The following is a 57,671-nucleotide window of genomic DNA, read 5'->3' as shown; positions in this document are numbered from 1 at the left end:
ACCCAGCCGTCCCGCCTGGATTTTCGCGAGATATTCCACGACGACCAGGGAGGTCACCCCCAGGAGGCCGGCAGGCAGAGCAAGCCGTGCATCCAGGCTGAAGAGCCAGGCACAGGCGAAACCGAAGAGACTGAGTATCGCGTAGGTGCGTACTCCTGCGCGAAACCGCTGCTTACGGCCCAGCTCGGCACGTTCACGTTCGATTCCCACCAGAAGGCCCAGAGTCAGGGCCACGCCGAAGCGCACGGGATGAGACCATTCCAGGTTTTCCAAAAACATCATCGTATCGACCTGTATGGATACGCCGGACGCAAACCGGCGTTCGCGCTACTCATTCGCTCGGACATTGTTTTTACCGGCATCCTTGAACAGTCGGTGTCCTGATAATCAGCCACCGCATTCAAATGATGGCTTTTATTCACTCCAGAGTCAAGGGAGCCACTCAATCCGGAAGAGCTTGCATCTCCTGGCGATACATGCGGTTTACAGGACGATCGAGAGCATCCTCCACCCCTCTGCGGTAAAGAATTTCCCTTCTACCGACCGATCCTCCATTAAGGATGGTTTTCAACTCGCACCCTGGAGGCGCACGCGCTTTATCGCCGCCTCAAACCCAGGCAGCGCCCGCTCGATCATTTCATCACTGGCCGTGATGGACATCCTGAAGTAGCCGGGAAGATCCATAAGGCTGCCCGGGATGCAAAAGATGTCATACTCGGTGAGAAGCTGGACAAATTCCTCATCGTCCGGGATGGGTGATCGCACCAGAAGGTAAAATGTCGCCTCGGGTGTTTGGGTTGCATAGCCCATCCTGAGCAGCTCGGAAACCAATCGATCGCGTTTTGCCTGGAGGTGGGTAATGTCCACGGAGATCTTCTCGAGGTCTCCGATGGCGTGCTGAAGCAGTGCGTTGGGAAATGACCACCCCTGAATCATCTGCAGGGCGGGGATCGTGCTCCGAAACTCCATGCGATGGGACATATCCGGATGGAGCGCAATGTAGCCGATTCTCTCGCCTGGGGCCAGGAGGGCCTTCCCGTACGTATAGACGATGAAAGAGTCGGGGTAGAAGCACACGGGGCTGAAATACGTCCGGCCGTCAAAAACAATCCGCCGGTATGCCTCATCGGAGATGAGGCGGATGTGCCGTCCGTATTGTTTGCTCCCATCAAGAAGGATGCAGGACAGAGCTTCCAGTGTTTGAGGGGAATAGATTCTACCGGTTGGATTATGCGGCGAATTGATGATGACGGCTTTGGTTTTTCCGTTGATTTTGGCTTCAATGGCTTTCAAATCGGGATCGAATGTGACCGGGTCGACTCTCACCCGCACAGGCGTACCGCCGGCATTCATGATCATTGTCTCGTACTGGAACCAGGGAGGGCTGAGGAAGATCACCTCATCTCCCGGGTCGACAGTTGCCGCCAGAACCACATGCAAAGCCGCCGTAGCGCCGTTGGTGAGAAATATATCCTCGGGCTCGAAAGGAAGACGGTGTGATGCTTCCAGGGAGGCAGCAACAATCCGTCTGGCCTCAGGCTCATTCCTCTTATACGCATACCAATACGCATCCTGCGGCGTGATCTTGCTCTGGAGCGCATCTACAAAGGATTTTAAAGGCATGTCGTGTGGATTGCCTATGGTGAAATCGCAGACTCCCGGCTTGCCAAACCGGGAAGCCCAGGTCGAATCCGTAAAGAAACGTAGAAGGGGTGCGAAGGCATCGACGAGGTATCGTGAACGCATGGAGAGCCCGGGATCTGCATCCATATCATCTCCTCCTGCGGCTGGCGAAGCCTGCCCTGAACAGCACAGATTCCTGCACAGCCGTTAAATTTCCTTCGTGCTTGACCCGCTCAAACACCTTGACGCTCAAACTCCTCAAAATACATGTCATCAAAGTAATCGCTGTGAGATACAATTCAATGGCGGTAACCAAGCAGGGCAATCGCACGAAACAGATGTTGACATGAGGCAAAAGGCAATCCATCGGCCCGGACAATGGGAGTGATGCATTTCATGCCCATGCTTCCACTGTAGTGTTGATGAGTAGCAACCTGGCTTTTGTAGGAGCGGCTTCCAGCCGCGACAAAAATAAGTCGCGGCTGGAAGCCGCTCCTACAAAGAAAACGAGTCGTCCAGATCTCAGGTCCGCGGAGGTGCCAGGATTTGATGCGATTGCCCTGGGTAACCAAGCGGCTGGGAGCTCAGGAAACGTTGCAGAAGAGGAGCAACATCGTGGATCATTCAACAGTCTACGGAGAGGGAATTCGGCTGGAGCGGGTTTCCCTGAAAACCGGGGTCGAGCTCCATTACGCCGAAAGAGGGATACGAGGCAGGCAGACCATGCTCTTTCTCCATGGCTATGCCGATTCATGGCATTCCTTCGAGAGGGTCTTTGCCGCTCTTCCGCGGAAGTACCCTGCCCTTGCACCCGATCTGCGAGGCCACGGCGATTCGGACAAACCTGCCCCTCCTTACACCCTGGAGGTATTCACAGAGGACCTGCTCCAATTCATGAATGCTCTTGAACTGGAGACTGTAGACCTCGTGGGGCATTCCATGGGAAGCCTGGTGGCCCAGTCTTTCGCCGCACGGCACCCGGAACGGGTGGGAAAGCTCGTTCTCATCAGTTCGGCTGCATCCATGCTGGACAACAGCGTCCTGAACCAGATCAAGCCCTCCATCGAAGCGCTCCGCGACCCGGTGGACCGGGGCTTTGTCTTGGAATTTCAAACTCCGTCCAACCCGGTTCCAGAAGCCTTCATGCAGGACCTCATCTCCGAGAGCCTGAAGGTACCCGCCCATGTCTGGAAGGGCGTCCTGGCAGGCCTGCTCCGCGTGGACAACCGATCGGCTCTCCCCTGCATCACCGCGCCAACACTCGTCCTCTGGGGAAATGAAGACAGCATTTTCACAAGGAAAGATCAGAACGATCTCCTGGAGCGAATAACTGACTCGAGGTTCATTGAATACACAGCCGGCCATGCCCCTCACTGGGAAAAACCCGACGAGGTGGCCGCGGACCTGATAAACTTTTTGGACTGATCCTCAAGTTCACAACACCGTCCCGCAGCCCTGAGTGCAACTCCATACATTAGAGTGTCCACCACTCGATTTGTCATTCCGGCAGTCCTTTAGCCGGAATCCATAGAAAAAACTGGGTGCCGGCTTAAAAACTGCCGGGATGACGAGGGGAGGAATGGACATCTTATTCGGTGGACGTGTACTGAGCCCATGAGCGAAATGGATTTAATAGGCATGACCGGAGTGGTCACAACGCAGGACGAAAAGGCACGTGGCAATGAGCCGTCATTCCTTCAGCGCAGACGTCCCTTGAGAAAGGATTTTTCATGCTTTACAAATTCGCCGGCAAACAGCCGGCAGTGGGAGAAGGCAGCTATGTGAGCGATCTCGCCAGAGTCATCGGCGATGTCGTCATTGGGAAGCACTGCTACATCGGACACGGGGCCATCCTGAGGGGGGACTATGGCAGAATCGAAATCGGGGACGGCACGGCCGTTGAAGAGGGCGTCATCGTTCATGCGCCTCCAGGTGAGTTGAACCGCATCGGCGACAGGGTGACCATCGGCCATGGCGCCGTAGTTCATGGGAAATCCATCGGCCATGGCGCCGTGGTCGGGATGGGCTCCATACTCAGCATCTGGTCTGAAACCGGAGAAGGCTCCATCGTCGCGGAAGGAAGCGTCGTCAAATTGAAACAGATCATCCCTTCAAAAGTCGTTGTCGCAGGCAATCCAGCGCAAATCGTCCGGCACATCACCCCCAAAGACGAAGAATTTTGGAAATGGGGAAAACAACTGTATATTGACCTTGCCAGGCAATACCTGGACGAGGACATGGAACCCGTCGCATAGCACCCCTTCACCGTCAGGAGTCACGACATGCCTTATCGGGATATCCACCTGGAACAAAAAGGGCCCATCGCCATTCTGACTCTCAACCGGCCCGACATTCGCAATGCCCTCACCGGCCGCCAAATGGTGGAAGAGATCGTGGATGCCTGCCGGGTTGTGGACAAAGACCCATCCGTTTCCGTCCTCATCCTGACAGGAGCGGGGCCTGCGTTCTCGGGCGGCGGCAATATCAAAGACATGGACAAGCAAGAAGGGATGTTCTCCGGAAGCCCGGCGCAGATACAGGATAACTACCGGCGGGGAATTCAGCAGGTCCCTCTCGCCCTGACCCAGATGGAGGTTCCCACCATTGCCGCCGTAAATGGTCCGGCCATCGGCGCCGGCTGCGATCTCGCATGCATGTGTGATCTGCGCATCGCCGACAGCAAAGCCCGCTTCGGTGAAATATTTGCCTCCCTGGGCCTCGTTCCCGGAGACGGCGGCGCCTTTTTCCTGCCCCGCATCGTGGGGTTTTCCAAGGCCTGCGAGCTTGCCTTCACCTGCCGCATCATAGATGCAGAGGAGGCGCTTCGCATCGGGTTGGTGAGCGAAGTAACCTCCCCCGAACGGCTGATGGATCGCTGCATGGAGATCGCTCAGGAAATGGCGCGACAGCCTTCTACCAGTCTCCGCATGACCAAACGACTTTTCCATGCCGCACGAGACAAAACTTTGCCGGAAGCCCTCGAGCTCTCCGCTGCCTTTCAGGCCATTTGCCATCATACGCCTGAGCACAAAAAGGCCGTGGCGGACCTCATGGCAAAACACGGGCGGCGCGTCAAGCCGTAGACACTCCCTCCGTTGGATTAGCGATCGCTGTCTCCTTCATGAGCTAATGATCCGGGTGGAAATAAGGTGGGTAATGACTGACCCGGTCACCATTGGGAGCGATTTCCACCGCAGGGGAGCTCACTGCGGGGCCCCTGACGGGATCCTGAGGCTTGATGGCACTGAATTGAACCTTGGTCACCGTAGCCATGACCAGGACCATGACACATGTTGCGAATATTTTTTTCATTTTCATGAGATTTTCTCCTTTATATCTTCGAGTGCTCCGTCAAAGTAGTCAATCCGGGCAAGATGACACCCCCTTACCCCCCTCAAGGGGGGAATCAGGGGAGGATACCCTGCGAAACACAGTTGACAGAGTACAGCTTACAAAAAAATAAGTTTTTGCGGGTTATTGTCAATCAAAGGATAATCTGTACTGTTTCTCTCAAAGGAGAGTGCATCATGGCCGATACAGTTCCACTGCAGAAAACGGATGCTGAGAACGCTGCTGAAAAGCCGCACCTGTTCCGTTTGAGCCTCACCGTCAGGGAGGACAGGTTCCCCTGTTTTTTCCAGCTCCTGCAGCGAGGCTTCCGCATCAAGGTTCGCAAAGGCATGAGCCTCAGAACGATCCTCTGTCAGCAGCCCGGCATCACTCCGGAATACCTGGAGGAAAGAATTCAAACCCTCTTCATCGACGGGAAAGCGGTGGATGACGTCTCCCATGCCGTTCCCGCCGAGGGCTCCATCGTGGCACTTTCGGCGGCCATGCCGGGACTGGTGGGCGCCACACTGCGTCGGGGCGGTTTTTACGCCGCCATGCGCTCACAGATCACTCACGAGTCCGAGGAAGAGCACCCCCGGGAAGAGGAAATCATGATCCGGATGAAGCTCTTCAATCTGCTCATCCGGGAACTGGGAAAAGGCTTTCTCCAAAAGGGTCTGTACGTGGAATGCGGGGTGATGGAGGACTTCCTGAAAGGACAAACGCCGGATTTCTGGGAAGGATGCCGAGCTGTGGACCTGGACGGCAGGGAGCTTTCGACCGGGGCGCTCCAGGGGATGAACTGGGTGTGCGACGGGGTGGAGGATTGCCTCGTTTTTCTCAGGGTCACCCCCCACAACAGTGAGGAATCTTCTCTCTGATCCTCATTATTACGGGGGTGGATCAACAACAAATTTTCAAGCATTTCCGGCATACTGGGGACCAATCGTCATGGCTCCCCGCCTCCACGCAGGGCATAGAATTCCTTCCGCCATGCTTCGAATCGGCCTTCCTCGATGGATCTGCGTATCCCGGCCATGAGCTGCAGGTAGTAGTGAAGGTTGTGAAGGGTGTTCAGGCGATAGGCCAGGATTTCACGGGCCATGAAAAGATGACGCAGGTAGGCCCGGGAAAACCGCTGGCATGTATAGCACGTACAGCCGCGCTCGATGGGCTCCGGGTCATCGGTGTAGGCGCTGTTCTTGATCTGGAGGCTGCCCCGGGACGTGAAAAGCATTCCGTTTCGGGCGTTGCGCGTGGGCATGACACAGTCGAACATATCCACCCCCAGGCGCACCCCTTCCACCAGGTCCTCGGGAGTCCCCACGCCCATGAGGTAACGGGGACGATCCTCGGGCAGGCGAGGGGTCATATTTTCCAGAACTTGCAGCATCTCTTCCTTGCTTTCCCCCACGGAGAGGCTTCCCAGAGCGTACCCGTCAAAGCCGATATTCACGAGCTTTTCGAGGCAGGCCTGCCTCAGATCCACGAAGACACTCCCCTGGACGATTCCAAAAAGGGCCTGGTCCGAACGCGTATGAGCCTCCCGGCACCTCAGAGCCCATCGCACCGTCCGTTCCATGGAGTCATGGGCATAGTCAAAGGTGACGGGATAGGGCGTGCATTCGTCGAAGGCCATGGCGATATCCGAGCCGAGATGCATCTGAATTTCCATGGACGTTTCCGGGCGGATCAGGTGCCGGGAGCCATCGATGTGGGACTGGAAAACGACGCCGTCCTCTTCGATTTTATTGATACGGGCCAAACTGAACACCTGGAACCCGCCACTGTCCGTCAAGATGGACCCGTTCCAGCCCATGAAGGCATGCAAACCACCCAGTCGCGCAATGCGATCTGAGCCGGGCCTCAGGTAGAGATGATAAGTGTTTCCGAGGATGATGCGGGCGCCCAGTGCCTCCAGTTCGTCGGGTGAAAGGCTCTTCACGGTGGCCTGAGTCCCCACGGGCATGAAAACGGGCGTTTCCACGATGTTGTGGGCTGTCGTGAACCGCCCGCGCCGCGCCCCACAGGCGGGGTCCCGGGCAATGATTTCAAAGTCCAAGGTCACAATCCTTTTCTTTCAAGCATTCCCCTCTCCGGTCTTAGTCCCACGGACCGCAATGACGCAGCCGGTTACTTTTGTCCTTTTGTAGGAGCGGCATCCTGCCGCGACAGAAGCTGCATTTACCCCTTCATGTCACGGCTGGAAGCCGTTCCTAGAAAGAAATAGTCGCGTATTTACGATCTTCGGTACTTACTCCATTGACACCAGGCCTTCACAGGCTGCGGCCTCACCCTCACAAGATCAGCATGGCGTCGCCGTAGCTGAAGAAGCGGTAGCGCTTCAAAACAGCTTCCTCGTAGGCGTGCAGGATGCGCTCCCTTCCGGCAAAGGCAGACACGAGGAGCAAGAGGGTCGACTGGGGCAGGTGAAAATTGGTGATCATGGCATCGACGCATCGGAACCCGTAGCCGGGATAGATGTAGTGGTCGCAGAGCCCGGTGTAAGGAAGGACTGCTCCACACTGCAGGGCGACCCATTCCAAGGTGCGCACCACCGTCGTCCCGACGGCCACAACCCTGCGTCCTTCTCGTTTGGCCGCTTCCACGGCCTGGGAGGCCGCCGCATTCACTTCCACGTATTCGGCATGCATCCGATGGTTTCGCACGTCGTCCACCCGAATGGGAGCAAAGGTCCCATAGCCCACATGGAGGGTCACGGTGGTCTGCCGGACCCCCAGGCGCTCCAGTTGCTCCAGGATCGATCGGCTGAAATGAAGCCCCGCGGTAGGGGCTGCCACGGCCCCCGGGTTCCGGGCATAGACCGTCTGGTATGCCTCGGCGTCATCGACGGGAGCAGGAGCCCCGTTGCGCTGGATATAAGGGGGAAGGGGCACTTCCCCATTGCGATGAAGAAGGTCCAGGAGAGGCTCCGGGGTCAGAAAGCGAACCATGGCTTTCCCTTCCGGGAGGGAATCGAGAACTTTCACCTGGATTCCCCCCGTAAGGGTGATGATGCTGTCGGCTCGGGTGTGCTTGGCCGCCTTCAGGAGGCAGGTATATCCCTCGTCCCATCCTTTTTCGGAAGACTTGTAAGGGTCGAGGACCAGCAGTTCCACCCGCCCTCCCGTCTCCTTCGTCCCCCGGAGCCGCGCGGGCACGACACGCGTATCGTTGACGACCAACAGATCGCCCTCCCCGAGGTAGCCTGGAAGGTCGCCGAAGTGCCGGTGCTCCATGCACTCCCGCACGCGATCCAGCACGAGAAGGCGCGAGGCATCCCGCTGCCCCGACGGAACCTGGGCGATCAGCTCTTCGGGAAGATCGTATCGGTAGTGCTCCAATCCATAAGTGGCCTCCCGACTAACCACCATGATGTCTCCCCCAGTAAACCAGCAAAAGCCCGAGAACCATCATGGCTCCCCCCAACAGGCGCAGGTGCCGGTTGGGCATGGAACAGACTTTCAGGAGCCAGGCCTTCAGGTGATCGGGAGAAGCCAGATAGGGCAGCCCTTCAAAGAAACAGATGAGTCCCGCCACAGTAAAAAAATACCCGTCGAACATCCCCTCTTTTCCTCCAAATGATTGCTTCCGTTTGACGCTGAGATCGCCTAACATATTTTCAGTGCGTTGCAAAGAGATCAATGGCGGCCGGCACAGACCGGACTCCGAGGCTTTCCTGCCGAAGCTCCCCATCTTTCCGGCAGGCGGAGCTGCCGCATGCCATTTGCCGTTCGGATGTGGCTCACGAGAAACTTGCACCCCTGGTACTGGTGATATATAAACCCCGTGATCGGTAACATCGCGCCTGAATTGAAGCGTGCACCCACGACTATGTCATATGAGGAAGGACCCTTATTCATGATCCCTGTTCGAAGCCAGATCATCCAACTGCTTGCCGATGCCGTCGCTCCCCTGCTGGAGGCCATAGAAGGAGCGACGCCTGCCGGCTTGAACATCGAACTGGATATTCCCAAGGCGGCGCAGCATGGGGACTATGCCACCAACGTCGCCATGAGCCTGACACGTCAACTGAAGCGCAACCCCCGTGAGATCGCAGCACAGATCATTGCCAATTTAAAGGACCCTGAAGGCATCATCGGTAAAGTTGAAATCGCTGGACCCGGCTTCATCAATATTTTTGTTCAGCCTCGTGCCTGGCACGGAGTCCTGAAGGACATTTACCGGGAACCGGGCACCTACGGCCGCCAGGACATAGGCGCGGGCAAGAAGGTCCAGGTGGAATTTGTCAGCGCCAATCCCACAGGTCCTCTACACATCGGGCACGGGCGTGGGGCCGCCACGGGGGATGTACTGGCCCGCATTCTGATGGCCTGCGGGTTCCAGGTGGAAAGGGAATACTACATCAACGACGCGGGCAACCAGATGGACACCCTGGGTCGGAGCCTCTACTACCGCTACCAGGAAGTCATGGGGGAAAGCATCGAATTTCCCGACGCTCACTACCAGGGCGAATACATGCGGGACCTCGCCCGAGACTTCGCCCAGGAGGTAGGCCGCCAGTATCATCGGACTCCCCTGGAGGAGGTCCTGCCGATCTTCACGCGCTATGCGGGGGACCGCATTCTGGCCGGCATCCGGGATGACCTGAACGCTTTTGGCGTCACCATCGACCACTGGTTCAGCGAACAAAGTCTCCATGACGCCGACGCCGTGCGCAAGACCATGGACGAACTGGAAGCGCGAGGGTACATTTACGAAGAAGAAGGGGCACGTTGGTTCCGCAGTACCGCCTTTGGAGATGAAAAAGACAGGGTCGTGATTCGGGCCAATGGTGTGAGCACCTACTTTGCCTCGGACCTGGCCTATCACAAGAACAAATTCAGCCGCGGCTTCGATTTCGTGGTGGATATCTGGGGGGCGGACCACCACGGTTACGTCGAACGCATGCTGGCGGGCGTGGAGGCCATGGGACGTGCCCGGAGCGATCTCAAGATCATCCTGGTCCAACTGGTGAACCTGCTGCGCGGAGGAGCCCCGGTGGCCATGTCCACACGGTCGGGAGAATTCGTCACCCTCCGGGAGGTCCTCGATGAAGTGGGGAAGGATGCCTGCCGGTTTATTTTTCTCACGCGGCGCTCCGACAGCCAGCTGGATTTCGATCTGGACGTGGCGAAAATGCAAAGCAACGACAATCCCGTCTATTATGTGCAGTACGCTCATGCCCGTCTGTGCAGCATTTTCGACGTGGCCCGGGAGCGGGGCATTGCATGCGGAGATTCTCCCGACGGCCCGCCCTGCAACCTGGACCGCCTCGTCGAAGGGCAGGAACTGGAGATCATGAAGCTGCTGGGGGAATATCCCGCAGTCCTGGCCAACTGCGCGAGTGCCTTGCAGCCACACTTCATTCCCTACTACCTGCATGAGCTCGTCTCCCTTTTTCACAGCTATTACAATCGCAATCGCATCCTGGGCGACGACAATGAATTGACTCAGGCCAGGCTTTACCTGGCGGGCGCCGTGCGGCAGGTGATCCGGAACGCTCTGGAGCTGCTGGGGGTCGGAGCCCCGGAAAAAATGTGACAGGTCCCGGTGGAGGAGTACCTCTGGTCCCTTTGGGGCGGACCCGCCTCCGCCGGCGGAGACACCGCGATGAGCCATGGATGCGCAGGCGCGTCCGGTTCTCCTGGATGTTCGCGTTTCCAATACCGAGGGAATGCTGAAGAGGAAATGGGGCCATGCTGGAACCTGCTTTGAAAGAAAGCCCATCACGTCAGACGGAAACGCAAAAAGAGCCCAGGCGCTATCGTTTTGAATGGAGCCTCGGACAGCTGGTACTCTACTCCCTCGGCCTGATCCTCACCATCACCTGGATGTTCATTTTCGGAATCCTCGTGGGACGGGGGATTCCATTGATCGACCTCAAAGACACGTCGTACAAGGCTGAATTTCTCCGTTTCCTCGGCCTGGGGCGGCAGCCGACGCCTCCGCCCGAAAATGCCGCCGAAACATGGGAGTCTCCCAGGAAGATGGTGGAATCTTTGAGGTACTACCAGGATCTTGCGGGTGGGGGAAAGGTCCCTCCTCAATCTCCCTCCAAGGGGCAGTCTCCCCCTGCAGCCATAGCCGTCAAGCCCTCATCCAAAGAAGCGGACCAGGAAGCGCCCGCCACCAAGCCCAAAGCTGAAGAAGCCCCCGCCGCCAAAATGGAAAAGGCGGAAGTGGCCAAAGCCCAGCCGGCAAATGGCCCGTCCGAGAACATGGGAGAGCATTTCACCCTGCTCATCGCATCGTTGAAAGACCTGGAGAACGCTCAAAAGCTCCTGGATCAGCTGAAATCCAAGGGCTACGATTCGCGGCTGGAAAGCCTCGATCTGAGCGGCAGCGGACGGTGGAACCGTGTGCTGGTGGGATCTTTCGGCAGTCGGGACGAGGCGCAGCGTTTTGCCGCCGAATTCAATCGCAAAGAGCACATGGAAGGTCTTGTCATTCGGGAATCCAACTGAGCCCGACGGGGGTATTTTCATTTGACTCCGCCGAAACCGGATGTTAGCGTTACGGCGTGTGATCCGACGGGGCAGGTAGAGGGAGCTGACGTCCGTCACACCTCGGAAAATGTAAGAAAATGAAGGTGATTCGGCATTGGCGGTAGGATTTTTTCAACCATTCTCTTCGTTTGATTCGCGAATTGGGAACCATGTCACAGAAATTACGTCTTCAAGACCTGTTTGAGGGAACACGTTACCAAAAGATCGTCCTGACCATCAGCGTTGTGGCATTCCTGATACTGGAACTGCTCATTTACATGGCTTCAGCCAGCCAGGCGGGACAGAAGTCGCGTGTGATCGTTCTGGATACCAACGGCACGAAAGTTTACGAGACTGCCGGGACCGCTCTGACCAGTTACGAAAAGATGGTCTTCGAGAACAACTTCGGCCCATTGGCCAACTACCAGGTCCGTCTCGAGTCTGAAGCGGCGCCCTTTCCGTTTCGAGCCTGGGTCTCCGCTGCGGTGGGCATTCCCGTGGGGCTGATTTTGCTGGTCTCCTTTCTGGTTCGAGTTTACCTGTCCCTTCTTTACGGTGAAGAACAGGAGGAGCTCCCGGACACGGAAGGCGGCGAGATGGGCCTCCACAAGAACCAGTTTGGAAACATCCTGCATTCGTTCCGAGGTGTTTCCATCTACTACATGGGCTTCCTGATCGTCCTCGGCGTTCTGCTGCTCTGGATGGTTCCCAACTTTCTCGGGGATTTCGCCACGATCACGGTAACCGCCATCAGGGAATACAAATGGTTCTTCCTGGGCACGTCCATTTTCCTGGCTCTCATCATCACGTGGATCATCTACCTGCGCTATAAACTGTCCAAGCAGATGTTGGAAAATCAGCTTCACCTGGAGAAATTTAGAGTGGAGCAGCAGATGCTCATCCAGCGGGATCCTCCCCCTCCCCTGCTGCCCAACCCCATGAATGAGGCGCAAGATCCCAGGTAAGTCGTTCCATCAGAGAGGAAATGCAACCTATGTGGTTTCGTCGTTTATTTCGAGGTCGTCAAAAACCTGTAGAATCCGAAGCAAGCACCCCTTTAAGCCCCCAGGAAGCTGAGCAGAAAACCATCAATCAGGGCATCCAGTATTTTTATTTGATCATGGGCGCCCAGATTTTTCTGGTTTTGGGACTGGTGGGGCTTTTGACCGTATTCGGAACGGTGCTGGCCACCCCCCTCTGGGTATATTTAGGCACCCTGGGCCTGGGTGTGGCGGGAACCGTTTATATTTACCGCAAAATCAAAGCCAAGTTTCTCAAGTTCAGGGACGCCTTCAAGAACGTCAATCTCTCCAATAGCAACTACGAAATCAGCTTCATGGGGGGGGTTTTCACCATGAGGGTGGAGCAGCACCCGCGGGCACTTCTGGAGGCTCCCGCCCCCAGCCAGATCCTGGAAGCGGAAACCGTCGAGCCCCCTGCAGCTCATTGAGGTCCCAGCGCGTCGTTGGGTTGTAGCGCACAGACGAATTCCTCCGTCTGGCGTCGAACGACAACGGTATCCTTCAGCCAGTTTGCATCGTCCTTCTGCGGGTGATCCAGGTTGTAGTGGAGCCCGCGGCTCTCTTTTCGCTCGATGGCGCAGCGGATGATGAGCTCCGCCACCAGGGCCAGATTCTGCAGCTCGATGAGGTCGGCGTTGACGGGGATATGGGGCATATGCTCACGGATTTCCATGCGGATCTGGGCCATGTGCGCCTGAGCCAGGGCCAGTCTTTTATCCGTCCTCACAATGCCCACATAGTTCCACATCAACCTTCGAATGATGTCCCAATTGTGCGTAATGAGCACCATCTCGCTGAGCAGGCTTGAATTTTCATTCCTGCTGCGGAAGCAATGCGGGACTTCCGGCAGAGTCCGGCTTCGCCATCCATCCAGTTGGTCTGCACAGTCCTGGGCGGCTTTGTGTGCATAGACCATCGCCTCCAGAAGGGAATTGCTGGCCAGGCGGTTGGCCCCATGCAGCCCCGTACAGGCACACTCTCCGATGGCGTAAAGGTTCTCGATGCTGCTCCTGCCCTTCTTGTCCGTCAGGATCCCTCCGCACATGTAATGGGCCGCCGGCACCACGGGAATGGGGTCACGGGTGATATCGATCCCCAGGGAAAGGCACTTCTGGTGGATATTGGGAAACCGGGTGCGCAGGAAATCCGCATCCCGGTGGCTGATGTCGAGGAAGACGCAATCGTCCCCCGTCTTCTTCATTTCCGTATCGATGGCCCGGGCCACGATATCCCGGAAGGCCAGGTCCTTCAGGGGATGATAAGCGCCCATGAAAGCCCGCCCTCTCTTGTCGATCAACCGTCCGCCCTCACCGCGAACGGCCTCGGAGATGAGAAAGTTCTTGGCAAGGGGATGGTAGAGGCAGGTGGGATGAAATTGGACGAATTCGAGGTTTGCCAACTCGGCTCCCGCCCGATACGCGATGGCGAGGCCGTCTCCCGTGGCCACATCGGGATTGCTCGTATAAAGATAGGCCTTGCCCGCCCCCCCGGTACAGAGGAGAACGGCGTTGGCCAGAAAGCTGTAGATTTCCCCCGTCTCCGAACGCAGGACATAGGCTCCGCGGCAGATATTCTGCTGCTGCAGGGAAATGGACCCGGCCTTGATGGATTGATGCTGCGTGATGAGGTCCAGGACGAGGTGGTTTTCAAAGATTTCGATATTGGGATCTGCTTCAGCAGTGGCGATAAGGACTTTTTCCACCGCCTGCCCCGTCAGGTCATGAGCGTGGATGATACGGTTGCGGCTGTGCCCCCCTTCCCTTCCCAGGTCGAAGGCGGGAGTCCCGGCCGATCCCTGGTTGAAGAAAACCCCCATGCTCACCAGTTCCTGAATCCGCTCCGGGCCGCACCGCACCACCATGTCCACGACATCTTCATGGCAGAGTCCATCGCCGGACGTCAGGGTATCCTGGATGTGGAGCTGAAAGGAATCATCCGGCCCCAGCACCGAGGCAATCCCCCCCTGGGCGTAATTGGTGCTGGTTTCCAGCTTGTCCTTTTTGGTCACAATGGCGACGGTACCCGTGCGCGCAGCCTTCAGCGCAAAAGAGAGTCCGGCAATGCCGCTTCCAATGACGAGATAATCGAACCGGTAGTCCATATGAAATTCCCATCATAAACACCGAGGCAGTCCCCGCAATGGCAAACGGCAATGTTGTTGACTGAACCAACTTGCGTCATTCCGGCGAAAGCCGGAATCCAGGAAAATAGCGGCGTTCTGGACCCCGGTTTTCACCCGGGTGACGCGAAGCCAACAGCATTGACGGCAAACGGTGGGCCTCGGTGGCAGGTTGGTGGTATTTTCCCGCCGGTGCATGGAAACCATCCGGAAGCCCCCACCCTGGAAAAACGCAGACAACGATTTCACCCCGGTGGAGGATGAATCAGGTGTTTCCCGGCTCCAGCTATGGGATTGCGCCGCACAGTCGGCAAATCCCTCAACAGTTGGAGACTCTATTCCATACCAAAGGGCTTGTAAAGCCTTGAAACCCTGTGCCGGAGAGATTCGCGCGGCAGCCGTTCGCCGGACGCGCCTATCCGAAAACGCGCCCTCCCGGCCCACTCCCCGGAAGTGCGGGAGGTTTTTCAACAGGCTTCGATTCCTCAGGGTTTGGGTGGCCATGTCAAAATATTCCATGCGATTCGATCATAAAGGATTATAGTTAATAAGTATCTACAGAAGGAGAATTGCACTGCATGAAGACAAACGCTTCTACAAAGCTTGGGGATATGCGGCTTCGAGCCATCGTGTTCGACTGTGACGGGGTCCTTTTCGATTCGAAGGAAGCCAATGTCAAGTTCTACAGTCACATTTTGGAACGTGTCGGCCTGCCGCCGGTGACACCTGACCAGGAGGAATTCATCCACATGTACCCTGTAGGCGAATCCCTCAGGTACTTGATGGGGGATGGAGAGCGCTTCCAAGCGGCGTGGGAATATCTTCAGAAGATCGACTTTCGCGCCTTCAACGCCTATCTCCGCCGTGAGCCCGGACTGGTGGAAATCCTGACCCTTGCCAAATCCCGCTTCAAGACCGCCCTCGCCACCAATCGGATGGTTTCCACACGGGAGCTTCTGGCACACTTCGATATCGAGAAATTTTTCGACCTTGTGGTTTCAGCCGCCGACGTGCGTCATCCCAAACCTCATCCCGAGAGTATGGAAAAGATCCTGAATACCTTCGGTATTTCGCCCCGGGAAGTTCTCTATGTGGGGGATTCCGCCGTGGACGAGGCACTGGCAACGGCAACGGGGGTCTTCTTCGCGGCCTACAAAAATGAATCTCTCAGTGCCCATCTGCACATCAACCACTTCCAGGAGCTTCATCCCATTCTCCTGAATCCCATGCTCCAGGGAGCTTAATGCAATTCAAACGGCTTCGACCGGGCTTAACCCTTTCCGGGCTTTTACGGTGCCCTCCCAGGGAGTGTCCTCTGTAGAGGAAATGAAGGCTTTGGGTCTTGCGGCTCTCCAGGGCCTGATCCTTCTGGGCACCGTCCACAACGACCCAGCAGGATTCAGGGAACTGGGCCGATTCCTGCGCAGCCATGAACCAGACTGCGTCTTCGTGGAATTGAGTCCATACGGGCTGCGATTCCGACTGCGGCATCGTCGCACTCTGCAGAGGACTCTCATGGGGAACCTCCAGGAGGCATGCGCCCAAGCGCGCGTTTCATGGCAATACGCCGTGCGCCACCCGGAAATCGTGGCCGTTCGCAGGCAGATCGGGCTCCCTTCGGAATATCGTGCGGCCGCCCGCTATGCCGCCCAAACGGGCAGCAGAATCTTTACCGTCGATTACTCCCGCTTCAGCCGCAAGTGGCTGGCATCCTGGCCGGAGCTTCTCTCTCCCAGGAACCTTGCCATCTTGCTCTCGCTCCCTCCAAATCCCCGTTCCGTATCCCGCAGTTACGATTCCGCAGCCGCCGCTATGGCGAGAGTCGCTCCCGGCTCTCCCGAGAACACGGCGTTTCATGCGTCGCAAATAGACCCTTTATGGGCCGAACGGGAGATCCACATGGCAAAGGCAATCATGCGTCTCTGCGAAATCTTCTCCCCTCAAAAACCCGTCTACCTGGGCGGCTGGCGGCATCTGACCCCGGGTGGAGAGCTCCCCACCCTGCGGGACATCCTGAACATTCCCCCCTCGCGATGTCTCTTGCTGGACCGCTGGGAGGCTTCTCAACAGCGGCACGGGGCGCAAGGACCCAAGACATGAGGATGGGAATGATCCAGACTGAGCCTATCAACCCAGCGTATTTCCTCAAGCTTCCCTGATGAGCCGCACGAGCTCCTCGGCCGAGATCTTTCCACTGATATCGCTCCCGTCGAGGAGGCTTCCGGCAAGGTCTCTTTTCTCCTGGTGGAGCTTGACGATCTTCTCTTCAATGGTGCCTGCAGTCACCAGGCGGTAGACAGTCACCGGGTGCTGCTGCCCGATGCGATGGGCGCGGTCGGAAGCCTGATCTTCGACGGCGGGGTTCCACCAGGGGTCCATGTGGATGACGTAATCGGCTGCGGTGAGATTGAGCCCCAATCCCCCCGCCTTGAGGCTGATGAGAAACAGATCCCCTTCTCCCGCTTGAAAGGCATCCACCGCCTTTTTCCGCTCTTTGGGCGGTGTGCTCCCATCGAGATAGCGGTAGCCGATATTCCGCTGGTCCAGATATTCCCGAATGAGACTCAAATGCCCGACAAACTGGCTGAAGACCAAAGCCTTGTGCCGGTTTTCCAAAAGCTCCGATACGACCTCGTCGAAAAGCTCGAGCTTTGAGCTCGACAGGGGAGTCTCGGGCAGAACCAGGCGCGGATGACAGGCCGCCTGCCTCAGCTTCATGATTTCGGCCAGTATCCGCAAGTGCTTCTGGGCAAGTGGAGCGCTATCGGCCTCGATCCTTGCGAGAGCCTGCTGCCTCAAAGCTTCATAGAAGGCGGTCTCCTCGGGGCTCATCTCCACCTGCAGGACCACTTCCGTGCGGGGAGGCAGCTCCTCGAGAACCTGGGATTTGAGCCGCCGCAGAATGAAGGGCTGAATCAGCTTCTTCAGACGCTTCCTCGCATCCCGATTGTTATACTTTTCGATGGGGACGGCAAACCGCTCGTTGAATCTTTGCAGGGATCCCAGAAGACCAGGATTGATGAAGTTGAAAAGGGTCCACAGCTCGCCAAGGTGGTTCTCGATGGGAGTGCCCGTCGTGATGATCTTGAAGCCTCCCTTGAGCCCCATGGCTGCCTGGGATCGCTGGGTGAGTACGTTTTTGATTGCCTGCGCCTCGTCGAGAACGATGAGGCTCCACTCGATGCCGGCCAGGAGCTCCGCTTCCTGGGCCAGCAAACCATAGCTGGTAACGAGCACATCGTGGCGCTTGAGCCCCTTGACGAGCTCCTCCCTGTTCATGGCGTTCAATTGCACCATGTTGAGGGTAGGGGCGAAGCGGTGAGCCTCGGCGAGCCAATTCCAGCACACGGAAGTCGGAGCCACGACCAGGGCAGGACCTTGAGAGGCCCGTTGCAGCATGACGGCCAGCACCTGGATGGTTTTCCCGAGGCCCATGTCATCGGCCAGGCATGCACCGATCCCCATGTGAGCCAGCCGAGTCATCCACCAATAGCCTTCCAGCTGATAGTCCCTCAGTTCGGCCTTGAACGTCGAGGGTACGGGAGGGCTGATCTCCTGACCGGCCCGGATACGTTCGAGCCGTGATTTCCAGGCTTCGTCCACTTCAAGGTTGGGAATACCTTTGATCAGGTCCTGTACGGCCAGAGCGGCAAGGGGATGCAGGCGGACTTCCTTCCCTTTCCTTTCGGCGTAGGCGTTCAGCTCTTCGAGCCTCTTCCGGAATTCCCTGGTCAGAGCCAGGAATTGTCCCTCCTCCAAGGGGATGAACCGCGTGCTCGTTGTGTTGACGAGCTCGAGGAGACGCTTCATATCGATTACCAGGTCATCATCCACCTGCAGGCTGCCGCTCACTTCAAACCATTCCGTCCTGCCGCGAATTTTCATTCGGAACCGATCGATGGGGACCTCGCGGGTGACCTTCAATTTCTCCCCTTCGGGCCATTCCACAATCACTTGACCCTCTTCCTGCAAAGCCTTGAGGTCCAGGAGCAGCTGGAGGCAATCCTCCGGGTCTTCGAGCTGACACTGCCGGTCGGAATCGGCAAGTCTCGAAATCGTGGGAGAGGCCGCATCCAAAGCGTCGGCCATCCTCTCTTCAGCCTTGAGATCCCTTTGGGTCTGCACCCTTTTCCCGCCCACTTCCGCAATGACGTTTGTCGCTCCCACGCCGGGCTTGAGGTATGGGCTCCCCTCTTCTTTGAAGGGCTTCACAAAAACCTCCAGCCGGAACCCGTGCCCCGATGGGACCAGGTGCACATGAGGCGTCGGGTCGGAGGCGACCTCCACCACATCCTTGGACCTGCCTCCGATCTCCGAGTAGACAAGCGCATGGGAAGAAAGTGCCGAGATGGCTTTCAGGACGTCCTGTTTGCCTGAGGCAGGTACAAAGAGGCCTCCACTGCCCAGGACCTGCGCGAAGCGCCGATGCTGGTCGGTGAATTCGATGACTTTGAACCGGGTGGGTGTTTCCTGTATCACCTCGACCCGGTCTTCCCCAAATTCGATTGCAAACCTGATATTGAGCATCGAGCCAGACTGGGTCACCAGAATCTCCGGCTCGCCCTTTACGAATTCTACGGGTACGGACGGGGATTGCTCCATGAAAAGCAGCGGATGCCCCACAAGGGAGGGTAGAAGCTTGTCCATGTCAAAGGTGTAGGTGTCGCCGTGATAGTAGGAGCGTTCATGCTTTATGGCCGCGCAAATGGCATTGTCCTGCGGGCCGAGGTTTTCCAGCTTGGTGCGATTGAAAAGCCGGCTCATGGCCACGGGACGACCTTTGGTCCAGCCGCCCTTGGGCATAGTCCTCTGCTCCAGGGGCTGCAGAGACACTCTCCCGCTGTAATAGCCAACCAGCCAGATCAGCCTTGTTGCCGAAGTGGATTTTTGCACAACGGGCTCTTCGGATGCGCCCGCGATCTCCAAAATGGCGCGCAGCCCCTTCTGCCAGGGCTCTTCAGCCTCGATGGAAGACACCAGGGGCCGCATGCCGCTCTGCTTGATGACCCGGTCGAGAAATTCACGGTGCATCGACGTGGCCCTGTTGTTGCGTATGAGCAGTGCCGCACACTCCATGGACACCCAATCCATTCCCACCTGCCCGGCAGTCTGGAATATCGGCTCGAGCCGCTCGATCATTTCCCTGGAGAGCCGGCCGTTCACCCAGTAAGCCGCTATGGCGTTGAAAAGAGTCGGGATGACACCGCCGGCCTTGGATTCAGTTTCGAGGATCCGCTTCGCCTCTTCCATTTTAAGATTCTGCGCACAAATGATTCCCTTGAGCGATCTGTAGGGGGACGTTTTGAAGTCCGAGTCGTCCATCGAGGCAAGGGACCAGCCCACCAGTTGCTCAGCTCTTTTCACGAGGTCGATATTTCCAGATTTCAGAAGAGCCAGAACGTAGAAAAGCCCCCCCGTACCTGTGAAATTTATGTTTCTCTTCCCACACCTGCGGCGAAACTCCTTCAGATCGGCTTCAAAAGACCCGATGGCGTCATTGATTTTTCCCTCGACAAAATGGACCCAGCCCATCAAGCCGCCCGTATAATCGCGTCCATCGATCTCAGGGATGATCCTGCGCGCGTCGTCGAGTCTGCCACCCAGGATGAGCCGCGATACCAGGTCATAGAGCAGGGCCGCCCTTTCGAACCGAGGCGCCGATTTGAAAAGGGGATCCTTCAGGGTGAAGGCAAGGGCCTCGGCATCGGGTTCCAGATGGATCACGGCCTGCCTGAAGATAGCAGAGAGAAGCGCCATCCGCACGTTTGTGGGAAGGCCGGCAAACCACGCCGTATCGAAAGGATCATTGCAAATTTGAGCCATGGAAACGTCAATATCGGGCAGTCTGCTGTGCAGGGAGTACAGGTCTTGCAGGCATGCACGGAAAAGGTGCATGTCCTGAGAATAGATGCCAATGCGAAAGTCTCTCAAGATGCGCGGAGCGGCGGCCACACTGTAGGAAGAGGAGTAACCGTGGGCCAAAGGCAGCTCTTCATGAACCGCTCGAACGAGCGGCCCGAATCTCATGGAGTATTTGGAGGTGAGATTAGAGCTTCCGAATGCCGCGAAGGGGGCTGAGAAAGGTCTCCTTTGTTTGGACTTCAAAACAGTCAGAGCATCCTTGGCCATCTTCCGAATGGCAGAGTCCTCATCCCTGCTCAGCTGCTCGATGACCCGGAAACCCCATGATGGTGGATAATGACTCAATAGAAATATGATATGGCGGCGTACTTCAGGGTTCGGATCATTGGCCGCCTCCTTCACCAGGGTATGGACCTCGGGTTTTTCCGATGCGATGAGCACCATGGCTCCAAGGACATTAGCATAGAACTGCCATGGCTCTTTTTGGATCACCTTGAACAGTAAGGGCAGAATCCTTGGCCCCCTGCGGGTGCATGCATGGAGCGCCGCCTCCCGGACTGTGGGGGCCAGTGGATGCGGGTCCACGTATCCGAGGTTTTGCACCAGGAGAGTCAGAAACTTGTCCATATCCCTGATGACAGTCCGCTCTGCTTCGTTGCACTTCCAGATGACGGTCAGTCTGCTCTTCAGGTCTCCCTCGGGCGAGAGGGCTGTCAGAATGCGCTCCACGGACCAATCGTGCAGGTTCTCCTCGGCCGCGGCGATCTGGATCTCCGATGTGGCACACGCCGGACACAGAGGCCCCGGCGCGGGCATGAATGCATGGTCCCGGGCGGCCTTGCCACAGGAGATGCAGTGGCTGCCGCGCGGATTGTCGGTCCATGCCTCCCTGGACTCGATCCCCTCCAGGAGACTGCCGGCCGTGAAGATGCGACCGGCGGCCACTGCTCGCCGGGTGACGATCTCGATGACCTCCCGTGGGACCTGCAAGGTGTCATTGAGGAGCCTGAGCTCCTTCAGACTTTGCAGGTGTGGCTCCAGTGCCCTGATTGAGCCTATTTTTTCTCCGGGAAAGCTCAGGCCCGACTTACGGAATATTTTGTATAAAGCACCCACGCTCACCGGTTCGTAAATCACCGAGCAGAGCTGCACCAGCGCCTGTTCCGGCGGCGGTAGACTCTCATAGGCTTCAAGGAGCTTCTGACGTATTTTTTCGTCTGTTTGCACAATCATCCTCTCCTGGATCGTCCGGCCCTGGGGCATCAGTGTCTCTATCCCGTTTACATCCCTCAGATAAAGCCTTGAAACAGCAGGTCCTCATGGCAAAAAGTGCTTGCCCGAAGGCATCCCGTTCATGCGAGCATATCCCATGAGATACCGCCGCAGATTTTACGCGCAGTCATCTGAAATGTACATACGCGCAAGCTTGGAACGCTGTTCAACCGGTGCCCTGCTTTCGATCCTTCTCCACAGCGTTGCTCCCCGGCCGCATGCCTTCGTCAATGCTCATTGCAATTTCCGAAAAAAACTGTTAAGTAAAAACCCTCGATTGTCATTGAAAATGCCCTTGGTCGTGCTAGGTGGGGAGTTAGCGGTGCTCTGTAACCCGAAATCCGCTTAGCGGGGCTGAATCCCCTTTGAAGGGTTCAAGTGGGTGGGCCGTTTCTAATTCTGGTGTCGATTGGACACTGCGCAACAGGCGAATATGAACCCCGTCAGGTCCGGAAGGAAGCAGCGGTAAGTATCCCCGTCTGTGTCGTGGTCTACTCTAATTGGATGCCGGAAGGTGGGCGGTCTGTTACCACGCGATTCGACAAAGGGTGCACGGCCAGGGACTTCACACCGATGATGATGGCTATTCAGCCAGTCCCCCTGTCGAACTCCCCCTCAGGATTCATAAACCCCTTGTATGGGAGTCAGCCATGAAACGTTTGTATTCCGCAGCGACAGGAATCTTCGGACTCATTGGGCTCAGCCTCTGGGCTGTTTGCTCGATCCATGCAACCGCTTCCGCAGCTGAAGGACTTCTGCTGGTTCAAGAAGTATCCGGCCGGCTTCACACCCCCCCTGCATCCCAAGCTTCGCCGTCGCCTCAGGTCCTGAACGCAGCTCCTTCTTACGAGCAGGTGAATTCCATTCTGCAGCAGCGCTGCATCATGTGCCACACAGGGCCTCAGGCTGTGGGCAATCTTCGTCTCGACTCGTATGCCGGTCTCATGGCTGGAGGGAGCAAAGGACCGGCGGTCGTGCCCAGGTCTCCTGAAAAAAGTGAGCTGCTGCGGAGGATTCGCGGCGACAGCCAGCCCCGCATGCCCATGAACGGCCCGCCGTGGCTCACGGAAGAGGAGACTTCCATCATCGAGCAATGGATCGCAACCGGGGCCATCGACGCTCCCATCGGCGAAAACCAATCCGCAAGGCCCCAGGAAGAGGCCAGGAAGGAAGGGACTTCCCCATCGGGAGAGACATCGGCCTCGGCCCCTCTCCGGTATACGGATGTGGCCCCCATATTCCAGAAACGCTGCGTCAGGTGCCACATGGCCCAAGGGAGCTTGGGCACACCCCCCGAAGGGATTCGCCTGGACAACTATACCGCCATTCTGGCAGCCTGGGAGCGTCCCATCGTCATCCCGGGATATCCCGAAATCAGCCTCCTGTTTCGGACCATCAAGGGCGTGTCCCTCCCCCGCATGCCCATGGACGGTCCACCATACCTCAACGACCAGGACACGGAAAGAATCTCCCGGTGGATTGCTCAGGGTGCTCGAAGCGCCGACGGAAAGGCAGCTGCTGTCCCCGCCGGGGCCAATATACGCTTGAAGGGAACGCTCACAGGAAGGTGGGCTCTCGATGGGGTTGCCCTTGCGGTGGATTCGGGCACACGTATGGACAAGAACCCGGCGCCCGGCAACTCGGTGGAGGTGCGCGCTGTCGTACAGGCAGACGGGTCCCTGCGCGCCGTCAGGATCAAACGGCTCTAACGGCTTGTTGAAAACCGGTCGATCAATCCAGCAGAATGAGGTTGGACGACAGCACCCCATACACGACGATCAGCAGGGAAATCCCATTTGAGACCAGGGAGGCCAGGGCCAGACGGCGCTGGATGCCCGGAACGACGCCCTTGAGACTCTCCACACCGGAAAAGGGTTTGAGGATTCCCACCCCCAGTCCTGAGATCACCCCTCCCAGAAACGCCAGGTAGAGCGCATACCCCACGTACAAATATTCCTTATGCAGCAGGCAGAAGGGACAATGGTGCGTCGGCAGTTCGTAAAAATAGAGCGGTATAAAGGAAATCAGGGCCACTCCACTCGCCAGGAAGGTCAATGAGGAAAGGATGGAAAAAAGGGTGACGCCCTTTCCCGCACGCCGGTAATACACCCCGCAGATCAAAGTGGCCCCCATCAAAGTGTAAAATGTTACCGCCAGGGGGATGGGAGGCAGGGCGATTATACCCGACGTAACGCCCGCCGCATCCGCCGTGAAAAGGGTTCCACAGCAGGACGTGATGATGTTCGGATGCAGGCCTGCGGAATATGCCGTCTGGAAGATCGTCTCCGCCAGAATCAAGGGGGCGATACAGAGGAGGAGTGCGTATTTTTTGCGTATCAACGGGTAGTCCCAAGCCCGGTTGTCTGTAAAATTGATGACAAGCCAGACAGCCCCCAGGATGAAATTGACGATTTTTAAAACGATCGTTGGATATCCCCAGGGGTTCACATTGAGGGAGCCGGCAGCGCACATGGCCCCGACAAAAAGCGGCGCCAGGTGGTCCGCCGTGTAGATGAAGAGGAACAGGGAAAGCAGCTGAAAACCAAGGGCATAGGTGATGAGCACGGAAATCAGGTACGTTCTTCGCTCCAGCCCCAGCTGGATTTCACTTCCGCTCCGCATGTCCCAGCGCAGAAGGATTTGCACGGCGTAAAATGCCGAATAGACGAGCATGAAGCTCACCAGCAGGGACCCCAGCAGCAATCCCAGGATAGGACCGTGAAAAATCATGGAGCGCTCCTCACCACTTCATTGCATTTGCCCGTCACGCATGGCCACGACACGATCGACCACCTCCGACGAATGGACAATGGGGTCGTGGCTTGCAATGAGCAATGTTTTCCCTTCCTCTTTCAAATCCTTCAGAATAGCCATCAGCTCCAGGGAAAGCCGCGTGTCCAGATGCGCCGTGGGCTCGTCGGCTACGATCACCGACGGATTGTTGATGAGCGCCCGGGCAATGGCCACCCGCTGAGCCTCCCCCCCCGACAGCCATTCAGGCTTGGAATCGGCCTTGCTGCCGACGTTGAAAAGATTCAGGAGCTTTGTCGCGCGTTCCTTCAATGATGCATGCTTCTCCCCCGTGGGGTAGGCGGGGATCATGACATTTTCCAGGACGCTGATTCCCTTGATGAGATTATACTGCTGAAAGATGAACCCAAAGGTGCTGCGGCGGATTTCCGTGAGAAACCGTTCGGGCAGACTCGTGATCTCGCGGTCTCCAAGCAGTATCCTCCCGGCGGTCGGCCGCGCCATGCACCCCAGAATGCTCAGGAGGGTCGTTTTCCCGGACCCGCTCGGCCCCGTGAGGGCCACTGCCCGGTGGGCCTCGATGGTGAGGTTGATTCCCTGCAGCGCAACAAATTCATTGGGTTTTCCCGTGTTGAAGACTTTGCGGATCTCATTCAATCGAATCATGCGTTACGCTTCCTCCCACCACGTCGTTTTTTCACCTGCAGCGGGTGCCATCTCCTTCGTCAGGCCCGCATCACCATATCGGGGTCGATGGTGGCTGCCCTCCAGGAGGGCGCAATGGTTGTCACCGTATAGGGGACCACGGTGAGAAAGAACAGGGTGGCGATCTGATAAATGCTGACGAACGGGGTGAGTCTGAATTGGGGATAAATGATGGACCAGCCCTTGATGGTGCTTTCAAACAAGATGAAAGAGGCGAAATAGACGTGGGCGTATGCCAGCAGCAGGCCGAAGGAAAAAGCAGAAAAGGAGATCACCGCACCTTCCCAGAATTTCATCAGCAGAACATCGGAGGTTTCCCATCCAATCGCTTTCAGGATGCCGATTTCTCGCTTCTCTTCGGCGCTCAACCCCGTGGCGCGGTCCCAGGCCAGGATGACAAAAGCCAGAGCGGCTCCCCACAAGATGATGATGACCAGCCCTCCCCGCCAATCGAAAACGGCTTCATAGGTGCGGAGAATCTCCTCGCGAAGGATGGGGCGGGTATCCGGAAACATCTGGTTGATCTTGGTGGCGATCGTTGTGAGCTCACGCGGGTTCCGAACCCTCAGCACCAGGTCCGTGGCAACATCGGGGGGAAAGGCAAAAATTTTCCTGAAATCCTGTTCGGAAATCAAGATCAGGTCGGACGAGACCAGCTCGGATTCGGAAGAAAAGACATCTTTGATTTTGAGAAAAAGATAGGAACCGTCATAGGCCTTGAAGGGGATGATCCCATTCTCTTTTACCAGGAGGTTCCGTGCGACCCCGTTTCCCACGGAGATGGCTCCGGGAGTGTTGTTCATCTCCTTTTTGACCACGAGAGTGTAATTGGCCTTGTTGGTTCCGTCGAAATAATAGCCCCACAGCCGCGGCTCCACGGATTGCACCCCCCGGATCTCCCGGATGGGCTCCATGTAGCTGAGGGGAATCAAGTCATGGCGTCCGGCCATCAACTTCTGGACCGTTATTTCCGGGGCATCCGTCAGCACCATGTAGGCATCTTCCTTGATGGAATGAGTCAGAAACATCACCGAGGCCACCAGAAAGATGACAAAGGTATAGACAGCCAGGAGCGAGAAGTTCTTGCCCTTTCGCCTCAGCAGGGAAGAGAGGGTAAAGTCGATGACATGCCGATGCTTTTCAAAGGCGGACATGGTCATTCATTCCCGTGGGGTCGAAGATGAGGGGGGAGCACCATGAGAGAGCCCGACGGAAAATGCTCCAGGGAAAGAGGATGATCCTGAAAGGGGGTGTTCGAGTCCGCCATACTGGGATGCCGGGTGTAGCGTGCATCCGTGAAGATGCAGAGATCCGTCAATTGAAGCTCTTTCACGATTTTTCTCTTTTCCAGAAATGAGACCCTGTTCTTTTGCTGCACGACACGGGCATGCACGAACAGGAGCCCCACCAGGAGAAGATTCACCAGGAAGAATGCCAGCAGGACGTGACTCTTTCGGTTGAACATCAATCCAGACCTTTGATGATCTCGGGAGTAATCTCGTGGAATTTGTAGAGGGACTTGCCCATGTGATCCACCATGAATTCCCGCGCATCCTCCTCATTGCCGAAGGGAACCAGCTCCCTGCCCATGGGACCGAACACATTGCTTCCCTCTACGTAAAAGGCTTGGTGCCCGTCAATGGGCGTCAAAACGTAATAATCCGTTACGTAAATGGAATCGATGTCGTCCTTCTTCCTGGCTGGATCATATTTCTGCATGGCAAAGAGATACTTGAACATATCCTTGACACCGTCGAACAGGGCATAATGTCCATCCTTGTAAAGGACTTGAGCTAAGAAGTCCGGGTACTTGGCGACAAACATCCCGCACACCGGGCATTTGTCCTTCTCAGCCGGCTTGACGGGCTGTTTCTCGCGCGCGGAGCCCCACGAGGCGAAAACCAGGAGGAATAAGAGGCCGGCTGCTGCAATAGTGCTTTTCATCGCGCATCTCCCCGACGGAATGGCTTCGGTCCCTTCCACTAAAACCGCTCCTGAACCCTCATGACTCCACATGGCAACAGGCGCGGTACAGCGCTGAGCACGCCGACCGCCCCCGATGATCGATGCACTGCGACCACTCCGGCAGGGAGATGGGCCGTGAATCCTTTACTGCTTTTTCTGCTCCATCTGCATCTTCTTCATCTTGCGCTTCTCACGGATCATTTTCGTGTCCGAGTACATATCTTCATAGGTCACCTTCATGACTTCATCGAAGGTAGCGAGCTTCCCGCCGTTCTCTTGCACAAATTTCTCGGCATCTTCCTTCTTGGCGAAGGCCCATTTGGCGTTCTTCGTCATTACCCCCGGCTTGTTTCCACCGATGACCCAGGTAGCGGTCTCCGCGTCAATGAGAGCCTTTGCGTTGTAGTCTCCCACCTCGATGGACTTGGGAGTCTTGTCGATATGGGTCGCCAGATCCACTGCGGCACAATGAATGCTGCAGGCGCCGAAATCCGTTCCATCATCATACTGTATGTACACCCTGCTGTGGGAAAACATTCCACGATCCATGCCGCAGTAGGTGCAGCTCTTGTGCTTCTGTACATCGGACGGCTGAGCGAAGGCGGACAGCCCCCAAAACATGATACCTGCCAGAACACAAACGACTGAAAGGCTCTTTCTCATGGATGTTCCCTCCTTGTGACGGTTTACAGCGCCAGTCCGTCCCTTCCCTCACCCATTGAGGGAAAAGAGGCAGACCGCAAGTGCCGGCCGTTCCATTGAGCAAGTTTTGGATGTGGCCTTCGGGCAGACTCAACCGGTTGCCGAGCTTGCGGTTGATGAGGTCCATCCCGTTCTTGCTTCCCGTAAGAAATATCCACCCATTTGGGGGATTGAATTTCGAGGCGTATTCTTTGACAGCTTGGGGAGTGTCGTTTTCAGGATCCACGCTGATGGATATGAAAAAAATATCCTTTCCCAACTCGTCTCCCAGAGGCTTTTGCGCTCTGAAGAGGCCAATCATGCCAGGAGGAGCCGTAGGACAATTGATGTAAAAAAAATTGATGAGAACCACGCGGTCCTTCAGCACATCGGAATAAAAACGCAGCCTTTCGCCGTCCTGGGTGATGACTTCCACATCTGAAAAATATTCCCGATTGGCGTTATCACGGGAAATACCGGCATCAGGGGGGGGTGGGGGAGGAATCTTGAGCAACTGCGGCAGAAAACGGCAGGCACAGAAGCATGCAGACAAAGAACTGGAGAAACATACCGGTCAAGATCTTCATGGATTCCAGCTCCTTTCCGTTCCTGTCGGCGGCGCCGCAGGAAACCTGCCACCTACCCGAAACATTTGATCTGCTTCCACCCTTCTGCATGCACGCAGCCTTGAATATAAGTATCGGCCAAGTCTGAGTACAGGCGGCATGAGCCGACTCCGCCTCCGTTACCCCATTTCCCTATTGAAACTAACCCCTTTTCCCCTTCTGATCCAGAAAATAATGCTTTGTTCTCACAGACCGCCCCTGGCGGAGGTGCCCGTCTCCGCTCGATCGTACGCCTGCAGAGCCTTCCCCGTTGCGGAGTGCTCTGCCTGTTCGGCAACTTCAGGCGGCGTCCCCCGGGCCACGATGCGCCCTCCCTGCTCTCCGCTCCCCGGGCCCATGTCGATGACGTAATCACTGGCCCACACGAGATCCATGTTGTGCTCAATGACGACAACCGTATGGCCATGCCCCGTGAGAGCGTGCAATACGTCCAGCAGGCGCTTCACATCGGCGCGATGCAGGCCGGTGGTGGGCTCATCCAGGATATAGAGGGTCGGGATCTTATTGCTTCCCAGCTCTCCCGCCAGCTTGATTCTCTGGGCTTCTCCTCCCGAGAGCGTCGGGCTGGCCTGACCGAGAGTCAGGTAGCCCAAGCCCAGATCGTTCAAAATTCTGAGAGGGCGGGAAATCCTGGGGTACGCCTCGAAGTGCTGAGCGGCCTCGTCCATGGTCATGGCCAGCACCTCCGAAATGTTGCGGCCTCCGTAGCGGATTGCCAGGGTTTCGGCATTGAACCGAGCGCCATGGCAGGATTCGCACGGAACAAAGACATCTGGAAGGAAGTGCATTTCCACTCTCGCCTCCCCCTGTCCTTTGCAGACTTCGCACCGCCCTCCTTTCACGTTGAAGGAAAACCGCCCGGGAGCGAATCCCCTGGCCCTGGATTCTGGCAGCAGGGCGAACAGTTTACGGATTTCATCCCACACGCCCACATACGTGGCGGGAATGGAGCGGGGCGTGCGCCCGATGGGGTTGTGATCGACTTCCAGGACACGTCGCACAGATTCAAAGCCTGCCATGCCGTCACAGGCGTGGGACGCTCCCGCGTAGCGCCTTCCCAGGCGCTCCAGGAGGCCATGGTAGATCACCTCATGGACCAGAGTGCTCTTCCCGGCCCCCGACACTCCCGTAATGCAGGTCATGGTCCCCAGCGGAATTCGCAGGTCAATGTTTTTCAGGTTCCTGGCTCCGGCTCCAAAAAATTCCAGCCATCCCGCCCCACCGGGCTCCTTTCTTTCCTGGATTTCGAAAAGCTCCTTCAAAGAGGAACCGAACCATCGGCCGGTGAGGGTTTCCGGGTTTTCGGAGAGTGTCGAAAAATCCCCCTGGGCCACCAGGCGCCCTCCCCCCTTGCCGGCGGCAGGTCCCAGCTCCAGGAGCATGTCGCTCTGCCGCATGGTTTCGGCATCGTGCTCCACCACGACGATGGTGTTCCCCTTGGATTTGAGCTTGCCCAGGCTGCTCAACAACCGTTCGTTGTCCTGAGGATGCAGCCCGATGGTGGGTTCGTCCAGAATATAGCAGATCCCGCGCAGGTTCGTCCCCAGCTGGGCCGCCAGCCGGATGCGCTGCGTCTCTCCGCCGGAAAGGGTTTCCCCCGATCGGTCCAGCGTGAGGTAGTCCAGGCCCACTTCCTTCAAGAAGGCGATTCGCTCCAGAATTTCCCTGGAGATGGGCCCCGCTATGGGGCCTTCCCGGCTTCCCCATTCGAAGGATTCCCAAAGCCCGCGAAAATCCGCGATACTGAGACGGACGAGCTGCCCCAACGACCATCCTTTCACAAAAACGGAGCGTGCCTGGGCGTTGAGCCTCTCGCCACGACAGGAGGGGCAGGGGATCTCGTCGAAGAGGGGCTCCAGCACCCCCACCGCCTTTTCATCCCCCGACATTTCCTCCAGCATGTCCAATAGCCCCTGAAATTTTCCTTTTACACCGTGCAGCATGACCTCACGGGTCCTGTCATCCACCCGGCTCAAGGGCTGTTCCAGGTCAATGCCCAAATCCTCCACCCAGTGGCGCTCCATCCGCTTTCCCGGCAGCTTGTAGCCGTTGCACCAGATGAAGGTCCGGAGGAATTTCATGAGGCCTTCCTTCAGCGGGATGTCTTCCGGACCGAGAAGACGCTCAGGATTCAGACGGCGCTCCATGCCGATGCCATGGCACTCCGGACATGCCCCATGGCGGCTGTTGAAGGAAAAAAGGCGCGGATCCAGTGGAGCGAGTCCCTTGTGGCAGTGCGAGCAGAAGAGATGCCGGCTGTAAACATTGCCTGATTCGCCCTGCAGGTGCAAAGACCCACCCCCCAGGGCCAGGGCCTGGCGCACTGCCTCCGCAAGTTCTCCGTCGGAGGTCCGGGAGGGCTCCAGTGCGCTCACCAGCACCTCGATGTCGTGCTCCCGATGCCGTGCCAGCACCGGCGTCGGTACGAGGGGAATCCACGCTCCATCCACCTTCACTTCCTGAAACCCCATTTTGCTCAGGCGCTGAAAGAGCTCCCGGTAGATGCCCTTGCGCCCGCGGACGAGAGGAGCCGTGAGGCGAGCCGGCCCCTGTTGCACTTCGGTTTTCACAAAAGAGAGGATCTGGTCAAAAGTCAGCGCAGCGAGCTCGCGTCCGCAATCCGGACAATGCTGCCGCCCCAGCTTGGAATAGAGGAGGCGCAGGAAATGATAGATTTCCGTGACCGTGGCAACCGTGGAACGGCGATTCAACTGGCTGGTGCGCTGCTCGATGGCCACTGTAGGAGGCAAGCCCAGGATCTGGTCCACATCGGGCTTTTCGAGGATTTTGAAATACTGGCGCACATAACTGGACAGGCTTTCCAGGTAGCGCCGCTGTCCCTCGGCAAACAGGACGTCGAAGGCCAGGGTCGACTTGCCCGAACCGCTCAACCCCGTCAGGACGACCATTTGATCCCGAGGGAGCCGGACCTCCTCCAGCTGCAGATTGTGCTCCCGGGCTCCGCGCACGAAGATGGCTTGGGAATCCTCTCCCGACACTGCCGCATATTCCCGCCTCCCGGGACGGTGAGATCTCCCTTCACCCGCCTCATCCCCAGACACTTCCTGCGCAGATTCCTCCCGAAAGGACAGCGGCGCCGGTCGCCCGGCCTCCATGCGTTGCCTCAGAAAGACGCCCGTACGGCTTTGGGGATGAGCCGCCACGGCCTCCGGCGGCCCCTCCACCACCAGGCTCCCCCCGCCCTCCCCGCCTTCCGGCCCAAGATCGATGAGCCAGTCGCAGGCACGCAGCAGATCCAGGTTGTGCTCCACCACCAGCACCGTATTTCCGGAATCCACCAGCCGCTGGAGCACATGGAGGAGCTTCTGCATGTCATGGGGATGCAATCCCGTCGTGGGCTCGTCCAGGAGGAAGACCCTGTGAGAAGTCCTTTGCCCTCGCGGAAACGAAGCCTTCTCAGCACCCAGGTAATGCACCAGCTTCAGCCGCTGCGCCTCGCCTCCCGAGAGGCAGCTCAAGGGCTGCCCCAGGCGCAGGTAATCCAGGCCAATGGCCACAATGGGATCCAGGGCCTTCACCAGGGGGGCTTCACCGGCGAAATGCTCCAAAAGCTCCTGGGCGGTGCAGTCCAGCATGTCTCCGATGGAAAGCCCGTTGACCCGAACGTCGAGGATTTCGTCCTTGAACCGTTTCCCCCCGCACTGAGGGCACCGGATGAGAACGTCCGCCAGGAACTGCATCTCCACGTGCTCGAACCCTTCCCCCTTGCACAGTTCGCAACGCCCGCCGGGCACGTTGAAGGAAAAATGCGCCGGAGAATAGCCCCGTGCCACCGCTTCCGGTGTTTTGGCCAGGAGCTTGCGCAGCGGGTCCAGGACACGGGTATAGGTCAGGAGGTTGGCCCGCGGCGTGCGGCCAATGGGCTGCTGGTCCACCAGGATCATTTCGGCGATACGCTCCGTTCCCTCCAGTCCCTCGCAGCTCCCGGGAGTATCGGTGGGCTTTCCGACTGTTCTCAGCCAGTTGCAGTACAGGGTCTTCTCCACCAGGGTACTTTTCCCCGAGCCCGAAACCCCGCTCACCCCCACCAGCAATCCCAGAGGAATGCGGACATCCACATGCTTCAGGTTGTTCTCCGACGCCCCTTTCAAGACCAGAGCGTTGTCCCATCGGGGTGGTCGGCGCTTTTGGGGTACGCTGATGGAAAGCCTTCCCCCCAGGTATGCGCCCGTAACACTCTCTTCGCAGGCAGCCAGCCCTGAGGGAGTCCCCTGATAAACGACTTTTCCGCCCTTTTCTCCGCCACCGGGGCCGATATCCACGACTTCGTCGCAAAAGCGGATCATGTCGGGATCGTGCTCCACCACGACCACCGTGTTGCCCAAACCCACCAGCCGGTGCAGCTGGGTCATGAGGCGCTGCTGGTCCCTCGGATGCAGTCCTACGCTGGGCTCGTCCAGGACATAGAGCACGTTCACCAGGGACGACCCCAGGGCGCGGGTCAGGTGCACCCGCTGCACTTCCCCGCCCGACAGAGTCCGTGACTGCCGGTCCAGGGACAAATATTCCAAACCCACCGACCGCAGGAACTGCAGCCGGCTCCTGATTTCCTCCACCAGGAGCGCTGCCGCCGCGTCATGCTCCAGCTCCGGCCAGGGCTCGGAAAAAAAGGCATGGCATCGCTCGATGGACCACGAGCCCAGGGTCGCGATGTCCACCCCTCGAAGGCGGTAGAGGAGCACTGCCTCCTGATACCGTGTGCCCCCGCACGCTTGGCAGGGGTTGTAAGCCCGGTAGCGGGACAGAAAGACACGGACGTGCATTTTGTAGGTTTTGGTCTCCAGCCACTGGAAGAAGCCTTTGACTCCATAATACTTTTTCGTCCCGTTGAGGATCTGCCGCTTCGATTCCTCCGGCAGGGATTCGTAAGGGACATCCGTGGGGATTCCCGCCGTGCGGCAAAAATCCATGAGATCGTTGTATTCACCCCTGTCCGTGCCCCAGGGCTTGATGGCCCCGTCGGCCAAGGACCGTCGAGGGTCCGGAATGACCAGGTTCATGTCCACACCGATGCTTCTACCAAAACCTTTGCACTGTGGACAGGCTCCCAACGGGCTGTTGAAGGAGAACAGGCTGGGAGTCGGGAGAGGAATGACCGCTTGAGAGCGGCAGCGGGCACAGGATAGGTCACCGCTGAACAAGCGCACCTCTCCGGGCAAAACGATGACGGCGAGACGCCCCCGGCCCATTTGAAAAGCCGTGGAAAGGGAGTCGGCGAGACGCTCCGGTGCCGCCCTCCCCCAGGAGAGGCGGTCGACGACCACCAGCAGTTCCCGGTCCTGCAGCGCGCGGAGCTCGTCATCCGTCAGGGATTCCAGGTCCAGGGTCTTTCCGTCGGCATAGAGGCGCAGGAAGCCCTGAGCCACGAGGCTCTGCGGCCAGTTCCCGGACACGGTGGCGGAAGACTCGGACGAGGATTGCGGCGATGCTTGCAGAGGTGCCGCCGGACGGTAGGGAAAGGCCACAATGACTCGACTGCCCGCCGGGATGTCCCCCAGGCTTTGTGAGATGCTTTCAGGGGTATCCTGGACAATCGGCTGACCGCAGGAAGGGCAGTGGGGAACCGCCAGCCGTGCGTAGAGTATTTTGAGGTGATCGTTGATCTCCGTGATGGTTCCCACCGTGGAGCGGGAACTGCGCACGGTCGTTCCCGATTCGATGGCGATGCTGGGCGGGATTCCCTCAATGAGGTCCGCCTCGGGCGGGTCCATGCGCTCCAAAAACTGGCGGGCATAGGGTGAAAAGGTTTCCACGTAACGCCGCTGCCCTTCGGCATAAAGCGTGTGCAGGGCAAGGCTGGACTTCCCGGAGCCGCTGACACCGCTGAAGGCAATCAGCTTGAAAAGAGGCAGATCAAGGTCTATGTTCTTTAAATTATGCTGATGCACTCCGCGCAAACGGATGAGAGGGTCTCTGATCAACGCAGCAAACTCCATCGAGGAAATAGAGGCAAAAGGCAGAGAGGCGCTCCTTCCTCTGAAAACGCCTTCCACGGATCTGGGCAAGCTAATTTAACTCATGCACGCCCCGATGAAAATGGGAGGAGCCTCCCGGGAGCCTCGACTTTGGCCTCAAGTTTGAGCAGCGCTCGACCGACTTCTTGGGAACTTATGCCAATTCGCCAATATCTTTGGCTCCATAGAACGTGAAGGTCCTGTTCTCATGCCCACGAAAATTCTGCTCGTAGACGACGAACCGGAGCTCCTGAACCTCTTCGGCAGCCGTCTGACTGTGGAAGGGTACGCCGTCACCACGGCCGGCCGGGGAGAAGAGGCTGTTGCACTCTTCCAACGGGAGCCTGTGCCTCTTGTCATCACCGACATGAAAATGCCCGGAATGCCGGGACTGGAAGTGATCCGCCGTATCAAGGAGATGGACAGCACGACGGAAGTCATTGTCCTTACGGGTTTTGCTTCTATCCAGGATGGGGTGACCGCCCTCAGGGACTACGACGCCTTCGATTACCTCACCAAGCCCCTGGAAAGTTTTGACGAGCTCCTGGTCACCCTCAGCAAGGCCATGGAGCGGCGGCGCCTTCGCCGCGAAAACAGGGAGCTGCTCCAAAAGCTGAAGCAGAGCAACGAGGAGCTGGAGCGCAAGGTAAAGGAAGTCAACACCCTCTATTCCATGTACGAAACGATGGTGGAGGGAGTGCCCGTGGGGATGGCGCTCCTGGATCACGCCTCCCGTGTTCTGTCCAGCAACGGACGGTTTGACGCCATGTTCGGCTTCGGGCGGGGAGGGTTGAAGGGAAGGCCTCTCAAGGAGGCACTCTCCCAGGACCTTCAAAAGGAGCTGAACCTGGAGTTCCTGCTGAAGCAGGCCTTTGAGGGAAGCTTTGCCCTCAGCAGCGAACGCCCCGTTGTCAAAGGGGATCTCCATGAGCAAAAATTCGTGGACATCAAAGCCATCCCCCTGAAGGGGCAGACGGAAAACATCCGCTACGTCCTCATCATTCTGGAGGATATAACGGCAAAGATTCAAATGGAGCAGAAAATACAGCGCATGGATCGACTCTCCTCCCTGGGGGAGCTCTCTGCAGGCATTGTCCACGAAATCCGCAATCCCCTGACAGCCATCAGCTCCAATGCCCAACTGCTCTACGAAAACACCCAGGATGCTCCACACCTGAAAGATCTCGTGGAGATCATTCTCATCGGGGTCGACCGGCTGGAGCGATTCATGAAGGATGTTCTGGAGTTCGCGAGACCGAGCCAGGCCCGCCTTTCTCCGTGCATCCTCGACAAAATCGTCTGCCATACGCTGCGCCTGCTGGCCCCCCAGGCCATTCGGAACGACGTCCAGCTGCAGGTCAACTGGACGTCGAGAATACCTCCTTTGAGACTGGACGCGGCTCAAATTCAGCAGGTCCTCATCAATATGCTCCTGAACGCCTTGCTTGCGACTCCACATGGAGGTAAAATCCTGGTCAACCTGAGCTGCCCAAAGGCACCACGTGATGATGGGAAGAATGCCCGCGAATACGTATTTCTTTCCATTACCGATACGGGCGAGGGAATTGCACCCGAGAACATTCAGAGAATTTTCGATCCCTTCTTCACCACACGCCCCAGCGGCACCGGCCTGGGGTTGAGCATTTCCCACGCCATCTTGAGAGAATACAACATCGACATCCAGGTAGACAGTCGGCTTGGCCTTGGTACGACATTCCTGCTCAAATTTCCTGTGGAGAGATGACTCATGCGATGGATGACCTCAGTGGTCGGAGGGAAAGATCAGCCATGAACAGAATCATGATCGTCGATGATGACATCCTGGTGAGAAGATCCCTGCAGCTGCTTCTGCAGACCGAGGATTACCGGATTCTGACCTGTCAGAGCGGTAAAGACGGCATTGAAAATCTGCTGCAGTTTCGGCCGGAACTGGTGCTCCTCGACCTGCGCCTGGGAGACATGGACGGTTTGCAGGTGCTTCGCGCCATCAAGCAAAGAGACGAGCAAACCCAGGTCATCATGCTCACGGCCTACGGCACCATCGAGAACACGGTTCAGGCCATGCGGGACGGGGCCTTTGACTACATCCAGAAGCCTTTTGACAACAGAAAGTTGAAAGAGCTCGTGAAAAAGGCCCTCCAGGTGCGTCAGTGGAATGACAAGGGGTTGAGGAATGGACGCCCCCGGGACGGCGCGCAGGAAGAGCTCGTCAAGTTCACCGGCAAGAGCCCCCTCATGACAAAGCTCTATGAGATGATCGCACGGCTGGCTCAAAGCCATGATGCAACCGTTCTCATCGAAGGAGAGAGCGGAACGGGTAAAGAGCTTGCGGCATCCCACATCCACGCATTGAGTCACCGCTGCACCAAACCCTTCATTCGCTTGAACTGTGCATGTATTCCTGAGCTGCTGGCCGAAAGCGAATTGTTCGGCTACGAAAAGGGGGCTTTCACGGGAGGGATTGCAGGTGGAAAGCCGGGCAAATTTCAACTGGCCGAAGGGGGCACCCTCTTTCTAGACGAAGTCGGTGACTTGTCCCCGGAGGTACAGACCAAATGCCTGCGGGTTCTGGAGGAAAAGACCTACTTCCGCGTCGGCGGTGTTCGAGAGATACAGTGTGACGTACGAGTCATTGCAGCCACCAACAAGAACCTTCTGGAAGAGGTGCGAAAGGGAAAATTCCGGGAAGATCTCTACTATCGCCTGAGCGCCCTCCGGATCGTCATGCCTCCCCTGAGGAAGCGACTGGAGGATATCCTGCCTCTGAGCCGCTATTTCCTGGAACTGTTTTGTTCCAAAAACGGCAAGCCCTTCATGACCATCAGCCCCATAGCCGAGGCCATCCTTTTGAATCACTGCTGGAATGGAAATGTTCGAGAGCTGAGAAATGCCATGGAGCGCATTGTGCTACTGGAGCAGACTGAAGAAATTCGCCCCGAGCACCTGGAGTTTTTGAAAAGCCCCTCCGACTACTCCAAGAAGGAAACAGGAGCCGGCAGCGGCATCCCGGGGGCAGAGAATCTGACTTACGATGAAATGATGGAAAGGCTTCTTTCGGCGGCCATTGCCGAGGCCCGGGGCAACCAGACCAAGGCCGCGCGGCTTTTGGGCATTTCTCGAGCGAAGCTCCGCTATCAAATTGCCAAATATGATCTAAAAACCTGATATTTTTTTAAACCAACTTTCGCCAGCCCGGCAACCACTGGAATCCAGCTAAACCCAGGCGTTTTAGACTCCGATTTTCACTAGGGTGACATTGTAGCCGATCAGGTAGAAACCCCTCCGATTTGACGGCTCCCCCTTTTTTTGTAGGAGCGGCATCCTGCCGCGACTGGCTCACTGTCGCGGCTGGAAGCCGCTCCTACAAAATGACGTTTTCAATCCTCAACGCGTATAGCCAACCTGGAGGCCGGAGCCTCCCGGCTATCCATTCTCCCGCGTTTGCCCCTCTGCATCCAACGGCATGTCCCCGTTCAGGAGCTTCATGAGCTCCCGGAAGGAAAGGGGGCGGCTGAGGAAAAAGCCCTGCATGGCTCCGCAGGCATTGGCCTGCAAAAAATCAAACTGTTCAACCGTTTCCACCCCCTCGGCTATGACCTTGATCTTCAGGCTCCTGGCCATGGCAATGATGGCCGACGTGATGGCCATATTGTCGGAGTTTAAGGGAATTTCTTCGATAAACGAGCGATCGATTTTCAAGATATCGATGGGCAGACGTTTCAAGGTGCTCAGAGACGACTGGCCCGTACCGAAATCGTCGATGGAAAGCATGATCCCCATGGCCTTCAGCCGACGCAGCATATCGACGCCGGCTTCAGCCTGGTCCATGATGATGCTCTCGGTCAGCTCCAATTCCAGGAGAGAGGGATCCAGACCGGTCTGTTGCAGAACGGCTGCCACGGTGTCGACGAGCTTTTCCTGGCGAAATTGACGATGGGACAGGTTGACACTGACCCGAAGGGGAGCAGGCGACTCCTTCTGCCAGCGACTGCACGCCGCACAGGCGCTCCGCAGCACCCATTCCCCGATGGGAACGATGAGTCCGGTTTCTTCAGCCAGGCCGATGAATTCCCGGGGCAGGAGCAGCCCCTTTTCGGGGTGCTGCCAGCGGACGAGCGCCTCGGCAGCCACGATCCGCCCGGTGCCGATCTCCACCTGCGGCTGGTAATGGAGCAGGAGCTCTTCCCGCTCGAGAGCCCGGCGAAGAGCGTTTTCCAGAGCCAGGCGGCTGAAGGCGTCCTCGTTCATGGATTGTGTATAGTACTGATAGTTGTTCCCCCCCTGTTCCTTGGCATAATACATGGCGGTGTCCGCGGACTTGAGGAGCGCATCCCCATCCTCGCCGTCCGCCGGATACAGGGTGATGCCGATGCTTGCACCGACAAAAACCTCCTGCGACCCCAGCAGGAAGGGCTTTGTCAGGGTCCTGAGGATGCGCTGAGCCACCTTCCCTGCGTCCTCCGTCTGATGAAGGTCGCTCAAAAGGACAGTGAATTCATCGCCTCCCAATCGAGCCACCGTGGGCTGGGGACCGGCTTCTCCCGCACGGGTGACGCTGTCTTCCTTGCGCAGGCAACGAACGAGGCGCTCGGCCACCTGCTGCAGAAGGAGGTCCCCCCTGTCATGCCCCAGGGTATCGTTGATGCGTTTGAAGGAATCGAGATCGAGAAACATGAGGGCCACCAGGCTGCCATATCGCTCCGCCCTTGCAAGGGCCTGACGCAGGTGCTCCCTCAGGAAGTGGCGATTGGGCAGCCGGGTCAGGCTATCGTGCTGCGCCAGGTAAAGGATTTCTTCTTCGGCCCGCTTGCGCTCCGTGATGTCCTGAACGGTCCCCGCCATGCGGATCGCCCGTCCCTCCTGATTGAAGACGGTTTCCGCCTGTTTATGAACAATGCGTTCGGACCCATCGGGCAGCACGATGCGGTGATCGATATTGAGAGACGGCCCACCCGACGTGGCGGCCTCAAATGCTTCCAGGATCAAAAGCCTGTCCCGGGGGTGCACCCTTTCGAAAAGCTCGAAGAAGGAGATGCTCTTCTTGTCGGGAGACATGCCGTGGATGCGGGAGCTTTCTTCAGACCAGAGCAGGATGTTTTCCTCGATGTGCCACTCCCAGTTCCCCAACCGTGCGATGCGCTGCGCCTCCGTCAGACTCAAGCGGCTCCGGCGGAGATCGTCCATCGTCTGGCTGGCCCGCAACATATAGCGGAGGCGCTGCTCCAGGATCATCCACTGAATGGGCTTGGTGATGAAATCCGTCGCTCCCACTTCGTAGGCGCGGGCAATGGAATTCAGGTCTCCCAGCCCCGTAAGAATGACGACGGGAACGCTTTCTCCACCCGGCATTTTTCGCAGAGCGGCACAGGCTTCAATGCCGTCCAGTCTCGGCATCAGGACGTCCATCAGCACAAGGTTGGGGTTGAAGCTTTGGAAAACCGCCAACGCCTCCATGCCATCCTCGGCCTCTGCCACTTTGAACCCGCTTTGCTCCAGGGATTCCCGGATGAGCATCCGGGCAGTGGCGTCATCATCCACGAGGAGCACCCGAGGGGGGGTATTCCTCGAGGAGGAGGAAGACTTTTTGAGATCCGAGCCTTTCTGCAGAATGCCGAGGGCGGAAAGAGAACCGGCTGGTGTGCTCGGAAAGCAGTCAGCGCCTGAACTTTCAGGCGTATTGCCGCAAAAAGCGGAGATGAGCTCCCCTTCCACCCGCCCCTCCGGGGAAGACCCATCCGGTGGAATGACGGCATCCACTCCTTTCCGGCCCGCCTCATCCTGCCTCTCTTTTTCAGTACCCATTTTGACCCCGTGACGATCGTCAGGCAGCAAATCGCGCAACATTTTGCGGCTACTCTTCACTGGAAGAACGCTTCCCCAGCAACTCGATCACCCTGCCACCCGAGCAGGTGCCTGGCAGGACGGAAACCTCGTACCGTGTGAAACGGCACATGCTGCAGTTAGTTGCCATGGCCATTTCAGGGCAGGAGCGCCCCGGCCATGACCGTGAATGCGTTTCTCTCCCTAATCGGACGATGAGAAAAGATCATGAATTTTAATGGCAGGAAGGAAGGTTGCTGTCTGGGAGGCAGGATGAGATGGACCGGGAAGAAACGGATGCCGTCATTCCACCGGACGGGTCTTACCTGGAGGGAAGGTTCACCCCACGGGGACTGGCTGGCTGTTATCATCCACCTGGAGGAGTGGTTCTTGGAAAGCGGCGGAGCCGCACGGGTCTGAATGGTGGGTTCGGTATCGGCCGGAAATGTTCAATGGCTCAGGGTCAGGTACTGAAGTCGACAACACCCCACTGTCTGATATGAGCCAACCGGCTGCTCCATTACAGCCAATTCACACGCGCAGTGGGCAGAAACGGAAGCCCTTGTGGGGTAAACGGGGTGAGAGCTCTGCAGGCTTTTGGAAATGGGTCGGAAGGGCAACTGAAAAAGATTGCCCCCTGTGTCCTCCCGGAGAAACGGTTTCCCTCCTCCGGCCCCTCCCGCCAAAGAACCATGGAGCCAAATCTCCGGAGGACACGGGTTCGAGTCCACCCCCTTCTTCCCGGTGGCAGCCCCGATACGCTCCCGGGAGGATCTCCCCGAAGCGCGGCAATCAATTCCCTTGGCGGATCCCACAAAGGCGGGGTCCGCCCCCCCAATGTTGAAACATCCTGACCGGCGAGCATTCCAGTGAGGTCCACCGACCGCCACACCGACAAAAAGTCTTCCTGCTTTCCCCGTAGCATCGGTCAGGATGTTATTTTTATTAGCAAATCTTAGGCCAAAATTTTGCAGAAAATCGACTTCCCTCTCCGGGATAAGGAGCTCGACTCCACGAAAAAAGGTCTCATTGTTCATCTGCTATTCCACCCTGCCTGAAATGGAGACAGATTAGCCGATGAGGGCTATCCCTGTTATGACGATATGGAAATGGATACTATCCGCCCTGGAGTTGTCCCCGGGAGCGTTCGAAAAGACTTTACATCTTCAACTCCTCGCGCTTTCCTGCCGATACGGTTGTTGTCTCATCTGAGGAGCACGTCCTCATTCTCTCGTCTTTCACCCCTCAGGCCGGAGGAGTCATGGGTGATCGTCTGTACTTGGAACGTTTTATCTGGTTCGACCATCAGATCCGTACAGGGCGGTATCCCAACGCCACCGCATTAGCCGAGCACTTTGAATGTAATGTAAAAACAGCCCAAAGAACCATTGAGACCTTTCGAGACCGTTTCGGGGCTCCCCTGGAATACGATGCCTCGCGCCGGGGGTATCAATACGAGGACCCGAGCTACCAACTCCCTGTAACTCAACTCAATGAAAACGAGCTCCTGGCCCTGCTGGTATCTCGAAAGCTCCTCACCGATGCCGCGGCGGGAGGTTTGGGTGAGGAGCTGAACAAAGTGGCCTCACGCCTCAACAGGCTTCTTGCCGAAAACATTTCGGGGGCTGTCGATCCCGAAACAGCGTTTTCCTTTCGATGGAAAGCTTTCACCCCCAGTAATACCGACATTTTCAGGCAAGTGCTGACCGCCCTCACGACACATTGCCCCCTCTCCTTCCGTTATTACTCCCCTCATAAGAACCAATGCACCACCCGCACTGTGGAGCCTCACCATATGGTAAACTACCAGGGAACATGGCATCTCATCGCCTGGTGCCGGCTCCGCGAAGACTGGAGGGACTTCGTCCTGGCCCGCATGAGCGAATGCCAGGTCGGGCTTGCTCCCTTCTCGCCCCGCGATGTGTCCCAATGGCGCTCTTTTTTGGATGCGACCTTCGGAATTTTCCAAGGACAGGAGAGCTTCGAGGTAACCCTGCGTTTTTCCAATGCCTTGGCCAGATGGGCTCGAGGCCAGATCTGGCACTCTCGCCAGCGTTTCCACGAACACGCAAGTGGAGAATTAGACATCACACTCCCCGTTTCTCACGAAACCGAAATCCTCATGGAGATCCTCAAGTACGGTTCCCAGGTGGAGGTCTTGGCCCCTGAACGGCTTCGCCAAAGGGTCCGGGACGAAATTGAAGCCATGATGAAAAAATATTGAACCTGGGACACGAAATGGGGGAGGTCGGGTGGTATACGATTATCCATGCCGACACACGCATGACCGAGATCGACTGCCGGCCTTCAGCCCGGAGGAAGCCCAACACTAAGGCCGGGCAGAAAATATGAAATGAAATGGAGAAGATGTGATGGACTATGCACGGTTTTTTCATTCAGTCACAGGCTGCGACCCATTTCCATACCAGCTTCAGCTGGGGGAGGGGCTCTGGCCGAATCTTTTAGAGGTCCCGACGGGACTGGGGAAAACAGCAGCCGTCGTGGTGGCGTGGATGTGGAAGGTCCTGAACGAGGATAAGCAAACACCCCTGCGGATGGCGTACTGTCTCCCCATGCGAGTCTTGGTGGAACAAACCATGGATTGCGGTGCCAAATGGGTCGAAAATGCTGCTCCTGAGTTCCATCGGCGAGGTCGGGTTTTGCCCGGAGTTTATCTCCTCATGGGGGGTGAAACAGAAGCAAAATGGGTCGAAAGACCGGAAGAGCCATCCCTCATTGTAGGAACACAAGATATGCTCCTTTCCCGTGCGCTCATGCGAGGATATGGCATGAGCCGCTACCAGTGGTCCATTCATTTTGCTCTGTTGCACAATGATGCTTTGTGGGTTTTTGACGAAATTCAACTCATGGGTGCGGGACTGCCCACCACGGCGCAACTCGAAGCATTCCGTCGGCGTCTCCCCCTTGCTAGACCAAGCCGGAGTATCTGGATGTCGGCTACCCTCAATTCCGAGTGGCTCGGCACTGTAGATCTGCAACCCCACCTGGCAACACTGCAGCATCTCGGTCTCGAGCAAGAGGAAACAGCCGGCCCCACTGTCAAGAGACGGCGCGAGGCGGTCAAGCGACTGCACCAAGCCTCAACGAAGGTCACAACGGAAAATCAGAAGCAATCTGCCAAGAATTATGCTGAAGCCCTGGCATCGGAAGTCGCTGAAAAACACGTGGATGGAAGTACAACGCTTGTCATTGTCAATACCGTCGAGCGATGCCAGGCAATTTTGGAAGCTCTGAACAGGCGCAAGATCTCTGCTGAAACCTTTCTCGTTCATTCCAGGTATCGCCCTGCCGAGCGTCTCACCGTCAATCGAAAGCTGACTGAGTCCCCGGCTTCTGACGGCCCGGGCCGCATCATCATCGCCACTCAGGCGGTGGAAGCAGGGGTGGACATAACCTCTCGCGTGCTCTTTACGGAGCTTGCGCCCTGGGCGTCTCTGGTGCAGCGCTTCGGTCGCTGCAATCGCTATGGTGAGCTGGGAGAGATTGGAGCCGATATTTTCTGGATCGACATCGAACAGGGAGGGAAACTCGACGCACCTTATGAAGTTGCCTCTCTCGATCTCGCCAGGAGCAAGCTTGCGGACCTGCCCGGCGCAAGTCCTGCGGACCTGCCCGGCATCGATGAAGAGGCCCCCCTTCATCCAGTGATTCGTTACAAGGATTTTCGCGATCTCTTCAACACTGACCCGGATCTGACCGGCTTCGATGTGGATATCTCACCTTATATCCGGGATGCCGATGACCTCGATGTACAGGTATCCTGGCGGGATCTCTCGCAAGGCACAGAGGACCAGCCTCTTCCCCAAAGGACAGAATTGTGCCGTGCCTCGCTTTCCCAGGCGAAGGTTTTATTCGATAGGATCCGCAAGCAAGAGTTGTGGGCTTATCGCTGGGACAGCCTCGACGGAAAATGGCGCATGTTTCAGACGGAACTGTTCCCAGGGCTTGTGCTGATGTTGGACATGAAAGCCGGGGGGTACAGCGGACAACTCGGTTTTCATCCACCAAGCAAGGATCCGGTAGTGCCGGTAGATGACGGGTACGCAAGCGGGGAGACGGAAATCTATGAGGGTGACATACGAAGCCATATGGCGGGCGATGTAACATTGACTCACCACCTGTCGGACGCAGGCGCGGCCGCCGAGCACCTTCTTATAGCGGTCAAGGCCGGCGCCCGGGAGTGCAACGCCGTGAGAATGGCTGCCTCCTGGCACGATGTGGGGAAATCCCATCGGATTTTTCAAGCGACCATGCACGGATGCACCCTTGACGAAGCGTTAAGCAAAGGCCCGCTCCTCGCCAAGTCCACGCTGGCCGGCCGGCACAAACGCAGGCACTTCCGCCATGAATTGGCCTCCATGCTGGCTTGGGTCGCGCACCGGAGCCAGGAAGAAGAGAGTGACCTCATCGCGTATCTCATCGCCGCCCATCATGGGAAGGTACGGCTCTCCCTGAGGTCTCTGCCCGAAGAGAACGAGCCGACCCCGCCTTTCGGCCCACGCTTTGCCCGTGGAGTATGGGAAAATGAGACCTTGCCTCCAGTGGACGGGGCCAAGGGAGAAGTTATTCCGACCACTCTGTTGCGCCTGGACCTGATGGAACTGGGCGAAGGCCCCATGGGTCCCTCGTGGACGACGCGAACGCAGCGTCTTCTCGAGCGCTACGGTCCTTTTCAACTCGCCTGGTTGGAGGCCATGGTACGCATCGCCGACTGGAGGGCTTCAGCATCTGAGACGGAGGAGCACGCATGAGGCATGAACACATTTTGGGAGGGTGCACCCCGACCCCCTTGGCCCATTATCTCAAAGCCCTCGGGATCCTGCGACTGGTGGCGGAGCAAAAAGATCCCGAAGTTGCCGGTTATTGGACAGCGGAACAGTTTGTTTTAAAGACCGTCCTAGCTTGGGAGGAACTGGAGTTTTTTTTCCTGGAGGAGTATCGCCCATCCCCCATCGTCGCTCCCTGGAATGGGGGGAGCGGGTTTTATTTCCAGGAAGAAAAGCTCAAAGCCGTAGAAGCCGATACGGGTAAGCGGACAAAAACCGGCGTTCGGAACCAGGCAACGGAAGCTACCAGGACCGTAGATCTTTTTTTGGTGAGTAAAGCAGTCAGGCTGGCATTCTATCGAGAGGTTTTGGCGACCTCGAAAAAGGCCGTTCAAGAGGGGGGATACCTCGAAGCACCAAAAAAGGAAGAAAAGATAAGACTTGTTACGATGCTTCGAGGACAACTACCAGATGCCTCGCTGTATTGGTGCGATGCGGCAATTTTGTTGGGATCCCAAAAGGCTGATTTCCCACCCTTGCTCGGTACGGGTGGAAACGATGGTAATTTGGATTTTACAAATAACTTCATGCAACGGCTCGTCGAGCTCATCGATCCCGATAGCGGCATGCCCCGGCCGGCATCCGCGAATTGGCTAAAAGGCGCGTTGAGCGGACAACCGACCCAGGGGTTGGTTTCCAGGGCAATTGGACAGTTTTTTCCCGGCAATGCGGGTGGCCCCAATGGTACCAACGGATTTGTATCCAATCCCCTCGTCAATCCCTGGGATTATGTCCTGATGCTTGAAGGCGCTTTATTCTTCGCAGGATCTGCAACCAGAAGAATGGAAAACCCGGGCCATTCGGCATTGAGCTGTCCTTTCACTGTTCGAATGGCTGAAGGAGGGAGCGGATGCCTCGGGGCCGAACAGAAGGCAAGGGATGAAATATGGCTGCCCCTGTGGCGCCTTCCGGCCAATTATGCAGAGCTGCAGGCTCTCTTTTGCGAAGGGCGTGCGACTGTTGGCCGCCATTCGGTGAGGGACGGACTTGATTTCGCCCGAGCGCTGAGCAGTTACGGAGTGGATCGTGGCATTGCCGCTTTCCAGCGCTACGGTTTTCTGATGCGCTCGGGAAAAGCCTATCTCGCAACCTCTCTCGGGAAAATCCCCGTACGTCGAGTTCCTGAAGCAGACCTTCTGACTCATCTCGACCGTTTCGACTGGCTCAATCGGCTTCGATCCTTTGCGCGGAGCGAACAGGCGCCAGGACGGCTTCGTCAACTGGTGAGAAGGCTGGAGAATGCAATTTTTGCCCTCACCCAGTTGGGCGGCAAGCAGGAGCTACAAAGCATTCTCGTTTTGCTGGGCCAGGTACAGCAGGCTTGCGCACTCAGTGCAAAGGGGCGTGAAGCGGTGCCTCCAGTACCACTTCTCGGTTCAGACTGGGCACTGAAGGCCGACGACCAGACCCATGAGTTTCGCATTGCATGTGCTTTGGCGGGTTTAGATGACATGCGTCGTTTCCTCTTACCGATCAAATACGACAATGGAAAATACCAATGGGATCCTGGGAATCAGCATAACCTATGGATGGGCAGTAACCTTATTCACAGCCTCTTGCGCGTGTTGAATCACCGCCTGATCGAAGCTCGGCGCGGCAGCCGGGATCCTGGTGCGATAGCAACACCCTTTTCGGGTTTCAGTCAAACGGACCTGCCGGCCGTCATGGCTTTTTTGAGGGCTGAAACCGATGACACGCGCATTGCACTGCTGCTTAACGGGCTGGTCAACGTCCGTTTACCTGATTCCCTCCAGAAACGCCATGCGCTCTCCACTTTGCCGCCCAGTGCCTATCACGTCTTAAAACCCCTTTTCATGCCTGAACGCCTCTTGCATGATTTGGCAGTATTGTCGCCAGGGGTCGGCATTTCATTGCCTGGGGAAGTGATCTCATTATTGGAGTCCGGTAACACTTTTCAACTGGAGCGCGCCGTAGCCATAGCCTGGCGCCGGTTACGAGCTTCGGGGATTCGCCTTCCAAGCCATCCCGGACGCCCCCCATCCGCTATCAATTTTGATGGCCCACGGCTTGCCGCAGCTCTCATGATTCCCATAGCCGGGAGAGAAGCTCAGCGCATGCTTGTCCATTATCGACCATTGGCTGAAACCGCAGCTACATCACAAGAATAAGGAGGATTAACCATGTCGCTTGATTTTTCCGGCCTTGACCATGCTCCCCGTCTGCTTTTGGAAGCCGATTTGAAGCCCATCCAGGGCACACGTTTTCAACCCACCGGGTTTCCCGATCTTGGGGCCGCTGTGTACGATGCCCCCGATGGTCAACGCATGCTCCTGGTCGAATCGGCACAGAGCATGGCCAACAGGCTGGAGGCAGTATGCTGGGACGCCACGGCCGACGATTGGGCTGTCTCTCTTCGAGGGGTCCCTTTTATCAGGGTTGTCGATGAAAAAGGCAGGACCCTGACCAATAGCGTGCTCGAAGCGCACCGGATCAATTCCCCTTACATTCTCGAGGGAAAAGATAAAAGCGTCCTCGATACTTTGAAAAAAGCACTGGCCAGTATGGAAGAGGGAGCAGTCAACATTCGAGAGCTTGCCCGCGTCCTCCTGCGTCTGGATACGAATGCGCTCATCCATGGAGTTTTTCTGGCCAAGAAGGAATTAGCCGGCGGCCGGTTACGGTTGCCTCGACTTCTGTCGGCATTTATCGAAGCTGAAGACATCGCCGTGGCACAAAGCGGCGGAGTTAAGAACGATCATGTGAACCCTTCGGGTGATGCATCAAAAGGGTTTGGAAATGTTCCCTTTTCCCGTGATGAATATACGGCATCGCGAATAACGGCGTACTTCAATATTGACTTGGCACAACTCCGTGGCTTCGCGCTTGGAAACGGCGCAGAAGCGATGCTCCTTGGAATCATCTCTTACAAGATCCTTAGTTTTCTCAATGATGGATTGCGCTTGCGAACCGCGTGCGATCTGGAATGCACGAACCTGCGCGTCACACGCCCTGAAAAGTTCCGCATGCCGTCGCTCTCAGAACTGAAACAATCCTTACCGGGTTTGATTCAGGAGGTCGCTGACCAAGGCATTTTTGTAGAGCCACGCATCACTACCGTGACATGGAGGAAATGATCATGCTGGCCGTGGCTTTCCGTTTTCTTGCGGGAAGGTATCATGCGACACCCTGGGGGAGACACGTGAACGAGGCCGACGTGGAATGGCCGCCATCTCCGTGGCGGATTGTGCGGGCACTCGTTGCCAACTGGCACTGCAAGATCGATCCGAGCCAATATCCTGTCGGGCTGTTTGAAAACTTGCTTGGGAAGCTCTCCGAGTGCCTGCCCGTCTATCGGCTCCCCTCGGTCATGCACTCCCATGTGCGTCACTACATGCCCGTCCGTGAAAGCTATAAAGACAAGAACTCCCTCATTTTCGACGCCTTCGCACGAATCTCCCCTGAAGACGAGCTCATTGTGGCCTGGCCGTATCTTGAGCTGAAGGAGGAAGAGGAACGGCTTTTGGATCAGCTGCTGGCGGGTCTCGCTTACCTGGGTCGTGCTGAAAGCTGGGTGGAAGGACGCCGTTTATCCCAATGGCAAGGGCATCCGAACTGCTTCCCTGCCGACTTCAAGCCGGCACCCAAGAAAGGCGAGCCGGAGGAAGTGATCCCTTTGCTCTGCCCCTTGGCGCCTTCCGTCTATAACAAGCTTTACGCTCAAGGGGTCGATCATGGCGTTGGCTCCAAAATCGCCACAAAGAAAAAGGGGGGCAAGCATAAGGCATCCCTCCCCGGATCATGGCTTGAAGCCGTTAGCCTGGAAACAAGTGTTTTGCAGGCTGCGGGCTGGAGTCACCCCCCTGCATCCCAACGGATCTGGTACCGGAGACCAGCGAGTTCCTTGGCACCCGCCGCAAGGAGTCTCACTCCCCCTCGCCACCGCAGAGCATCCAAAGTGACCACCCTCCGCTTTGCCTTCTATGGCCGTCCTCTGCCTTTACTCGAAAACGCTGTGAGGATCGGCGAGTTAGCGCGTATGGCCCTGATGCGCGTGGTGGAGAACAAGCAGGGTAAGGTTCCCCCACTGCTTTCCGGGCACGGTCTTCCTCGTGACAACCGACACGAACATGCTTTCTTTCTCCCTGAACCGGATCAAGACGGTCATATCGGCCATCTTTTGGTGCACGTCTCTGGAGGTCTCGATGAGGAGACGTTGCGAGCCATGCAGGGATTGAAAAAACTCTACATGCGCAACGGCCCCGAATGGGAGGTTTGGTTCGAGGGTGCCGGCATGATAGAGGACTTCTCCGATACGTCGCCGTTCATGGCATCGGGCAAGAGATGGCGCCCCGTGACACCCTACCTTCGCCCATGGCATGTGAAAAAGAACTTCGACACTTTCGAACAAATAAGCAAAGAATGCTTATTGCGTGCTTTGCCGGCACCCGAGGCCATCCATTTTCTTTCAGAGATAAAGGTGGGCTCTCGTATTCGGCGCTCTGTTCACTTTCATCGTTTTCGGAGCAAGCGTGGCCTGCTCCAGCCGGATACCCACGGCTGCCTGCCCGAGCTCGTTTTTCCTGAAACGATCCAGGGCCCTCTGGCTCTGGGATTCGGCTCTCATTATGGACTTGGACTCTTTGTTCCGGTGGGGGGCGTCGTTTCAAAGGGGGAACGAATGTCATGAATACCCCATCTGACAGGTTGGTTTGCTCGGACACCCCCCTCATCCCCGTGCGCAATCTCAACGAGCACGTGTATTGCCCGAGGCTGGCGTATCTCATGTGGGTGCAGGGAGAGTTTGCGCACAACGAGTTCACGGTGGACGGAACGATTCGGCACCGGCGGGTGGATGCGGGAGGCGGGGCGCTGCCCGAGCACCCCGAAGAAGACACAAAGGTCCATGCGCGGTCCGTGAGCCTGAGCTCCGACCTCCTGGGGATCACCGCCAAGATCGACCTGGTGGAAGGGGAAGGGACCACGGCCACGCCCGTCGACTACAAGCGGGGCAAGCGGCCTCACGTCGCGGGGGGCGCATACGATCCGGAGCGGGTGCAGCTTTGCGCCCAGGGCCTGCTACTGCGCGAGCACGGTTTTGACTGCGACCATGGGGTACTTTATTTCGCCGCCTCACGGGAACGAGTCCACATCCCATTCGATGAGAGCCTCATCACCCGGACCTTGAAAGCCATCGAGGAGCTCAAAGCATGTGCGGCATGCGGCGAGGTGCCACCACCCCTGGAAGACAGCCCCAAGTGTCCACACTGTTCCCTGGTGGGCATCTGCCTGCCCGACGAGGTGCGCTTTCTCGCGCACCTTCCGGTGCAGCCGCGTCCGATTTTTCCAACGATCGACTCGGGCCTGCCACTTTATGTTCAGTCCCCGCGCGCATGGGTCCGTAAAGACGGTGGGCGTCTCGTCATCGAAGAGAAGAAGGAAGCGGTGGCCGAAACGCGCCTGGGAGAAGTTTCGCAGGTAGTGCTCTACGGGAATGCGACGCTCACGACTCCCGCCCTCCACGAGTGCCTGCGCCGCCAGATTCCAGTCACATGGCTGAGCTATGGGGGCTGGTTCATGGGACACACGGTGAGCACCGGCCATCGCAATGTGGAAACACGCACCCACCAGTACCGGCGCAGCTTCGAATCGGACACATGCCTCAAACTTGCCCGCCGCTGGGTAGTGGCCAAAATTGCCAATTGCCGCACGCTGCTCCGCCGCAACTGGCGAGGAGACGGGGCCGAGGGGAAAGCTCCAAAGGAAATCCTGCAAACCATGCAAGGAGACATGCGGCAGGCCATGCGCGCACCTTCCCTTGAAGGCCTGCTGGGAGAGGAAGGCGCCGGGGCGAGCCGATATTTTCAACACTTTGGACGCATGCTGCGGAGGGAGGACGGGCCGGGCATGGGCTTCGATTTCACAACCCGTAACCGCCGTCCGCCCAGAGACCCCATCAATGCCATGCTTTCTTTTGCCTACGCCATGCTCACCCGCGAATGGACAGTTACCCTGGCTGCCGTGGGTTTGGACCCATACCGGGGTTTTTACCATCAGCCTCGTTTCGGCAGACCTGCTCTGGCCTTGGACATGATGGAGCCTTTCCGGCCTCTGGTGGCCGATTCCACCGTCCTCACCGCCGTCAACAACGGCGAAGTGCAACCCGATGATTTCGTGCACGCTGCCGGCTCGTGCAATCTCACGGATTCTGGACGGAAACGATTCATCGCGGCCTTCGAGCGGCGTATGCAGCAGGAGGTGACGCATCCCATCTTCAAGTACAAGGTCACTTATCGCCAGCTTTTCGAGGTGCAGGCAAGGCTCCTGATCCGCTTCCTGTCAGGGGAAATCCCGATGTATCCGAATTTCGTCACGAGATAGAGGGGCGGAGATGGATCATCTCTACATAGTGAGTTATGATGTACGCAATCCCCGGCGCTGGAAGCGCCTGTTCCAAACAATGCACGGCTTCGGCGACTGGCTCCAGCTTTCTGTCTTTCAATGCCGGCTCGACAAGATCCGTAAATTGAGACTCGAAGCCTCAATTCGCGAGATAGTGAATTCGAGGGAGGACCATGTGCTCATCATGGATTTGGGTCCGGCGGACAGTGTAACGCCAAAGGTAAGCAGTATCGGCAAGGTTTTCGACCCCGTCAAAAAGGAGTCTACCATCGTTTGACAAGCCTGCTTGACGGGCGCGAGGGCTCACGTGATGCCCGAAACCCCGGGAGCGGTCGAAACGATGATATTCTTTGATAACCGAATAGTTGGCGCAGCAAAGAATCACGGCTCATGGAAAGGAGATTTAAATGAACGCGATTTTCCGGAACCCCTCGCAGAGCGTCCAGCCAGACAACGCCCAGCGAGGAAAAGATCCGGAGCTATTTTCCGGGGTTGGAATGCCCCGGCCTCATTGAAGCTCAGGCCCTGCCGGGTACTACGAAACGAACATCAATATTTTCCGGGGTTGGAATGCCCCGGCCTCATTGAAGCCAAATATCGGAGACGTTGCCCATGATGCCTGGAGTAATTTTCCGGGGTTGGAATGCCCCGGCCTCATTGAAGCCAGATCATTGGCGCACGATCTATTAAAAAGGTAATTATTTTCCGGGGTTGGAATGCCCCGGCCTCATTGAAGCCATCGTTAGTAAATGATTACCAAAAAATTTTCCGCGTATTTTCCGGGGTTGGAATGCCCCGGCCTCATTGAAGCTCATCCTTACATAATTCCTTAACATAATCTATGTAGTCATTTTCCGGGGTTGGAATGCCCCGGCCTCATTGAAGCCGGACGTAGTGGACAGGTTCGCGGCCCAAGGGTGGCATATTTTCCGGGGTTGGAATGCCCCGGCCTCATTGAAGCCGGTGGTGGGGGTGGAAAGTCCGGTTCTTCCAGTGATTTTCCGGGGTTGGAATGCCCCGGCCTCATTGAAGCCATGTTCTCCGTGACATCGTCGCCGCCCAGGTCGAATTTTCCGGGGTTGGAATGCCCCGGCCTCATTGAAGCCCGCCGTCGCGTCAGTCCTCGCAGGCGTTTCCCCCCGATTTTCCGGGGTTGGAATGCCCCGGCCTCATTGAAGCGGCATATCCGGCATTTCGACATAGTTTGCGCCAAGGAATTTTCCGGGGTTGGAATGCCCCGGCCTCATTGAAGCATGCTGTAGTATCAAATGTATCGGCCGACGTTACCAAATTTTCCGGGGTTGGAATGCCCCGGCCTCATTGAAGCGGCAGTGGTCCAGGAAGAAGGAGCGATCACGGTTCCGATTTTCCGGGGTTGGAATGCCCCGGCCTCATTGAAGCCCATAATCCCGATCAGTACCTGAATCACCCGATTGAAGGTAAGTTCAAAGCAGAGTCGCCAGCTTGGCCAACACCTCATCGAGGACATCATTCGGTATTTTGCAGATGAATTGGGCATCTCGGGCTCGCCAATCGAGGCTTTTTACATGATCTGAGAGGATGGCCCCAGTAATGCTAAGCCCATCAGGAATATTCACTTCGTATGGATATCCCTTTAATCGATTGGTTATGGGACAGAGAAGTGCCAGCCCAACTTTGCCATTATATTCCATGGGTGAAAGAACCAAAGCAGGCCTTTTCCCTCTCTGCTCATGTCCGGCCTGAGGGTCAAAATTGAACCACACAACATCTCCCCGCTCAGGAATATAGCCGGCTGTTACCAAATCTCATCCCCTACGGGTCGGCCTGTTTCCGTTTCCCTGTGGATATTTTCCGGCCGAATCCCTTCCAAGAGTTGTGACAGAGAATACTGACGTTTATGAGCCACAGGCTTGATGACTAGATTCCCGTCTTCCATGACGTATTCCACACAGGAATTCTCTCTCACATCCAACGCTTCTGCTATATGCGCCGGAATCCTCAACGCCAGGCTGTTCCCCCACCTTTTAACAGTTGCCTGCATGCTGCCCCCCTCCTCTATTCTCCGGGTGCTTTTGAAATTTTCCATGCCCGCTTCTGCTGTTTCTACGTTGTTTCTACATAGGGTAACCATTACGTTTCGATCCTGTCAATGAATATCGCAACGCTACGTGCCTGGAGATAAAATGCCCTGAGGGTCTGTATCCAATGCTGTTGACTTAACGTCACCCCTGTGAAAACCTGGGTCCAGAAAGTCTTTATTTCCTGGGTTCCGGCTTTCGCCGGAATGACGAACGTTGGTTAAGTCAACAACATTGGGACCTTTACCGTGCCGGTCGGGGACGGGGCAACGCAAGCGCCGGCCCTTTTCCCCTGCATCGACCGTTGATTCCCTCGTCGATTGCAACTATTCCTTGATCTTGCCCGGCGCAACAGATAAAAATCCATCAGCCCGTCAGAAAAGCCCTCTGCGCCTCCGGAGCGCGGAAGATCCAGGGAACACGAGGAAGCTGAAGCCTTTATGACCAAACCGACTCCCATGATGCAGCAATATCTGGAGATCAAGTCTCAACATCCCGACGCGCTGCTGTTTTACCGCATGGGAGACTTTTACGAGCTCTTCCTGGACGATGCCGTCACGGCTTCACGCATCCTTGAAATCGCCCTCACCTCCCGAGACAGAAATGCTGAGAACCCCATTCCCATGTGCGGCGTCCCCTACCATGCGGCCGAAGGGTACATTGCGCGGCTGGTGGCATCGGGAAACAAGGTGGCCATCTGCGACCAGGTGGAAGATCCCAGGAAAGCCAAGGGACTCGTACGCCGTGAAGTGACGCGGGTCATCACTCCCGGCCTCATCCTGGAAAACCAGAACCTGACGGCCAAGCAGCCCAACTACCTGGCTGCGGTATCCTCCGGCAGGCGTGGGACGCCCCTGGGACTGGCTTACCTGGATGTCTCCACGGCTGAATTCAGGGTGGTGGAACTGGAAACGGAAGAAGCCCTCCAGGAGGAGCTGTTCCGGGTCTCCCCCAAAGAGCTGCTGCTGCCCGAAGGGGGCGAGCCCCTCTGGGTGCATCCGCTACAAAAAAGGATGGACCTGGCACTGACCTTTCTGAACCGTGAAGATTTTGACACCCGCAGGGCCTACGAGTGCCTGAAAGAGCACTTCCAGGTGCATTCCCTGGAGGGCTTCGGGGTGCGGAATAGGGAGCAGGGGGTGGAAGCGGCCGGGGCCATCCTCACCTATATGAAGCGCAACCTGCTGGTCCCGGGAGAGCATATCCGAGCCCTCCTCCCCTACAGCCGCTCGGACTTCATGATCCTGGATGAGGCCACGGTGCGGAACCTGGAGATTTTCCATTCCATCAGCTTTCAGGGCCGGAAAGGCTCGTTGCTCTCCGTCCTGGACGAGACACGCACCGCCATGGGAGGACGCAAGCTCCAGCAGTGGCTGCGCTATCCCCTTCTGGACCTGCAGGCAATTCATGAACGCCAGGAGGCGGTGGCCGAACTGGTCGAACGCGCCGACCTCCGTGCTGAAATCGTCGGCCACCTGGAAGTCATGAACGACCTGGAACGGCTGAACAGCCGCAATTCCACGGGGAGCTCCTCGCCCCGGGACCTGGTCGCTCTCAAAAAATCGCTCCAGATCCTCCCTTCCCTCCAACGGACACTCGGGGGGTGTGCCAGCCCTCGGCTGGCAGCCCTGGGACAGTCCTGGGACCCCCTCGTGGACGTGGCCGATCACCTGGAATCGACCCTCACGGACCCACCTCCTGTAACTCTCGCATCGGGGGGAGTCATCTACCTCGGAGTAAACGCGGAGCTGGACCATTATGTCCGCCTGAGCCGGGATGCCAAAGGCTGGATGGCCGATTACGAAGCCAGAGAGCGCAGGGAGACGGGCATTTCCTCCCTCAAGGTCCGTTTCAACAAGGTCTTCGGCTACTATATCGAAATATCCAAAGCCAACCTGGCAGCGGTTCCCGAACGCTATTTCCGCAAGCAGACCCTCGTCAACGCGGAGCGATTCATCACGGAAGAGCTCAAGACCTTCGAAACCCAGGTCCTGGAGGCCGATGAAAAGCGCCTGGAACTGGAGCAGCAGATTTTTGCCGAGCTTCGGCGGACCATCGCACACGAGAGCGAGCGCATTCAGGCCATGGCCGGGAAGGTGGCTCAGCTGGATTGCCTGGCGGCACTGGCCGAGGTGGCCGCACGGTACGACTACTGCCGTCCCCACCTGGACGCGGGGGACGCTCTCTCCATACGCAACGGCCGCCATCCCGTCATCGAACGGTTCCTCCAGGAAGGAAGTTTTGTCCCCAACGACATTCACCTGGACCAGGAGGAGCAGCAGGTCATCATCTTGACGGGTCCCAATATGGCAGGAAAATCCACGATCCTGCGCCAGGTGGCCCTCATCGTTCTGCTGGCTCAGCTGGGGAGCTTCGTCCCCGCGGCGGAAGCCCGTATCGGCCTGGTCGATCGGATCTTCACCCGGGTGGGCGCTTCCGACGATCTCGCCCGGGGTCGTTCCACTTTCATGGTGGAAATGCAGGAAACGGCCAACATTTTGCATCAGGCAACCCCCCGGAGCCTCATCATCCTGGACGAAATCGGACGGGGGACGAGCACGTTCGACGGTCTGAGCATCGCCTGGGCGGTCGCGGAGCATTTGCACGATTTCAAGGGTGTCGGTATAAAAACCCTTTTCGCGACCCATTATCACGAATTGACGGACATGGTGCAGACACACTCCCGGGCCAAGAACTTCAATGTGGCCATCAAGGAATGGCGGGACGAGATCCTCTTCTTTCACAAACTGCTGCCGGGAGGCGCCAGCCGCAGCTATGGGATCCAGGTGGCCCAACTGGCGGGCATGCCCCAGGAAGTCACCCAGCGTGCCAAGGAGATTCTCTCCCACCTCGAGAACGGACAGGTTTCCCCGGCCCCTGCGGTGGTCTCGGTTCCGAGGCGGACAAAGTCCGCCAGGGGAACGGCGGCCGCCGTGCAGCTCAGCCTCTTCAAGCCGTCCCTGGAGTGGGTCCGTGAACGCATTGTCGGCCTGGACCTGGATCATGTCACTCCCATGGCCGCATGGCAGACCCTTCACGCCCTCAAGGAACAGCTGCGCGACGGCGGAAGCCCCCCGGCAGCCAAAGCCGCCGATCCCGAAGCATCGTCACCGGCCGTCGGAGAGCAAGCTCGGAAAAGATGATGGACGTTCAAAATAAACACAAGATGAATGCCCACCGCAGGCCTCTGATGCTGCTGCTGATTGCTGTGTCGGTCTTCCTGGCACCCTCCCTTGCACCGGCGGACACCATCGATGCCCTCTACCAGGAAGCTTCCGGAGAATACCGGGCAGCCGTCGCCATGCCCCAAAGGCAACAGAAGGCCCAGGCAATTCGTCAGTGTCAGCAGCACCTGCAGCAACTCCTCGACGCCGACATCGGGGAACGCTATGCCGACAAAACATACTACCTGATGGCTCGATGCCACCATGTGCTCCATGACATCTCGTCCAATTCCGGGGACTTCAAGTCCGCCCTGGAAAAGTACCGCTCCGTCGTATCGAGATACCCTCAAAGCCCCATGGCGGACGATGCCCTCTATCTGAGGGGCATTCTTCTCCAGGGCCGGGACCCCGCAGCCGCTTACCTGGAATTCAGAAAGGTGGAGCTTTTTTATCCCACCGGGGATATGCAGCCCAAAGCCAGGGAGAAAGCAGAGGAGCTCGGCCGGAAACTGGGATACGCCGGTGCCGGACAGACGGGGTCGGAAGAGCGGGAGGGGACCGTCAAGGCCAGAGAAAAAGGCCGTCCTGCAGAAAGAGCCCCTGCGGCGGGAGCAGGCTCGCCTCCCAAAGCCGACCTCAATCGCTTGACGGACATCAGGCATTGGACGGGCTCCGATTACACGCGTGTCGCCCTTTACACCAATGCGCCCGTCCAATTCAAAGAAACGGCCATCCCTTCAGATCCCCAAAGAAAGCAGCCTGGAAAGATTGTTGTGGATCTCGACAACTGCAGGGTGCGACCCGGATTGAAGACAAAGATCCCCGTTATGGACGCCTTCCTGCAGGATGTGCGGGCGGAGGCCGGGAGCCCCCGGGAAACGCGCATCGTCCTCAACACGAAGGCGGTGGACAGCTACCGCGTCTTTTCCATGTCCGACCCTTTCCGCGTCGTCATCGATGTCCGCAGGAAGACCGGCCAGGAGGACGCCCAGCCCCGGGAC

Annotated in this window: 41 protein-coding genes, 1 other RNA gene and 1 CRISPR repeat array (1 of these 43 running past the window's edge); of the genes, 23 read left to right on the top strand and 19 right to left on the bottom strand. The window is 57.4% G+C overall.

The features are described 5' to 3' along the window. Both MWC30_RS04600 and MWC30_RS04595 read right to left on the bottom strand, forming a co-directional pair. A protein-coding gene (locus tag MWC30_RS04600) for an MgtC/SapB family protein (RefSeq protein ID WP_244082981.1) crosses the window boundary here: on the bottom strand, positions 1-282 show its 5' portion. It extends 975 nt beyond the left edge of the window; the window shows 282 of its 1,257 coding nt (coding positions 1-282); its start codon is at positions 280-282; its stop codon lies off the left edge, out of view. Between the two features lie 285 nt (positions 283-567). Further along, positions 568-1,770, bottom strand: coding sequence for an aminotransferase class I/II-fold pyridoxal phosphate-dependent enzyme (locus MWC30_RS04595; RefSeq protein WP_244082980.1), 1,203 nt, complete (start codon positions 1,768-1,770; stop codon positions 568-570). A gap of 468 nt (positions 1,771-2,238) precedes the next feature. Between MWC30_RS04595 and MWC30_RS04590 the strand changes: the two genes are divergently transcribed. The 3 genes from MWC30_RS04590 to MWC30_RS04580 all read left to right on the top strand — a co-directional run bounded on the left by MWC30_RS04590 (position 2,239) and on the right by MWC30_RS04580 (position 4,706). Then, positions 2,239-3,048 (top strand): alpha/beta fold hydrolase, encoded by an 810-nt coding sequence (locus MWC30_RS04590; RefSeq protein ID WP_244082979.1) that lies wholly within the window; start codon positions 2,239-2,241, stop codon positions 3,046-3,048. Between the two features lie 305 nt (positions 3,049-3,353). After that, complete coding sequence (locus MWC30_RS04585) at positions 3,354-3,878, top strand: gamma carbonic anhydrase family protein (protein ID WP_244082978.1); 525 nt, start codon at positions 3,354-3,356, stop codon at positions 3,876-3,878. Between the two features lie 27 nt (positions 3,879-3,905). Further along, complete coding sequence (locus MWC30_RS04580) at positions 3,906-4,706, top strand: crotonase/enoyl-CoA hydratase family protein (RefSeq protein WP_244082977.1); 801 nt, start codon at positions 3,906-3,908, stop codon at positions 4,704-4,706. A 43-nt stretch (positions 4,707-4,749) separates the two neighbouring features. Here the strand turns inward: MWC30_RS04580 and MWC30_RS04575 are convergent, their stop codons facing one another. Then, positions 4,750-4,941, bottom strand: a complete 192-nt coding sequence (locus MWC30_RS04575) for a hypothetical protein (protein WP_244082976.1) — start codon at positions 4,939-4,941, stop codon at positions 4,750-4,752. 209 nt (positions 4,942-5,150) lie between these two features. On the opposite strand from MWC30_RS04575, the gene MWC30_RS04570 reads away from it, so the two are divergent. Continuing rightward, positions 5,151-5,834: a hypothetical protein gene (locus tag MWC30_RS04570; protein WP_244082975.1), complete on the top strand. Its 684-nt coding sequence runs from the start codon at positions 5,151-5,153 to the stop codon at positions 5,832-5,834. A gap of 68 nt (positions 5,835-5,902) precedes the next feature. On the opposite strand, the gene tgt is transcribed toward MWC30_RS04570, so the two are convergent. The 3 genes from tgt to MWC30_RS04555 all read right to left on the bottom strand — a co-directional run bounded on the left by tgt (position 5,903) and on the right by MWC30_RS04555 (position 8,517). Continuing rightward, positions 5,903-7,024, bottom strand: a complete 1,122-nt coding sequence (tgt, locus tag MWC30_RS04565) for a tRNA guanosine(34) transglycosylase Tgt (RefSeq protein WP_368860801.1) — start codon at positions 7,022-7,024, stop codon at positions 5,903-5,905. Between the two features lie 226 nt (positions 7,025-7,250). Continuing rightward, positions 7,251-8,327, bottom strand: a complete 1,077-nt coding sequence (queA, locus tag MWC30_RS04560; RefSeq protein WP_244082973.1) for a tRNA preQ1(34) S-adenosylmethionine ribosyltransferase-isomerase QueA — start codon at positions 8,325-8,327, stop codon at positions 7,251-7,253. Beyond that, positions 8,317-8,517, bottom strand: a complete 201-nt coding sequence (locus MWC30_RS04555; protein WP_244082972.1) for a DUF2065 domain-containing protein — start codon at positions 8,515-8,517, stop codon at positions 8,317-8,319. Before MWC30_RS04555 ends, queA begins: the two co-directional genes overlap by 11 nt. A 297-nt stretch (positions 8,518-8,814) precedes the next feature. On the opposite strand from MWC30_RS04555, the gene argS reads away from it, so the two are divergent. From argS to MWC30_RS04535, 4 genes are all read left to right on the top strand, one after another. Continuing rightward, the gene (gene argS / locus MWC30_RS04550) at positions 8,815-10,497 is read left to right on the top strand and encodes an arginine--tRNA ligase (RefSeq protein WP_244082971.1); all 1,683 of its coding nucleotides are present in this window, start codon (positions 8,815-8,817) and stop codon (positions 10,495-10,497) included. 155 nt (positions 10,498-10,652) lie between these two features. Next, on the top strand, positions 10,653-11,420 hold the full coding sequence (locus MWC30_RS04545) for an SPOR domain-containing protein (RefSeq protein WP_244082970.1): 768 nt from the start codon (positions 10,653-10,655) through the stop codon (positions 11,418-11,420). Positions 11,421-11,611: 191 nt separating this feature from the next. Further along, positions 11,612-12,406 carry a hypothetical protein gene (locus MWC30_RS04540; protein ID WP_244082969.1) on the top strand — a complete coding sequence of 265 codons (795 nt, stop codon included), beginning with the start codon at positions 11,612-11,614 and terminating at the stop codon, positions 12,404-12,406. 29 nt (positions 12,407-12,435) lie between these two features. Then, on the top strand, positions 12,436-12,891 hold the full coding sequence (locus MWC30_RS04535; protein ID WP_244082968.1) for a hypothetical protein: 456 nt from the start codon (positions 12,436-12,438) through the stop codon (positions 12,889-12,891). Here MWC30_RS04535 and nadB read toward each other — a convergent pair. Further along, on the bottom strand, positions 12,885-14,564 hold the full coding sequence (gene nadB / locus MWC30_RS04530) for an L-aspartate oxidase (protein ID WP_244082967.1): 1,680 nt from the start codon (positions 14,562-14,564) through the stop codon (positions 12,885-12,887). The two genes, MWC30_RS04535 and nadB, sit on opposite strands and share 7 nt — an antisense overlap. A 596-nt stretch (positions 14,565-15,160) precedes the next feature. Here nadB and MWC30_RS04525 point away from each other — a divergent pair. Both MWC30_RS04525 and MWC30_RS04520 read left to right on the top strand, forming a co-directional pair. Beyond that, a complete protein-coding gene (locus MWC30_RS04525; protein WP_244082966.1) occupies positions 15,161-15,826 on the top strand; it encodes an HAD family hydrolase in 666 nt (221 codons plus the stop codon). Positions 15,827-15,917: 91 nt separating this feature from the next. Next, positions 15,918-16,682, top strand: a complete 765-nt coding sequence (locus MWC30_RS04520; RefSeq protein WP_244082965.1) for a hypothetical protein — start codon at positions 15,918-15,920, stop codon at positions 16,680-16,682. Between the two features lie 45 nt (positions 16,683-16,727). Here the strand turns inward: MWC30_RS04520 and MWC30_RS04515 are convergent, their stop codons facing one another. Beyond that, positions 16,728-21,671: an SNF2-related protein gene (locus MWC30_RS04515; protein ID WP_244082964.1), complete on the bottom strand. Its 4,944-nt coding sequence runs from the start codon at positions 21,669-21,671 to the stop codon at positions 16,728-16,730. A 344-nt stretch (positions 21,672-22,015) separates the two neighbouring features. On the opposite strand from MWC30_RS04515, the gene ffs reads away from it, so the two are divergent. Further along, positions 22,016-22,272, top strand: an RNA gene (gene ffs / locus MWC30_RS04510) — signal recognition particle sRNA large type. Positions 22,273-22,366: 94 nt separating this feature from the next. Continuing rightward, positions 22,367-23,425 (top strand): c-type cytochrome domain-containing protein, encoded by a 1,059-nt coding sequence (locus MWC30_RS04505; protein WP_244082963.1) that lies wholly within the window; start codon positions 22,367-22,369, stop codon positions 23,423-23,425. A gap of 22 nt (positions 23,426-23,447) precedes the next feature. Here MWC30_RS04505 and MWC30_RS04500 read toward each other — a convergent pair whose 3' ends face one another. From MWC30_RS04500 to uvrA, 8 genes are all read right to left on the bottom strand, one after another. After that, on the bottom strand, positions 23,448-24,446 hold the full coding sequence (locus MWC30_RS04500) for a hypothetical protein (RefSeq protein WP_244082962.1): 999 nt from the start codon (positions 24,444-24,446) through the stop codon (positions 23,448-23,450). 18 nt (positions 24,447-24,464) lie between these two features. Further along, the gene (locus MWC30_RS04495) at positions 24,465-25,133 is read right to left on the bottom strand and encodes an ABC transporter ATP-binding protein (protein WP_244082961.1); all 669 of its coding nucleotides are present in this window, start codon (positions 25,131-25,133) and stop codon (positions 24,465-24,467) included. Positions 25,134-25,192: 59 nt separating this feature from the next. Beyond that, positions 25,193-26,326: an ABC transporter permease gene (locus MWC30_RS04490; RefSeq protein WP_244082960.1), complete on the bottom strand. Its 1,134-nt coding sequence runs from the start codon at positions 26,324-26,326 to the stop codon at positions 25,193-25,195. Positions 26,327-26,328: 2 nt separating this feature from the next. Further along, positions 26,329-26,637, bottom strand: a complete 309-nt coding sequence (locus tag MWC30_RS04485; protein WP_244082959.1) for a hypothetical protein — start codon at positions 26,635-26,637, stop codon at positions 26,329-26,331. Next, on the bottom strand, positions 26,637-27,116 hold the full coding sequence (locus MWC30_RS04480; protein ID WP_244082958.1) for a nitrous oxide reductase accessory protein NosL: 480 nt from the start codon (positions 27,114-27,116) through the stop codon (positions 26,637-26,639). The genes MWC30_RS04485 and MWC30_RS04480 overlap by 1 nt, the downstream gene beginning before the upstream one ends. A 165-nt stretch (positions 27,117-27,281) precedes the next feature. Continuing rightward, complete coding sequence (locus tag MWC30_RS04475; RefSeq protein WP_368860799.1) at positions 27,282-27,758, bottom strand: nitrous oxide reductase accessory protein NosL; 477 nt, start codon at positions 27,756-27,758, stop codon at positions 27,282-27,284. Further along, positions 27,640-28,254 carry an SCO family protein gene (locus tag MWC30_RS22865; protein WP_368860798.1) on the bottom strand — a complete coding sequence of 205 codons (615 nt, stop codon included), beginning with the start codon at positions 28,252-28,254 and terminating at the stop codon, positions 27,640-27,642. The genes MWC30_RS04475 and MWC30_RS22865 overlap by 119 nt, the downstream gene beginning before the upstream one ends. Positions 28,255-28,629: 375 nt before the next feature. After that, complete coding sequence (uvrA, locus tag MWC30_RS04470; RefSeq protein ID WP_244082956.1) at positions 28,630-34,386, bottom strand: excinuclease ABC subunit UvrA; 5,757 nt, start codon at positions 34,384-34,386, stop codon at positions 28,630-28,632. Between the two features lie 241 nt (positions 34,387-34,627). Here uvrA and MWC30_RS04465 point away from each other — a divergent pair, with 241 nt between their 5' ends. Both MWC30_RS04465 and MWC30_RS04460 read left to right on the top strand, forming a co-directional pair. Beyond that, complete coding sequence (locus MWC30_RS04465; protein ID WP_244082955.1) at positions 34,628-36,163, top strand: response regulator; 1,536 nt, start codon at positions 34,628-34,630, stop codon at positions 36,161-36,163. Between the two features lie 44 nt (positions 36,164-36,207). Continuing rightward, complete coding sequence (locus MWC30_RS04460; RefSeq protein ID WP_244082954.1) at positions 36,208-37,584, top strand: sigma-54 dependent transcriptional regulator; 1,377 nt, start codon at positions 36,208-36,210, stop codon at positions 37,582-37,584. Positions 37,585-37,842: 258 nt separating this feature from the next. Here the strand turns inward: MWC30_RS04460 and MWC30_RS04455 are convergent, their stop codons facing one another. Next, positions 37,843-40,263, bottom strand: coding sequence for a bifunctional diguanylate cyclase/phosphodiesterase (locus MWC30_RS04455; protein ID WP_244082953.1), 2,421 nt, complete (start codon positions 40,261-40,263; stop codon positions 37,843-37,845). 1,237 nt (positions 40,264-41,500) lie between these two features. On the opposite strand from MWC30_RS04455, the gene MWC30_RS04450 reads away from it, so the two are divergent. The 7 genes from MWC30_RS04450 (at position 41,501) to cas2 (ending at position 51,723) form a co-directional block, all read left to right on the top strand. Then, on the top strand, positions 41,501-42,463 hold the full coding sequence (locus MWC30_RS04450; RefSeq protein WP_244082952.1) for a YafY family protein: 963 nt from the start codon (positions 41,501-41,503) through the stop codon (positions 42,461-42,463). Between the two features lie 148 nt (positions 42,464-42,611). Further along, positions 42,612-45,011, top strand: a complete 2,400-nt coding sequence (locus MWC30_RS04445; protein WP_244082951.1) for a CRISPR-associated endonuclease Cas3'' — start codon at positions 42,612-42,614, stop codon at positions 45,009-45,011. After that, positions 45,008-47,215: a type I-U CRISPR-associated protein Csx17 gene (csx17, locus tag MWC30_RS04440; protein ID WP_256461218.1), complete on the top strand. Its 2,208-nt coding sequence runs from the start codon at positions 45,008-45,010 to the stop codon at positions 47,213-47,215. Before MWC30_RS04445 ends, csx17 begins: the two co-directional genes overlap by 4 nt. Before the next feature lie 12 nt (positions 47,216-47,227). Next, positions 47,228-48,181 carry a type I-U CRISPR-associated RAMP protein Csb1/Cas7u gene (gene cas7u / locus MWC30_RS04435; RefSeq protein WP_244082949.1) on the top strand — a complete coding sequence of 318 codons (954 nt, stop codon included), beginning with the start codon at positions 47,228-47,230 and terminating at the stop codon, positions 48,179-48,181. Positions 48,182-48,183: 2 nt separating this feature from the next. Beyond that, positions 48,184-49,734, top strand: coding sequence for a type I-U CRISPR-associated protein Csb2 (gene csb2 / locus MWC30_RS04430; RefSeq protein WP_244082948.1), 1,551 nt, complete (start codon positions 48,184-48,186; stop codon positions 49,732-49,734). Continuing rightward, entirely contained in the window at positions 49,731-51,425 is a 1,695-nt protein-coding gene (gene cas1, locus MWC30_RS04425; protein ID WP_244082947.1) for a CRISPR-associated endonuclease Cas1, read from the top strand. The genes csb2 and cas1 overlap by 4 nt, the downstream gene beginning before the upstream one ends. Positions 51,426-51,435: 10 nt before the next feature. Beyond that, on the top strand, positions 51,436-51,723 hold the full coding sequence (cas2, locus tag MWC30_RS04420) for a CRISPR-associated endonuclease Cas2 (RefSeq protein ID WP_244082946.1): 288 nt from the start codon (positions 51,436-51,438) through the stop codon (positions 51,721-51,723). 204 nt (positions 51,724-51,927) lie between these two features. Next, a CRISPR array of direct repeats spans positions 51,928-52,847; the repeat unit is 37 nt; unit sequence ATTTTCCGGGGTTGGAATGCCCCGGCCTCATTGAAGC. A 44-nt stretch (positions 52,848-52,891) separates the two neighbouring features. Here cas2 and mazF read toward each other — a convergent pair. Both mazF and MWC30_RS04410 read right to left on the bottom strand, forming a co-directional pair. Next, the gene (gene mazF / locus MWC30_RS04415) at positions 52,892-53,230 is read right to left on the bottom strand and encodes an endoribonuclease MazF (protein WP_244082945.1); all 339 of its coding nucleotides are present in this window, start codon (positions 53,228-53,230) and stop codon (positions 52,892-52,894) included. Beyond that, complete coding sequence (locus MWC30_RS04410) at positions 53,224-53,469, bottom strand: AbrB/MazE/SpoVT family DNA-binding domain-containing protein (RefSeq protein WP_244082944.1); 246 nt, start codon at positions 53,467-53,469, stop codon at positions 53,224-53,226. Before MWC30_RS04410 ends, mazF begins: the two co-directional genes overlap by 7 nt. A 477-nt stretch (positions 53,470-53,946) precedes the next feature. Between MWC30_RS04410 and mutS the strand changes: the two genes are divergently transcribed. Next, positions 53,947-56,649: a DNA mismatch repair protein MutS gene (gene mutS / locus MWC30_RS04405; protein WP_244082943.1), complete on the top strand. Its 2,703-nt coding sequence runs from the start codon at positions 53,947-53,949 to the stop codon at positions 56,647-56,649. Continuing rightward, positions 56,646-57,671, top strand: a 1,026-nt coding sequence (locus MWC30_RS04400; RefSeq protein WP_244082942.1) for an AMIN domain-containing protein, incomplete at its 3' end; no start/stop codon positions are given. The genes mutS and MWC30_RS04400, both read left to right, overlap by 4 nt.

Origin of the sequence: Desulforhabdus sp. TSK, from assembly GCF_022836495.1 — a bacterium.
Classification (GTDB): Bacteria; Desulfobacterota; Syntrophobacteria; order Syntrophobacterales; family Syntrophobacteraceae; genus Desulforhabdus.
The sequence above is the reverse complement of the archived record's forward strand: the minus strand, read 5'-3'. Positions and strand labels throughout refer to the sequence as shown.

Coding starts and splice junctions, on each gene's coding strand:
- cas1 (WP_244082947.1), top strand. CDS start 49,731: ATGAATACCCCATCTGACAGGTTGGTTTGCTCGGACACCCCCCTCATC.
- MWC30_RS04525 (WP_244082966.1), top strand. CDS start 15,161: ATGAAGACAAACGCTTCTACAAAGCTTGGGGATATGCGGCTTCGAGCC.
- cas7u (WP_244082949.1), top strand. CDS start 47,228: ATGTCGCTTGATTTTTCCGGCCTTGACCATGCTCCCCGTCTGCTTTTG.
- MWC30_RS04450 (WP_244082952.1), top strand. CDS start 41,501: ATGGGTGATCGTCTGTACTTGGAACGTTTTATCTGGTTCGACCATCAG.
- csx17 (WP_256461218.1), top strand. CDS start 45,008: ATGAGGCATGAACACATTTTGGGAGGGTGCACCCCGACCCCCTTGGCC.
- MWC30_RS04465 (WP_244082955.1), top strand. CDS start 34,628: ATGCCCACGAAAATTCTGCTCGTAGACGACGAACCGGAGCTCCTGAAC.
- MWC30_RS04570 (WP_244082975.1), top strand. CDS start 5,151: ATGGCCGATACAGTTCCACTGCAGAAAACGGATGCTGAGAACGCTGCT.
- MWC30_RS04475 (WP_368860799.1), bottom strand. CDS start 27,758: ATGTTTTGGGGGCTGTCCGCCTTCGCTCAGCCGTCCGATGTACAGAAG.
- argS (WP_244082971.1), top strand. CDS start 8,815: ATGATCCCTGTTCGAAGCCAGATCATCCAACTGCTTGCCGATGCCGTC.
- MWC30_RS04500 (WP_244082962.1), bottom strand. CDS start 24,446: ATGATTTTTCACGGTCCTATCCTGGGATTGCTGCTGGGGTCCCTGCTG.
- queA (WP_244082973.1), bottom strand. CDS start 8,327: ATGGTGGTTAGTCGGGAGGCCACTTATGGATTGGAGCACTACCGATAC.
- MWC30_RS04540 (WP_244082969.1), top strand. CDS start 11,612: ATGTCACAGAAATTACGTCTTCAAGACCTGTTTGAGGGAACACGTTAC.
- MWC30_RS04505 (WP_244082963.1), top strand. CDS start 22,367: ATGAAACGTTTGTATTCCGCAGCGACAGGAATCTTCGGACTCATTGGG.
- MWC30_RS04460 (WP_244082954.1), top strand. CDS start 36,208: ATGAACAGAATCATGATCGTCGATGATGACATCCTGGTGAGAAGATCC.
- MWC30_RS04585 (WP_244082978.1), top strand. CDS start 3,354: ATGCTTTACAAATTCGCCGGCAAACAGCCGGCAGTGGGAGAAGGCAGC.
- csb2 (WP_244082948.1), top strand. CDS start 48,184: ATGCTGGCCGTGGCTTTCCGTTTTCTTGCGGGAAGGTATCATGCGACA.
- MWC30_RS04580 (WP_244082977.1), top strand. CDS start 3,906: ATGCCTTATCGGGATATCCACCTGGAACAAAAAGGGCCCATCGCCATT.
- MWC30_RS04445 (WP_244082951.1), top strand. CDS start 42,612: ATGGACTATGCACGGTTTTTTCATTCAGTCACAGGCTGCGACCCATTT.
- MWC30_RS04410 (WP_244082944.1), bottom strand. CDS start 53,469: ATGCAGGCAACTGTTAAAAGGTGGGGGAACAGCCTGGCGTTGAGGATT.
- MWC30_RS04595 (WP_244082980.1), bottom strand. CDS start 1,770: ATGGATGCAGATCCCGGGCTCTCCATGCGTTCACGATACCTCGTCGAT.
- MWC30_RS04555 (WP_244082972.1), bottom strand. CDS start 8,517: ATGTTCGACGGGTATTTTTTTACTGTGGCGGGACTCATCTGTTTCTTT.
- MWC30_RS04535 (WP_244082968.1), top strand. CDS start 12,436: ATGTGGTTTCGTCGTTTATTTCGAGGTCGTCAAAAACCTGTAGAATCC.
- cas2 (WP_244082946.1), top strand. CDS start 51,436: ATGGATCATCTCTACATAGTGAGTTATGATGTACGCAATCCCCGGCGC.
- MWC30_RS04480 (WP_244082958.1), bottom strand. CDS start 27,116: ATGAAAAGCACTATTGCAGCAGCCGGCCTCTTATTCCTCCTGGTTTTC.
- mutS (WP_244082943.1), top strand. CDS start 53,947: ATGACCAAACCGACTCCCATGATGCAGCAATATCTGGAGATCAAGTCT.
- MWC30_RS04485 (WP_244082959.1), bottom strand. CDS start 26,637: ATGTTCAACCGAAAGAGTCACGTCCTGCTGGCATTCTTCCTGGTGAAT.
- MWC30_RS04545 (WP_244082970.1), top strand. CDS start 10,653: ATGCTGGAACCTGCTTTGAAAGAAAGCCCATCACGTCAGACGGAAACG.
- MWC30_RS04490 (WP_244082960.1), bottom strand. CDS start 26,326: ATGTCCGCCTTTGAAAAGCATCGGCATGTCATCGACTTTACCCTCTCT.
- MWC30_RS04495 (WP_244082961.1), bottom strand. CDS start 25,133: ATGATTCGATTGAATGAGATCCGCAAAGTCTTCAACACGGGAAAACCC.
- nadB (WP_244082967.1), bottom strand. CDS start 14,564: ATGGACTACCGGTTCGATTATCTCGTCATTGGAAGCGGCATTGCCGGA.
- MWC30_RS04575 (WP_244082976.1), bottom strand. CDS start 4,941: ATGAAAATGAAAAAAATATTCGCAACATGTGTCATGGTCCTGGTCATG.
- MWC30_RS04455 (WP_244082953.1), bottom strand. CDS start 40,263: ATGTTGCGCGATTTGCTGCCTGACGATCGTCACGGGGTCAAAATGGGT.